This is a genomic window from Streptomyces sp. NPDC002623, from assembly GCF_053592635.1.
Map to the genome: position 1 here is coordinate 1 of NZ_JBSFWB010000001.1, position 57671 is coordinate 57671.

Below are 57671 nucleotides of genomic sequence, written 5' to 3' on the forward strand. Positions count from 1 at the left end.
CGGCATGGTGCGGCAGATTCACAGTTTCATAGTGTTTCGGTGGTCATAGCGTGAGGGAAACGCCCGGTTACATTCCGAACCCGGAAGCTAAGCCTCACAGCGCCGATGGTACTGCAGGGGGGACCCTGTGGGAGAGTAGGACACCGCCGAACAATCATTCAAAAGGGTTGGACTCTGAACTTCGGTTCAGGGTCCAACCCTTTTTTGTTTGTGGTCACTTGAAGTTCATGTTCCGCCCTCAGCATCCACGGCATGAGTACTGCTGCAATGCTCAGGGCTGCAGGCGTCGGAATCGGTGACGAGGTCATCGTGCCGGCCTTCGGGAATGTGGAAGTCGCCGGAGCGGTCGCCCTCGCTGGTGCGCTGCCGGTGTTCGCAGATGTCGATCCGGTGACCTACTGCCTGGATCCAGCCGCCGTCGAGGCGACCGTAACTCCCCGTACCGTGGCCGTCGTTGTCGTCCATCGCTTCGGTCGGCCCGCGGATGTCCGGCGGTTGCACGAGGTCGGGAAGCGGCATGGGCTGTTGGTGTTGGAGCAGGGGGAGTCCGAGGCGCCGTACGACGAGATCGCGCAGCGTCGGGAGCGGGCCGCCTATCTGGACGGGCGGTTGCGTGGCGTTCGGATGCCCGATGGTGGGGACGGGCACACCTATCAGCAGTACGTCGTGCGGGTGCCGGGGAACGGGCGGCCCGATCGGGATGCGTTCGCGCGGGCGTTGCGGGGGAGGGGAATCGAGTGCCGGGTTCCGGTGAAGACTCCGCTGCACCGGTTGCCCGGGTTCAGGCGGTGTGTGTCACTGCCGGCCACCGAGCTGGCCGCTGACGAGACGCTCGCGTTGCCGGTGGACGCTGCGTTGACGAGGCGGGACATGCAGCGGATCGTGTCGGCCTGTAATGCGCTGGGTGGACTGCTTCAGCCCGCTTTCTGAACGGGTTTGGGAACACCGGCCTGTTCGGGGTATGATCTATTCCGTTGCCGCGAGGGAAACCTCGAAAAGTAACTGGCCCCCTTAGCTCAGTCGGCAGAGCGTCTCCATGGTAAGGAGAAGGTCAACGGTTCGATTCCGTTAGGGGGCTCCACGAAGAAAGCCCCCGCCCTTTCGGGCGGGGGCTTTTCTCATGCCGTCCTTCTCATGCCACCCGCATGGCCAGGATGGCCATGTCGTCGGACGGGGCGTCGGATGCGAAGCGTTCCACTGCGCGCATGATGCGGGCTGCGACCGCGCCGGCCGTGAGGCCCGTGCAGGATGTGAGGACGTCGGCGAGGCCGTCGTCGCCGAGCATGCGGGCGCCCTCGCGGCGCTCGGTGACGCCGTCCGTGACGCAGAGCAGGACGTCGCCCGGGTCGAGGGTGATCGTCTGCTCGTAGAGCTCCAGGTCCTCGATGACGCCGAGGAGGGGCTGGGGTTCGGCCGCGGGCTCGACCGTGCCGTCCTGGCGGAGGCGGAGGGGGAGCGGGTGGCCGGCGCAGACCACCTTCAGCTCGGCGCTGCCGTCCTCCTGCGGGCGCATCTCGCCGTAGAGGAGGGTCAGGAAGCGGCTGCGCGCGCCCTCGTCGAGGATGGCCGAGTTGAGGCGTTCCAGGACGGCCGGGCCGCTGAGGCCTTCTCTCGCCAGCAGGCGCAACGCGTGCCTGGCCAGGCCCGTCACTGCGGCCGCGTTCGGGCCGGTGCCGCAGACGTCGCCGATGGCGAAGCCGTATGCGCCGTCGCTGATGGGGAAGACGTCGTAGAAGTCGCCGCCGACCTCGTTGCCTTCGCCGGCCGCGCGGTAGATGACCTCGACCTCGACGCCGTCGATCTCGGGGAGTTCCGGGGGCAGCAGGCTGCGCTGGAGGGCCTGGCTGATGGCCGTGCGCTCGGAGTAGAGGCGGGCGTTGTCGAGGGCGAGGGCCGCTCGGCGGCTCAAGTCCTCGGCCAGTTCGAGGATTTCCTGGCGGAAGTGTTCGTCGGTGGGCTTGCCGAGCGTCAGCATGCCGATGACGCGGTTGCGGGCGACCAGGGGGAGGACGACGGTCTCGCCGCCGACCGCGGATGCGGTGGCGAGGGTGGGGCCGATGCCCGAGGAGACCTGGTGGGTGGGGCCGCCGGTCAGGCCGAGGCTGCGCATCGAGCTGCGCAGCGCCGCGTCGTGGGCCGCCTCGGCGGGGGCCGCCCAGACGCGGGCGCCCGGGGTGGGGACCGGGTCCGGGGGTGCGATCTTCGACAGCAACGACTTGATGCCGTCGATGAGTTCCTCGTCCTCGTGCAGGACGTACGAGAGGTAGGGGTCGGAGGCCTGGTCGGCGATCGTGTAGACCGCGCACCAGGTGGCCAGCGTGGGTACCGTCATCTGGGCCATGAGGGCAAGGGTCTGGTCGCGGTCCAGGGTGCCCGCGAGGAGGTCGGAGGCCTCGACGAGGAAGCTCAGGGAGCCTCGGCGCAGGCGTTCCAGCTCGCCCAGGCGGGCCGACTCCACGGCCAGCGCAATGCGGTCGGCCGCGAACTGCAGGCGCAGGGCCTCCTCGTTGGAGTAGCGGCCGGGGGCCTCCGCCGCGACCCCGAGGGAGCCGGTGAGGCGGCCTTCGACCTTCAGAGGGACCGTGACGACCGAGCGCATGCCCGTGCCGTTCAGCAGGGGAACGGCGCCGGGGACGGCCAGGAGGTCCTCGTGGACGGCCGGCATGCGGGCCGAGCCGTAGCGGCCGGGGCCTGCCTCCACGGGCACGCGCGCGAAGCGCTGGCGGGCGGAGGGCAGGCCGGTGGAGGCACGGACCTCCAACTCCGTCTCGTCGTCGGTCGCGAGGAGGAGGAAGGCGGAGTCGGCGTCGAGCATGTCGCGGGCGCGTTCCACCGTGCGCTGGAGGAGGCCGTCGAGGTCGTCCGGGGCCGGGGAGCCGATGAACACCTCGAAGGGGTCGGTGCTCTGGCCGTCGGAGCCGACGGGCGGGTCGGAGGCCGGGACGCGCAACGGGGTCTGCAGGACCGCGCGTTCGTGGTCGCGTACGAGCAGGCAGACGGTGGACGGCTCGCCGCCGGTGTCGCGGACGCGGAGGTGGGAGGCGTAGACGGGGGTGACGCGGCCGTCGGCGCCGCGGATGCCGTAACTGCCCTCCCAGCGGGAGAGTTGGAGGGCCTCCACGATGCCGGTGCTGGTGCCGGGGGTGTGCGGCCAGGCGGCGATGTCGGTGAGGGGTTTGCCGGTGACCTGGTCGGCCGCGTGGCCGAAGAGTTCCTCGGCGTCCTCGTTCCACGCCGAGACGGCGCCTGCCCCGTCGATCTGGACGACCGCCACGCGTACCCGGCTGTCCGCGATGGGGAGGAGATCGGCCGGAAGGGACGGGCCGGCCGCGCGGGTGCCCACCGGGCGGTCGGGGAGCTCGAGTTGGAACCAGACCTGTTTGTGGGTGGGGGTGTACTCGACGCCCCAGCGGCCGGCGATGGCCGCGCAGAGCTGGAGGCCTCGGCCGCCTTCGCGGTCCGGGCTGCCCATGGTGGCGGGGGAGCCCTGAAGGGGGATCTCGCGCTCGGGGTACCGGTCGGCCACCTCGACGCGCACGCCGTCGTCGCTGCGCAGGCACAGGACTTCGGCGTGGGTGCCCGCGTGGACGACCGCGTTGGTCACCAGTTCGCTGGTGAGGACCACGGCGTCGTCGACGATGTCGGCGAAGCCCCAGCCCTGGAGGGTGTCGCGGACGAAGGAGCGGGCGGTCGCCACCGATCGCCCCACGGGCTCGAAACTGGCAGCCGCGCGCGCGGTGATCACTGAACTCCTCGGCCGGTCGTCTACGTGCAGGGCTCCCGGGCCGGTCTGGTCGCGCCGTTGCTGTGGTGGGCGCGCGCTTGAAGGCCGGGGGTCCGGGGTCTGTCCCCCCGGGATCAGTCCGGTGGTCATGTGTGCGGCCGCCCCTCCGATGCCCGCTCGTGCTCGTGCCACCGCCCAGACCGGTCGGACCGGTGTGGCTGGACAGCCGCATGCAAGGTTACTTACCTTCCCGGTCCGTGCGGATGCCGGTCACCAAGTGTTTCCGCCGAGGGTGTGCGGACGATGTGCGAAGCTGCCGAACTGTTATGGCCTGGTTCGGCAAGGGTGAAACACTGGGCAAGCTTCTTGTGAAGGTCCGGGCAGACTGGGTGTCTTCTGAGTACAGGGGGCAGCAGCCTCCCGGGTCGGCCTGGTTTCATCAGGCGGAATACCCGGCGGCAACAGGCACGGCGAGCAGCAGCACCCAGCACGGCAGCAGAACCCAGGCACAGCGGTAACGGTCGACCCCTGCGGGAGGGACAAGTGGAGTCTGGCGCAGCGACGCGGGGCACTAAGACGCGCGCGAAAGGCGGACAGTCCCCAAGCAGGCAGCGCTCACCACGCGGCGGGACGACCGTCGTGGACACGGCGGCCCTGGACCGGCTGCTGGTCGCTCTCGGGTCCATGCGGGACGGGAACTTCCGCAAGCGGCTGACGGTGTCCGGCGACGGCGTGATGTCGGAGATCGCCGCCGTGTTCAACGAGGTGGCGGACCGTAATCTCCACCTCACGGGTGAGCTCTCGCGCGTACGTCGCATGGTCGGGCGGGAGGGCAAGCTCACCGAGCGGCTGGAGACGGGCGCCTGTGAGGGCTCCTGGGCGACCGCCATCGACAACTCGAACGCGCTGGTCGACGACCTCGTACGGCCTGTCTCCGAGGTCGGGCGGGTGCTGTCGGCGGTGGCCGAGGGTGATCTGTCGCCGCGTATGGAGCTCAGGACGCACACGCCGGAGGGGACCGGTCATCCGCTGCGCGGGGAGTTCCTGAAGGTCGGGCGGACGGTCAACAACCTGGTCGACCAGCTGTCGACGTTCACCGACGAGGTCACGCGGGTGGCCAGCGAGGTGGGTACCGAGGGCAAGCTGGGCGGACAGGCCCAGGTGCGCGGTATGTCGGGTTCGTGGAAGGACCTCACGGAGTCCGTCAACACGATGGCGTACCGGCTGACGGCGCAGGTGCGGGACATCGCGCTGGTGACGACCGCCGTGGCCAAGGGTGATCTGTCGCGAAAAGTGACGGTTCACGTCGAGGGCGAGATGCTCGAGCTGAAGAACACCGTCAACACGATGGTGGATCAGCTCTCCGCGTTCTCGTCCGAGGTGACCCGGGTCGCGCGCGAGGTGGGCACCGAGGGCATGCTGGGCGGGCAGGCCCAGGTCACGGGTGTCGACGGGGTGTGGAAGGAACTCACCGATTCGGTGAACACCATGGCCGGCAATCTGACGGCCCAGGTGCGCGGTGTCTCCGAGGTGATGACGGCGGTCGCCAACGGTGACCTGTCGCGGAAGGTGACCGTGCCGGCGCGCGGTGAGGTCGCGCAGCTCGCCGAGACGATCAACCAGATGACCGAGACGCTGCGGATCTTCGCGGACGAGGTCACGCGCGTGGCCAACGAGGTGGGTGCCGCGGGGCAGCTGGGGGGCCAGGCGAACGTGCCGGGCGCGGCCGGCACCTGGAAGGACCTGACGGACTCCGTCAACACCGTGTTCCGCAATCTCACCACTCAGGTGCGGGACATCGCGGCCGTGACGACGGCTGTGGCCAGCGGCGATCTGTCGCAGAAGGTCACGGTGGACGTGGCCGGCGAGATGCTGGAGCTGAAGAACACCGTCAACGGGATGGTGGACCAGCTGTCGGCGTTCGGCGCCGAGGTCACCCGGGTGGCCCGGGAGATCGGGGTCGAGGGTGAGCTGGGCGGGCAGGCGCAGGTGTCGGGCGCGGCCGGCACGTGGAAGGACCTGACGGACTCCGTCAACACGGCGTTCAGGAATCTCACCGGACAGGTGAGGAACATCGCGCAGGTCACCACGGCGGTGGCCAACGGGGACCTGTCGCAGAAGGTCACCGTGGACGTCTCCGGCGAGATGGCCCAGCTGAAGAACACCGTGAACACGATGGTCGACCAGCTGTCGTCGTTCGCCGATCAGGTGACCCGGATGGCGCGGGACGTGGGCACCGAGGGCCGGCTGGGCGGGCAGGCGCGCGTGGACGGCGTCTCGGGCACCTGGAAGGAGCTCACGGACTCCGTGAACTCCATGGCCGGGAACCTGACGTCGCAGGTGCGCAACATCGCGCAGGTGACCACGGCCGTCGCCCGGGGAGACCTCTCGCAGAAGATCGACGTCGACGCGCGGGGCGAGATCCTGGAGCTGAAGAACACCATCAACACGATGGTGGATCAGCTGTCGGCCTTCGCCGACCAGGTGACCCGGGTGGCGCGGGACGTGGGCACCGAGGGGAGGCTGGGCGGGCAGGCGCAGGTGCCCGGCGTGGCCGGTGTGTGGCGGGACCTGACGGACTCGGTGAACGGCATGGCGGGCAACCTCACCGCCCAGGTGCGCAACATCGCCCAGGTCGCCACCGCGGTGGCCAGGGGCGACCTCTCCCAGAAGATCACCGTGGACGCGCGCGGGGAGATCCTGGAGCTGAAGAACACCCTGAACACGATGGTGGATCAGCTGTCGTCGTTCGCCCAGGAGGTGACCCGGGTGGCCCGTGAGGTGGGCACCGAGGGCATCCTGGGCGGTCAGGCCGAGGTGCAGGGGGTCTCCGGGACCTGGAAGGACCTCACGCAGTCGGTGAACTTCATGGCGAACAACCTGACCATTCAGGTGCGCCAGATCGCGGAGGTCACCACCGCCGTCGCCAAGGGCGACCTGTCCAAGAAGATCACCGTCGACGCCAAGGGCGAGATCCTCGAACTCGTCACCACCGTCAACACGATGGTCGACCAGCTGTCGTCGTTCGCCGAGCAGGTGACCCGGGTGGCCCGTGAGGTGGGCACCGAGGGCATCCTGGGCGGTCAGGCGCATGTGCCCGGCGTCACGGGCATCTGGAAGGACCTCAACGACAACGTCAACCTGATGGCCAAGAACCTGACCGTCCAGGTGCGGAACATCTCCCAGGTGGCCGCGGCCGTCGCCAACGGCGACCTGACGCGGACGGTGACGATCGAGGCGCGCGGTGAGGTCCAGCAACTCGCCGACACCTTCAACACCATGGTGAAGACGCTGAGTTCGTTCGCCGAACAGGTCACCAAGGTGGCCCGCGAGGTGGGCACGGACGGCATCCTGGGCGGGCAGGCGCATGTGCCGGGTGTGGCGGGCACGTGGAAGGACCTCACCGACTCGGTGAACGGCATGGCGTCCAACCTGACCGGTCAGGTGCGCAACATCGCCATGGTCACGACGGCCATCGCCAAGGGCGACCTGACCAAGAAGATCGACATCGACGCGCGCGGGGAGATCCTCGAGCTGAAGACGACCATCAACACGATGGTCGACCAGCTGTCGTCGTTCGCCGAGGAGGTCACCCGGGTCGCCCGCGAGGTGGGTACCGAGGGGCAGCTCGGCGGACAGGCACGCGTGCGTGACGTCGACGGCACCTGGCGCGACCTCACCGAATCGGTGAACGAGATGGCCGGGAACCTGACCCGGCAGGTGCGTGCCATCGCGCGCGTGGCGACCGCGGTGACCCGTGGCGACCTGAACCTGAAGATCGACGTGGACGCGTCCGGGGAGATCCAGGAGCTCCAGGACTACATCAACAAGATGATCGCGAACCTGCGGGACACCACGATCGCCAACAAGGAGCAGGACTGGCTCAAGGGCAACCTCGCGCGCGTGTCCGCTCTGATGCAGGGCCGGCGTGACCTTCAGGACGTGGCCTCGCTCATCATGAGCGAGCTGCCGCCCCTGGTGGCCGCGCAGCACGGCGCGTTCTTCCTGGCGATGCAGCCGGCCGACGGCGACGTCGTTCAGTACGAGCTGCGGATGCTGGGCTCGTACGGCTACTCGATGGGCTCCATGCCGACGTCGTTCCGGCCCGGTGAGGCGCTGGTGGGGACGGCCGCGGAGGAGAAGCGCACGATCCTCGTGGCGAACGCCCCGAGCGGCTATCTGAAGATCTCCTCGGGGCTCGGCGAAGCGCCGCCCGCGCAGGTGATCGTGCTGCCGGTGCTGTTCGAGGGCAAGGTGCTCGGGGTGATCGAGCTGGCGTCGTTCACGCCGTTCACGCAGATCCAGAAGGACTTCCTCAACCAGCTCGCGGAGATGATCGCGACCAGCGTCAACACGATCTCCGTGAACACGAAGACGGAGCAGCTGCTGAAGAACTCGCAGGAGCTGACCGAGCAACTGCGGGAGCGGTCGGCCGAGTTGGAGCAGCGGCAGAAGGCCCTGCAGGCGTCCAACGCCGAACTGGAGGAGAAGGCCGAGCTGCTGGCCCAGCAGAACCGTGACATCGAGGTGAAGAACACCGAGATCGAGGAGGCGCGCCAGGTCCTGGAGGAGCGTGCCGAGCAGCTCGCGGTGTCGATGCGCTACAAGAGCGAGTTCCTTGCCAACATGTCGCACGAGCTGCGCACGCCGCTCAACTCGCTGCTGATCCTGGCCAAGCTGCTCGCCGACAACGCGGAGGGCAACCTCTCGCCGAAGCAGGTCGAGTTCGCCGAGACGATCCACGGGGCCGGCTCCGACCTGCTCCAGCTGATCAACGACATCCTCGACCTGTCGAAGGTCGAGGCGGGCAAGATGGACGTCTCGCCGACGCGGATCGCGCTCGTCCAGCTGGTCGACTACGTGGAGGCGACGTTCCGTCCGCTGACGGCGGAGAAGGGCCTCGACCTGTCCGTGCGGGTGTCGCCGGAGCTGCCGGCCACGCTGCACACCGATGAGCAGCGGCTGCTTCAGGTGCTGCGCAACCTGCTGTCCAACGCGGTGAAGTTCACCGACTCCGGGTCGGTCGAGCTGGTCATCCGGCCGGCCGGGGCGGAGGTGCCGGTGGCGATCCGGGAGCAGTTGCTGGAGGCGGGTTCGCTGACCGACGCGGATGCGCCGCTGATCGCGTTCTCGGTGACCGACACCGGCATCGGGATCGCGGCCAGCAAGATGCGGGTGATCTTCGAGGCGTTCAAGCAGGCGGACGGCACGACCAGCCGCAAGTACGGCGGCACGGGCCTCGGGCTGTCGATCTCGCGGGAGATCGCGCAGCTGCTCGGCGGTGAGATCCATGCGCAGAGCGAGCCGGGCCGCGGTTCGACGTTCACGCTGTATCTGCCGCTGCATCCGAGCGAGCTGCCGCCGCAGGGCTACCAGCAGGTGGTGCCCGCTCTGGAGGCCGGCGACCTGGTGGCCTCGGAGAACGGGGCGCGTGAGCTGTCGGAGCTGTCCGAGGCGGAGATCGCGATGCCGGCCGAGGTGAAGTCGTACCAGGACGCGCAGAACGGCCCGGCGGCTCTCTTCCGGCGCCGGCGTCGGCTGGTGAGCGGCGGCGAGCAGGTCGGGCAGCCGGAGCAGTGGCCCGCCCGCGCGCAGCAGACGGAGGCGCACGCGCGCGTGGGCATCCGGTTCGGCGGCGAGAAGGTGCTGATCGTCGACGACGACATCCGCAATGTGTTCGCGCTGACCAGCGTCCTGGAGCAGCACGGCCTGTCGGTGCTGTACGCGGAGAACGGCCGGGAGGGCATCGAGGTCCTGGAGCAGCACGACGACGTGGCGGTCGTCCTGATGGACATCATGATGCCGGAGATGGACGGCTATGCGACGACGACGGCGATCCGGCGCATGCCGCAGTTCTCCGGGCTGCCGATCATCGCGTTGACCGCGAAGGCGATGAAGGGCGACCGGGAGAAGGCGATCGAGTCCGGCGCCTCCGACTATGTGACGAAGCCGGTCGACCCCGATCACCTGCTGTCCGTGATGCAGCAGTGGATGCGGGACGCGTGAGGGGGACTGCGGTGTGACGGGAACCTTCGGGGTGCGCTCGGAGTTGCTGACTCAGGGTGGCCGTCGCCGTGTAGCGGGGCGGAATTCGGGGAACCTTCTGGTCTCCGCTTACGTTCCTGCTACGTGCACAGTGACATCACGGTGACAGGGTGTGGCGACGGTCGGGGTGCGGCTACCATGACCGGCACAAGGAAGGGCGGCGCAAAGGAGTCGTCCCCAGGGGCGGCGCCCGGTGCACTGCCGGGGCGAGGAGGGCGGGCCATGGTGCAGAAGGCCAAGATCCTCCTGGTCGATGACCGGCCGGAGAATCTGCTGGCGCTGGAGGCGATCCTCTCTGCGCTCGATCAGACGCTGGTGCGGGCATCGTCCGGGGAAGAGGCGCTCAAAGCACTGCTGACGGACGACTTCGCGGTCATTCTGCTGGACGTCCAGATGCCGGGAATGGATGGATTCGAGACGGCCGCGCACATCAAGCGGCGAGAGCGGACCAGGGACATCCCGATCATCTTCCTCACCGCGATCAACCACGGGCCGCACCACACCTTCCGCGGCTACGCGGCGGGTGCGGTGGACTACATCTCCAAGCCGTTCGACCCGTGGGTGCTGCGCGCGAAGGTTTCGGTGTTCGTCGAGCTGTACATGAAGAACTGTCAGCTGCGCGAGCAGGCGGCGCTGCTGCGGCTCCAGTTGGAGGGCGGTGGCGGCAAGGCCTCGGCGGGCGGCGGCGCCAAGGAGTCGCCCGGGCTGCTCGCGGAGCTCTCCGCGCGGCTCGCGGCGGTCGAGGAGCAGGCGGAGGCTCTGTCCAAGCAGCTGGACGACGAGTCGGCGGATGCGGCGGCGGTGGCCACCGCGGCGCACCTGGAGCGCAAACTCACCGGTCTGCGCAGGGCGCTGGACGCCCTGGAGCCGGGAACCGGCAGCGGCACGGCTTCTGTGCCGTCGCAGAACTGAGCATGCAGGCCTGAGCATGCAGAACTGAGCATGCAGAGCAGAGCTTGCAGAACGGGGCTTGCGGAGCAGAGTTTGTAGAGCAGAGCTTGCAGAACTGGGCTCGCAGACGGAACTGGCGCGTGCCACGCGAGGAGTTGTGGATGAGGACGCGTCAGTTCCGCGCCCGTGTGAGAGCGACACGAACGGGTGAAGCAGTAGGCACACGTGTCCGTTGTGGTCTCCACCGGTAACCTCACCCCCATGGCCCCACGTTCCTCCGCAGCCAAGAAGCAGCCCGCCAAGAAGGCGGCTGCTCCCGCGAAGGCTCCGGCGAAGAAGGCCGCTGCGAAAAAGGCCCCGGCGAAGAAGGCGCCCGCCAAGAAAGCCGCGGCCAACAAGCCCGCGCCCGCGCCCGCCCCCAACCCGACCGGGGGCATCTACAAGCTCGTGCGCGCCATCTGGCTCGGCTTGGCGCACGCCGTGGGCGCCGTGTTCCGCGGCATAGGGAACGGCGCGAAGAACCTCGACCCGGCCCACCGCAAGGACGGCGTCGCGCTGCTGCTGTTCGGCGTCGCGCTGATCGTTGCCGCGGGTACCTGGGCCGACCTGCGCGGTCCCGTCGGCGACCTCGTCGAGATCCTGGTGACCGGCTCCTTCGGCCGGCTCGACCTGCTCGTGCCGATCCTGGTGGCGGTCATCGCCGTACGCTTCATCCGGCATCCGGAGAAGCCCGACGCCAACGGTCGCATCGTGATCGGCCTGTCCGCGCTCGTCATCGGCGTGCTCGGCCAGGTCCACATCGCCTGCGGATCGCCCGCCCGCAGCGACGGCATGCAGGCGATAAGGGACTCCGGGGGCCTCATCGGCTGGGGCGCGGCGACCCCGCTCACGTACATGATGGGCGACGTCCTCGCCGTGCCGCTGCTGGTGCTGCTGACGATCTTCGGGCTGCTGGTCGTCACGGCGACCCCGGTCAACGCCATCCCGCAGCGGCTGCGGCAGCTCGGCGTGCGGCTGGGCGTGCTGCACGATCCGGCCGAGGACGAGTTCGACGAGTTCGACGACGGCGTGCGCTACGAAGAGCAGTGGCGCGAGGCGCTGCCCGGGCGCCCCCGACGGCGCTCGGGCGCCCCCCAGGAGTACGACCCCGACGGCGCCGAGCAGGAGGCGCTCTCCCGGCGGCGCGGTCGCCCCCGGCGCTCCGCGGTGCCGCAGCCGGCCATGGACCGCCAGCTGGACGCGGTGGACATCGCCGCGGCCGCCGCGGCCGACCTCGACGGCGCCGTCCTGCACGGCATGCCGCCCTCGCCGATCGTCGCCGACCTCACCCAGGGCGTCAGCCTCGGCGACCGGGAGCCGACGACGCCGACGCCCGTCCCGGCGCCGGCTTCCCGCCCCAGGCAGGAGAAGCTCAAGATCGGGGCGGTGCCCGACCTGACCAAGTCGGCCCCCGAGGAGATGCGCGAGCTGCCGCCGCGCGCCGAGCAGCTTCAGCTGTCCGGTGACATCACCTACTCGCTCCCGTCGCTCGACCTCCTGGAGCGCGGCGGCCCGGGCAAGACCCGCAGCGCCGCCAACGACGCCGTGGTTGCCTCCCTGCAGAACGTCTTCATGGAGTTCAAGGTCGACGCGGCCGTCACCGGCTTCACGCGCGGGCCGACGGTCACGCGCTACGAGGTCGAGCTGGGCCCCGCCGTCAAGGTCGAGCGGATCACCGCGCTCACCAAGAACATCGCGTACGCCGTCGCCAGCCCCGATGTGCGGATCATCAGCCCGATCCCCGGCAAGTCCGCGGTCGGCATCGAGATCCCGAACACCGACCGCGAGATGGTCAACCTCGGTGACGTACTGCGCCTCGCGGACGCGGCCGAGGACGATCACCCGATGCTGGTGGCGCTCGGCAAGGACGTGGAGGGCGGCTATGTGATGGCCAACCTGGCGAAGATGCCGCACGTGCTGGTCGCCGGAGCCACCGGTTCCGGTAAATCGTCATGCATCAACTGCCTGATCACGTCCGTCATGGTCCGTGCGACGCCCGAAGACGTCCGCATGGTCCTCGTCGACCCCAAGCGCGTCGAACTGACCGCCTACGAAGGCATCCCGCACCTGATCACGCCGATCATCACCAACCCGAAGCGGGCTGCCGAGGCGCTCCAGTGGGTCGTACGGGAGATGGATCTGCGCTACGACGACCTCGCGGCCTTCGGCTACCGGCACATCGACGACTTCAACCAGGCCATTCGCGACGGCAAGCTGAAGACGCCCGAGGGCAGTGAGCGGGAGCTCAAGACCTATCCGTATCTCCTGGTGATCGTCGACGAGCTGGCCGACCTGATGATGGTCGCGCCACGGGACGTCGAGGACTCGATCGTGCGCATCACACAGCTCGCGCGCGCGGCCGGCATCCACCTGGTCCTCGCGACGCAGCGCCCGTCCGTCGACGTCGTCACCGGTCTGATCAAGGCGAACGTGCCCTCCAGGCTCGCGTTCGCCACCTCCTCGCTCGCCGACTCCCGGGTCATCCTCGACCAGCCCGGCGCCGAGAAGCTGATCGGCAAGGGCGACGGACTGTTCCTGCCGATGGGGGCCAACAAGCCGACCCGTATGCAGGGCGCGTTCGTCACCGAGGACGAGGTCGCGGCGATCGTCCAGCACTGCAAGGACCAGATGGCGCCCGTCTTCCGGGACGACGTCACCGTGGGCAGCAAGCAGAAGAAGGAGATCGACGAGGACATCGGCGACGACCTCGACCTGCTGTGCCAGGCGGCCGAGCTGGTCGTCTCCACCCAGTTCGGGTCGACGTCCATGCTCCAGCGCAAGCTGCGGGTCGGGTTCGCCAAGGCCGGCCGCCTGATGGACCTCATGGAGTCGCGGAACATCGTCGGGCCCAGCGAGGGCTCCAAGGCGCGCGACGTTCTCGTGAAGCCGGACGAGTTGGACGGCGTGCTCGCGGTGATCCGAGGGGACTCCGCGGGGTAGACGTGAGGGAGAGATGCGGCGATCGGCCGTGACTCACCCGTTAGAGAGAGATGGGCAACCGTTTCCCTTTGGCGTACGTCAAGTTGAGCGAGAGGACAGGTGCGGCTCCCCGCCGGGGCCGCAACCGGCCCGTCATCGGTGTGTCCGGCCATACCGATGGCGTACAAAGTCGTACCGCCCGGTTGCCCCTCCCTTTGGCACCCCCCCTAGACTGAACTTCCAGCACAGGTGGCTACACGCTCGAAAGGCGCCCCCGTGTCCATCGGCAACTCCCCTGAAGACGAGCGTCCGTTCGAAGACCCGTCCGAGGAAGCCTCCTTCTCCATCGGTCGCGCCCTGCAGCAGGCGCGCATCGCGGCCGGGCTGACCGTCGACGACGTCAGTTCCGCCACCCGGGTCCGTATCGCCATCGTCCACGCCATCGAGGCGGACGACTTCGCCCCCTGCGGCGGAGACGTCTACGCGCGCGGGCACATCCGGACCCTGGCCAGGTTCGTCCACCTCGATCCTGTCCCGCTGATCGACCGGTACGACGCCACCCACGGCGGCCGTCCCGCACCGACCCCGGCCGCACCCATGTTCGAGGCGGAACGTATCCGCCCCGAGCGGCGCGGGCCGAACTGGACCGCGGCCATGGTCGCCGCGATCGTCGCCGTCGTCGGCTTCGTCGGCTTCACCGCGTTCAAGGGCGACGAGGACGGCGGCACGAAGCAACAGGTCGCCGAGGGCACCACACCGGCGGCCGGCAAGACCGCCTCGCCCACGCCGAAGACCGACAAACCCGTCGACCAGAAGCCGGAACCCTCCGACAGCGCCATCGCCGCGGCCCCCCAGGACAAGGTGACCGTCCAGGTCACCGCCCCCGACGGGCGCAGCTGGATCTCCGCCAAGGACCACAACGGCCGCCTGCTCTTCGACGGCCTGCTCAAGCAGGGCGACTCCAAGACCTTCCAGGACAGCGAGAAGATCAACCTCGTGCTCGGCGACGCCGGCGCGATCGATCTGTACGTCAACGGAAAGAAACTCGACGACGACTTCCAGCCCGGCGCGGTGGAGCGACTGACCTACACGAAGGGCGACCCGCAGGCCGGATGAGCCAGGCGGGCCTTCGGGTGTACGGGGTTGGCGATCTTCGCCAACCCCGTCGACGTTCGGTGTCGGTGGGACAAAGTAGTCTTGAGCCCATGCCTGAACGCCGTACCGTCGCACTCGTCACCCTTGGCTGCGCCCGTAACGAGGTGGACTCGGAGGAGCTCGCAGGCCGTTTGGAGGCGGACGGCTGGCACCTCGTGGAGGACGCCGAGGACGCGGACGTCGCCGTCGTCAACACCTGCGGTTTCGTCGACGCCGCCAAGAAGGACTCCGTCGACGCCCTGCTGGAGGCGAACGACCTCAAGGGGCACGGCAGAACCCAGGCCGTCGTGGCGGTGGGCTGCATGGCCGAGCGGTACGGCAAGGAGCTCGCCGAGGCGCTCCCCGAGGCCGACGGCGTGCTCGGCTTCGACGACTACGCCGACATCTCCGACCGCCTCCAGACCATCCTCAACGGCGGCATCCACGCCTCCCACACCCCGCGCGACCGGCGCAAGCTGCTGCCGATCAGCCCGGCCGAGCGACAGTCCGCGACGGACGTGGCCCTGCCCGGGCACGGCGCGCCCACGGACCTGCCCGAGGGCCTGGCCCCGCAGTCAGGACCGCGCGCGCCCCTGCGCCGACGGCTGGACGGCGCCCCCGTCGCCTCGGTCAAGCTCGCCTCCGGCTGCGACCGGCGCTGCTCCTTCTGCGCCATCCCGTCCTTCCGCGGCTCCTTCATCTCGCGCCGGCCGAGCGATGTGCTGAACGAGACGCGCTGGCTGGCCGAGCAGGGCGTCAAGGAGATCATGCTGGTCTCCGAGAACAACACCTCCTACGGCAAGGACCTCGGCGACATCCGGCTGCTGGAGTCGCTGCTGCCCGAGCTCGCCGAGGTCGACGGCCTGGAGCGGGTGCGCGTCAGCTACCTCCAGCCGGCCGAGATGCGGCCCGGTCTGATCGACGTGCTGACCTCCACGCCGAAGATCGCGCCCTACTTCGACCTCTCCTTCCAGCACTCCGCGCCCGGCGTGCTGCGCGCGATGCGCCGCTTCGGCGACACCGACCGCTTCCTGGAGCTCCTCGACACCATCCGCAGCAAGGCGCCCCAGGCGGGCGTGCGCTCCAACTTCATCGTCGGCTTCCCCGGCGAGTCCGAGGCCGACCTGGCCGAGCTGGAGCGCTTTCTGAACGGCGCGAGGCTGGACGCGATCGGCGTCTTCGGCTACTCCGACGAGGAGGGCACCGAGGCCGCGACGTACGCCGACAAGCTCGACGTGGACGTCGTGGCCGAGCGGCTCGCCCGGATCTCCCGGCTCGCCGAGGAACTCGTCTCGCAGCGGGCCGAGGAACGGGTGGGCGAGACCGTGCACGTGCTCGTGGAGTCGGTGGACGACGAGGGCGTGCACGGCCGTGGCGAGCACCAGGCGCCGGAGACGGACGGTCAGGTGCTGCTCACATCGGGCGAAGGTCTGAGCGTCGGCCGTATGGTCGAGGCGAAGGTGGTCGGTACGGAAGGTGTCGACCTGGTGGCCGAGCCCCTGCAGGACTCACTGCAGGGCTCGCTGCACGGTTCGTTGCAGGGTTCGCTGCAGGGTTCGTTCGGGTGTAGTGAGGAGGCGGGCAGATGACGGGTGTTCCGGCATCGGCTGCGGGCGGCTCCTCGCCGGCATCGGCCGCGACGGCTTCGCAGGCTGCTCAGGCCGCTGCGGCGAAGGAGGTCGCGGGTGCGGCTTCCGGTGCGTCCGCCGCTGCCGGCGTCGCCGCGAGCGCCGATCCACAGGGCGCAGGCCGGCCGCCGCGGGGCGCGAAGCTGGCGGCCGCCGCCGTCAACCAGGCGAGCGTCTGGAACATCGCCAACTTTCTGACGATGCTTCGGCTGATCCTGGTCCCCGGCTTCGTCGCGCTGATGCTGGCCGACGGCGGCTACGACCCGGCGTGGCGAGCGTTCGCGTGGGCGGCCTTCGCCATCGCCATGATCACCGACCTGTTCGACGGACACCTGGCGCGGACGTACGACCTCGTCACCGACTTCGGGAAGATCGCCGACCCCATCGCCGACAAGGCGATCATGGGAGCGGCGCTGATCTGCCTCTCCTCGCTCGGCGACCTGCCGTGGTGGGTGACGATCGTGATCCTCGGCCGGGAACTCGGGATCACGCTCCTGCGTTTTCTGGTCATCCGGTACGGCGTCATCCCGGCGAGCCGGGGCGGCAAGCTGAAGACGCTCACCCAGGGCGTGGCGGTCGGGATGTACGTCCTGGCGCTCACGGGCTGGCTGGCCACCCTGAGGTGGTGGGTCATGGCCGCGGCGGTCATCCTGACCGTGCTGACCGGGCTCGACTATGTGAGACAGGCCATTGTGCTGCGCAGGCAGGGAATCGCCGAGCGCAAGGCGGCGTTGGAGGAGACGGAAGCGTGAGTTCCACGGCCGCCGACGTGGTGCGACTACTCATGGTGAGCGGATCCACGCTTGCCGTGGCCGAGTCGCTGACCGGTGGTCTGGTCGCGGCGGAGATCACCTCGGTCCCCGGAGCGTCCAGGGTGTTCCGCGGGTCGATCACCGCGTACGCCACCGAACTCAAGCACGAACTGCTCGGTGTCGACGCCGCTCTGCTGAAGGACCACGGGGCGGTGGACGCGCAGGTCGCGGCCCAGATGGCGGCCGGCGTACGCAAGGCGCTCGGCGCCGACTGGGGCGTCGCGACCACCGGCGTCGCCGGCCCCGACCCACAGGACGGACAGCCCGTCGGCACGGTCTTCGTGGCCGTGGACGGTCCGTTCGGGGCGGATTCCGGTTCTGCCGCTGGCGGAAAAGTGGAGGCCCTGCGGTTGAACGGCGACCGGGCGGAAATTCGTAGAGAGAGTGTACGGAGCGTACTCGCACTGCTCCTGACAGAGCTTGCGGGCGAACAGACCGGGAATGAGCGGGCACAGGATACGGAACAGAACGGGGGGTTTTGATGTTTGCAGCCCTGAGTGAACACGACATCGCTCCCCGCACGGCCGCAGCGCGAGGCGGTACGGTGGGGCGTGAAGGATGCGGCTACGCGGTCCGAGGAGGGAGCCACCGATGATTCTGCTCCGTCGCCTGCTGGGTGACGTGCTGCGTCGGCAGCGCCAGCGCCAGGGCCGTACTCTGCGCGAAGTCTCCTCGTCCGCCCGAGTCTCACTCGGCTATCTCTCCGAGGTGGAGCGGGGGCAGAAGGAGGCATCCTCCGAGCTGCTCTCCGCCATCTGCGACGCGCTGGACGTACGGATGTCCGAGCTCATGCGGGAAGTGAGCGACGAGCTCGCTCTCGCCGAGCTGGCCCAGTCTGCTGCGGCCACCCCCAGCGAGCCTGTGCCCACGTCGGTTCGCCCGATGCTGGGTTCCGTGTCGGTGACCGGTGTGCCACCGGAGCGGGTGACCATCAAGGCACCCGCCGAGGCGGTGGACGTGGTCGCGGCGTAGGCCTGTATAGGCACGTGTGTAGGAGTGTGTGAAGCCCCGGCCGGGGCTTCTCCGGGGAGACCCGGGGAAGGTGCGGTCGGGGTTTTTCGCGTTCCCGGGCCGAGGTCCGTTTGCCGGTGCCGGGTGCCGAGGTCATCGTGGAGGGGCACGGGCACGACGGGGGCTGCCAACCACCGGGGGTACGGAGGTACGGATGTACGTCGTGAAGAGTCCCCTGTCCGAGGCTGATCTGAAGACCGTCTCCGCGGCGTTGCAAGGCGCGCTCGTCGATCTGATCGACCTGTCACTCGTCGCCAAGCAGATCCACTGGAACGTCGTCGGGCCCCGCTTCCGGTCCGTGCACCTCCAGCTCGACGAGGTCGTGGACGTCGCCCGCGCGCACTCCGACACCGTGGCGGAGCGCGCCTCGGCGCTGGGCGTCTCACCGGACGGGCGGGCGGCGACGGTGGCGGCCGGCAGCGGGATCGGTGCGGTGTCCGAGGGGTGGGTCAAGGACTCCGACGCGGTCGGGAGGCTGGTCGACGCTCTGGGGGCCGTGATCACCCGGATGAGGGAACGGGTGGCTGCCACGGGTGACGCGGATCCGGTGAGCCAGGACATCTTCATCGGGATCACCGCCGACCTGGAGAAGCATCACTGGATGTTCCAGGCGGAGAACGTGTGAGGGTCCCTGCGGGGTGGGTGCGGGTGCGGGGCGGGTGTGGGTGCGCGTGCGGGGTGGGAGCGGGAGGCTTGGGGAGGCTGCGGGAGGCGCTCGGCTCGGGTGATGCGCCGGTGTGCCACCCGTGCGCCCTGCCGGGGGTGAGGGTGGGCGCTTAGCGTCGTCCTCTTCGGGGCTTCGGGGCTTCGGGGCTTCGGGGCTTCGGGGTGTGCGGTCCGCGGGTGTGCGGGCTTTCTGATGTCGTGAACGGACTCTGCATGAGGCTCGGGCTGGAGGTGACGGCCGTGGCGGGACGAATAGTGGGGCGGGGGGCCGTACTCGGGCTCGGCCTGGGGCTGGGCGCGGTGTGGTGGTGGGCCGTGGTGCGGCTCGTCGTGCTACCCGACGCCGGGGCGCTGGAGGGAGCGGTCGCCGCCGGAGGGTGGGGGCTGAGCCTGCTGCCGGTGCACTGTGTGGCGAAGGCGCGGGCTGTGGGTGCAGTGGGGGACGGGCGGTGGAGGGCTGCTTGGCGGGGGCCGGAGCCGGAGCCGGGGCAGGGCCAAGGGCGAGGGGAGGACGGCGAGGGGTGTTGTCGGCCGGGGGGTGGCTGTGGGGGTGGCGGGGGTGCGGGTGCGGACGGTGGTGCTGCCGGTGGTGGGGGTGGGGGTGCGGGTGCGGGGGAGACGGTGGGTTAGGTGGCTGGGGGCGGGACTGTGGGCTGGGGTAGGACCGCGGTGGGATCGGGGGCCTGGGCTGGCTGGGGGTTGGGGGTGGGTGCGGGTGTGGTTGGCGGGGAGGGTGTGAGGGAGACGGCCGGTTGGGTGGCTGGGGGTGGGACTGTGGGCTGGGGAGGGGCGCGGCGGAACTGAGGCCTCGGTGGGCTTGGCGTTGGGGAGGACCCGGACGTCGCCGCGCCCCACGAGGCCGCGGTGCCGGTGTGGTGCCGGGGAGGGGGTGTGGGGCTGGGTGTCAGGGCTGAGGGGGCTGAGGGGGCTGTGCAGGAGGGGGTGGGCGGTGTGAGGTCGGGGGTGGGTGGTGAGGTCTGGGGTGGAGTCGGGAGGAGGACGGGAAGGGCGTCCGGGAGGGTGGCGGGCACGGTTACCAGGGCATGGCTACCAGGGCATGGCTACGCCGCCGTTCGGGCGGAGGATCTGGCCCGTTGTGAACGCGGACGCGTCCGAGGCCAGGTGGAGGACGGCGTGGGCGATGTCCTCCGGTTCGCCGACTCGGCCCAGCGGCGACATACGGGACATGACCGCCTCGGTGTGGGCCTGTACGGCGGTGTCATGACGGTCGGTCATGGGGGTGCGGATCCAGCCCGGCGCGACCGCGTTGACGCGGATGCCGTAGCGGCCGACCTCCGTCGCCAGAGTCTTCGTCAACTGGACCACGGCCGCCTTGGCGACGCCGTAGCAGAGCAGGCCGGGGCCACCGGTGTCCACGGCGCCCGAGGCCATGGTGACGATGCTGCCGGCGGTTTCGCGCGCCAGCATCAGACGGGCCGCCTCCTGGCAGGCGTACAGCACGCCCTTGAAGTTGACGGCGAAGACCCGGTCCAGGTCCTCGTCCCGGGTCTCCAGGACCGGGCTGCTGTGCATGATCCCGGCGACCGCCGCCATGACGTCCAGCCGCTCGCAGGACTCCATGGCCTGCCGGACCTGGACGCGGTCGGTGACGTCGAGGTGGTGGGTGCGGGCGGTTCCGCCCTGGCCTTTGATCAGCGTCGCCGTCTCGTACAGGCCCTGGGCGTCGAGGTCCGCGCCGTGCACGGTGGCGCCTGCCTGGGCGAGCAGTACGGCGCAGGCGCGGCCGATCCCGCTCGCGGCGCCGGTGACGAATGCGGTGCGTCCGGTGAGGTCGTACGCCTTCACGGCCATGATGCGACGGTAGGAGGGTTTCTGACGGTCCGTCAATTGTGCGGTACGTTGCGGGATGTCATCGGGTGGTGCGTGGGCGGATGCGGTGGGTCGGCGGGGAACCCGGCGGCGGGGCGGGGCCCGTCTGGCAGGTGGGGCACCAATAGGTCGGGCGCTCGCGGGAGCCGTCGCCCTGGTCCGCGGCGCGGACCGGTGTTCCGCAGCGCAGACAGGGGCGGAGCGCCCGGCCGTAGACGAACAGGTCCTGGCCTCGGCGGCCCGTGGTGCTGCGGACCGGGCGGTCGCGGTTGGTCTCCAGCAACTTCTTCGCGAGCGCGGGCAGTTTCGCGGCGCGGGCGGCGGGGAGCGCCCCGACCGGGAGCCAGGGGGTGGCGCCGATGAGAAAACAGAGTTCGCTCTTGTAGATGTTGCCGATGCCGGCGAGATTGCGCTGATCGAGGAGCGCCTCGCCGAGGGGGCGGGCGGGGTCCGTGAGGAGGTTGGCGAGGGCTTGCTCGGGGTTCCAGTCGGGGCCCAGCAGGTCGGGGCCGAGGTGGCCGACGACGCGTTGTTCGTCGGCGGTGCGCAGCAGGTCGAGGACGGGGAGGCGGTAACCGACGGCTGTGCGGTCGTCGGTGCCGAGGATCACCCGGATCTGGTGTGCCGGTCCGCCGGTCCACCGCTGGTCGTGTCCGTACACCTTCCAGGATCCGTCCATCCGCAGGTGCGAGTGGAGGGTCAGGCCGCCTTCGATGCGGGTGAGGAGGTGCTTGCCGTGCGGGGCGACCTCCAGGACGGTGCGGCCGGTGAGGTCGGCGGTCGCGTACTTGGGGACCCGGAGATCCGAGCGGATCAGCGTCTTGCCCGCGAGGGCGTCGTGCAGCCGCCTCGAGGCCTGCCAGACCGTGTCACCTTCGGGCATGCGTCCAGGGTGACATGGGTGCCGCTCTCAGGCGGGATGCGGTTGCACGGGATGCCGCTGCGCGGGCTGTGGTTGTTCGAGATGCGGTTGTACGGGATGAGGTTGTACGGGATGCGGTCGTCATGCGCGCAGCCGCAGGCCCCGTGGGGTCGCGATGAAGCCTGCTCCTTCCAGGAGGGCGCCTATGGGGGAGGTGAGGGCCGAGGCGCCGTTGACGCGCTCCACGGTGACCGTGCCGAGGGAGCCCGCGCGCGCGGCCTCCGCGAGGGCCTCCGCGGCGGCGTGCAGACGTGGGTCGTCGGCGGGCTTGCCCTCGAGGTCCGGGACGGAGGGCCAGGCCAGCAGGGTCTTGCCGCCGCGCTCCATGTAGAGCGTCAGCTCGCCGTCGACGAGCACCACCAGGGAGCCGGCTTTGCGGCCCGGCTTGTGCCCGGCGCCGCTCGGCGGTTCGGGCCAGCCCAGGGCGGCGCCGTACGCGTTCGCCGGGTCGGCGGCGGCGAGGACGACGGCGCGGGACGCGAGGGACGACCTGCCGGCTCCGTGGTTGCGGTCATGAGCGCGGCCGTGGCGGGGGTGACCGGGGTGGCCCGAGCCGTTCGGGAAGCCGCTGCCTCCCCGGGGTCCGCCGGCACCCGGGGACGTGAAGTCCCGGGGCGAGACGTGGTCACCCGGCGAGGCGGGGGCTCCCGGAGAGTGGAGGGGTGAGCCGTAGGGGGCGTCGAAGTCGGTGTCGAGATCGGGGAGGGCGCTCCACGCGTCGTCGGACGGCCCGCTGTCGGACGGCCCGCTGTCGGACAGTGCGTTGTCGGACGGTGCGTCGTCTGGGAACGCGAAGTAGTCCCCGGTGCCCGCTGCCGGGTTCGGGACGGGCAGGGGGTCGCCGCGGTCTCGAGCGTTGGCCACCGCGCGCAGGCGGTCCACCGCGCCGTCCATGGCGAACTGCGCGGCGCCGAGGCCTTCGACGACGTATCCGCGCCGGGCCTGACCGCTCTCCTCGAAGACGGACAGGACGCGGTACGTCGCCGAGAAGCCGCCCTCGATGCCCTCGGCCGCGACCGCGCCCCGGGTGACCACGCCGTGCCGGTCGAGAAGGGTGCGGGCGACTGCATGCGCGCGGACCGTCAGGTCGGGCTCATGGGCCGGCAGGAGGGACCAGCGCCCCGCGACGGTCGGGGGACCGCTGCGAGAGGCGGGGCGGGCCGCGGCCGTCAACGAGCCGTAGCGGCCGCGCGGGACCGTTCGCTTGGCGCGGTGGGCCGTGGAGCCGGCCGTGCGGCCCGAGCCCAGCAGGGAGCGCATGGGCGCGAGCGTGTCGTTGGTCAGCCGGCCGGACCAGGCCAGATCCCAGACGGCGTCGGCGAGTTGGGGGTCGGTGGCGTCGGGGTGGGTGGTGGCGCGGACCTGGTCGGCGATCTGGCGGAAGAACAGGCCGTAGCCGCCGGAGAGTGTGTCGAGGACGGAGCTGTGCAGTGCCGTCGGCTCCAGGGGGTGGGGAGGAGGCAGCAGCAGGGGTGCCGCGTCCGCCACGTACAGGGAGATCCAGCCGTCCTTTCCGGGGAGGGCGCCCGCCCCGGCCCAGACCACCTCGCCGGCCGCGGTGAGTTCGTCGAGCATCGCCGGGGAGTAGTCCCGTACGCGGGACGGCAGGACGAGCTTCTCCAGGGCCGAGGCGGGCACGGAAGCGCCCTGCAACTGCTCGACCGCACGTACCAGTCCGTCGATGCCGCGCAGGGAGTGGCCCTTGCCGATGTGCTGCCACTGGGGCAGGAACTGGGCGAGCGCGGGCGGCGGGACCGGCTCCAGCTCGTGTCGCAGGGCGGCCAGGGAGCGGCGGCGCAGCCTGCGCAGGACCGTGGCGTCGCACCACTCCTGGCCGATGCCGGCCGGGTGGAACTCGCCCTGGACGACGCGCCCGCTCGCCGCGAGCCGCTGAAGGGCGCCCTCGGTCACGGCCACGCCGAGGCCGAAGCGGGCGGCCGCGACGGTGGAGGTGAAGGGGCCGTGGGTGCGGGCGTAGCGTGCCAGGAGGTCGCCGAGGGGATCCCTGACCGGTTCCGTGAAGGCCTCCGGCACGCCTACCGGCAGTGCGGTGCCGAGCGCGTCGCGCAGGCGGCCCGCGTCCTCGATCGCGGCCCAGTGGTCGGTGCCGGCGATCCGGACCCGGATGGCGCGGCGGGCGGCGGCCAGCTCCTGCGCCCAGTGCGGCTGCGCGCCGCGCTCGGCCAGTTCGGCCTCGGTGAGCGGGCCGAGGAGGCGCAGAAGGTCCGCGACGCTTTCGGTGTCCTTCGCCCGGCGGTCCTCGGTGAGCCACTGGAGTTCTCGTTCCAGTTCGGTGAGGACCTCGGCGTCGAGCAGTTCGCGCAGCTCCGCCTGGCCGAGCAGCTCGGCCAGCAGACGGGAGTCCAGGGAGAGGGCGGCGGCGCGGCGCTCGGCGAGCGGGGAGTCCCCCTCGTAGAGGAACTGGGCGACGTAGCCGAACAGGAGTGAGCGGGCGAAGGGGGACGGCTCCGCGGTGGTGACCTCGACCAGCCGTACCTTGCGGTTCTCCAGGTCGCCCATCAGCTCCACGAGGCCAGGGACGTCGAAGACGTCCTGGAGGCACTCGCGGACCGCCTCCAGGACGATCGGGAACGAGCCGAACTCGCTCGCCACCTGGAGCAGTTGGGCGGCCCGCTGGCGCTGCTGCCACAGCGGGGTGCGCTTGCCCGGGTTGCGGCGCGGGAGCAGCAGCGCGCGGGCGGCGCACTCGCGGAAGCGGGCCGCGAACAGGGCCGAGCCGCCGACCTGGTCGGTGACGATCTGATCGACCTCGCCCTTGTCGAAGACGACGTCCGCCGCGCCGACCGGCGCCTGTTCGGCGTCGTACTCCGTGCCCGCCTTCATCGGCTCCTGGTCGAGGAGGTCCAGGCCCATGAGGTCGGCGTCGGGCAGCCGCAGGACGATGCCGTCGTCCGCGTGCATGACCTGCGCGTCCATGCCGTACCGCTCGGAGAGCTTGGCGCCGAGGGCGAGGGCCCAGGGGGCGTGGACCTGGGCGCCGAAGGGGGAGTGGACGACGACCCGCCAGTCGCCCAGTTCGTCCCGGAAGCGCTCGACGACGATCGTGCGGTCGTCCGGGACATGGCCGCAGGCCTGCCGCTGTTCGTCCAGGTAGGAGAGCACGTTGTCGGCCGCCCACGCGTCCAGGCCCGCGGTGAGCAGGCGGAGCCGGGCGTCGTCCTTGGGCAGGGAGCCGACCTCGCGCAGGAACGCGCCCACCGCGCGGCCGAGCTCGAGCGGGCGGCCCAGCTGGTCGCCCTTCCAGAAGGGCAGCCGGCCCGGGACGCCGGGGGCCGGGGAGACCAGGACCCGGTCACGGGTGATGTCCTCGATGCGCCAGGAACTGGTGCCGAGCGTGAAGACATCGCCGACGCGGGACTCGTAGACCATCTCCTCGTCGAGCTCGCCGACCCGGCCGCCGCCCTTCTTGGGGTCGGCGCCCGCCAGGAAGACGCCGAAGAGGCCCCGGTCGGGGATCGTGCCGCCGGAGGTGACGGCGAGGCGCTGGGCGCCGGGGCGGCCGGTGATCGTGCCCGCGACGCGGTCCCACACCACGCGCGGGCGCAGCTCCGCGAACGCGTCGGACGGGTAGCGGCCCGCCAGCATGTCCAGCACGGCCGTGAACGCGGACTCAGGGAGCGAGGCGAAGGGGGCGGCGCGGCGGACCATGGCCAGCAGGTCGTCCACCTGCCAGGTGTCGAGGGCCGTCATGGCGACGAGCTGCTGCGCCAGGACGTCCAGCGGGTTGGCGGGGACCTTCAGGGACTCGATCGAGCCCGTGCGCATCCGCTCCGTGACCACTGCCGCCTGCACGAGGTCGCCGCGGTACTTCGGGAAGACCACACCGGTGGACACCGCGCCCACCTGGTGTCCCGCGCGGCCGACGCGCTGGAGACCGGAGGCCACGGACGGAGGGGACTCCACCTGGACGACGAGGTCCACCGCGCCCATGTCGATGCCGAGCTCAAGGCTCGAGGTCGCCACGACGGCGGGCAGCCGGCCCGCCTTGAGGTCCTCCTCCACGAGCGCGCGCTGCTCCTTGGAGACCGAGCCGTGGTGGGCGCGCGCGATGACGGCCGGGGCGCCCTGGGCCGCGCCCGAGCCGCCCATGAGCTGGGCGGGGGAGTGATGCTCGTCGAGGGGCTCGCCGGTGGCCCGCTCGTAGGCGATCTCGTTGAGCCGGTTGCACAGCCGCTCGGCGAGCCGACGGGAATTGGCGAAGACGATCGTGGAGCGATGGGCCTGGACGAGGTCGGCGATCCGCTCCTCCACATGCGGCCAGATCGACGGGCGCTCCGCCCCTTCGGAGCCGTCGGCGACAGGGGAGCCGCCCAGCTCGCCCAGATCCTCCACGGGGACGACGACCGAGAGGTCGAACTCCTTGCCGGACTTCGGCTGGACGATCTCCACCTTGCGCTGCGGGGAGAGGTAGCGCGCCACCTCGTCGACCGGCCGGACCGTCGCCGAGAGGCCGATGCGGCGGGCCGGCCTCGGCAGCAGTTCGTCGAGCCGCTCCAGGGACAGCGCGAGGTGTGCACCGCGCTTGGTGCCCGCGACGGCGTGCACCTCGTCCAGAATCACCGTCTCGATGCCGGTCAGCGCGTCGCGCGTGGCCGACGTCAGCATCAGGAACAGGGACTCGGGGGTCGTGATCAGGATGTCCGGCGGGCGCGTGGACAGTGCGCGGCGCTCGGCGGGCGGGGTGTCCCCGGAGCGGATGCCCACCTTGACCTCCGGCTCGGGCAGGCCCAGGCGCACGGACTCCTGGCGGATGCCCGTCAGAGGGCTGCGAAGGTTGCGCTCCACGTCGACCGCGAGGGCCTTGAGGGGGGAGACGTAGAGGACTCGGCAGCGCTTCTTCGGATCGGCGGGCGCAGGCGTCGAGGCGAGCTGGTCCAGGGCGGCGAGGAAGGCGGCCAGGGTCTTGCCGGAGCCGGTCGGGGCCACCACCAGCACGTCCGAACCCTCGCCGATGGCCTGCCACGCGCCGGCCTGGGCCGCGGTGGGCGCGGAGAACGCCCCCGTGAACCAGCCGCGGGTCGCGGGGGAGAAGCCGTCGAGGGCTCGGTGTGCGGAGCTGACCATGCGTCCATCCTGCACCCGCCCACTGACAATGGCTCTGAGCTGCGACTTTGCTGTGGCTGTGGCTGTGGCTGTGGCTGTGGCTGTGGCTGTGGCTAGGGCTAGGGCTAGGGCTAGGGCTAGGGCTAGGGCTAGGGCTAGGGCTAGGGCGGGGCTGCGGCGTGCTTTCGTTCGTGGCGGGTCGCCGAGCCGCGGACCGCGCGGCACCGCCGTGGCCGTGGGCCCCGTGGGCCTCGGGTGCGCGGCTCGGCCCGGGGTCAGCCGATGGTGCGGCCGTAGGCCCTCAGAGTCCGAAGCGCCTCGATCGTCACCATGGGGCGTGCCTCGATGGCGATGCCGGGCGCCCAGCGGTGCCAGCGGATGGGCCAGCCGCCGTCCTTCTGCTGCTCGTCGCCGAGGTGGTCCAGGGCGCGGGTCATCTCGTCGTCGGTGAACCACCCGCGCGCGAGGGAGTGCGGCGTTCGGGCGAAGTCGTACGGGAAATGGTGCTCGCCGGGTGCGTAGCCGGGGGCGACCGGGTACGCGTCCAGGTGGTCCGGGTCCAGCACGGCGAGCCGCTGGGCGCGCACCAGACGGCCCAGGCGGTCGGCGGCCGCCTCCGCGCGCGGGCGGTCCGGGGCGGAGTCCAGGAAGGTCACGGCGGCCTCGATCTCGTACGGATGGGACCGCTCCAGGGAGTCCACCGCCTGCCAGCAGAAGTCCGTGGCCCTGAACAGCCAGGCGTGCCACACCTCGTTGCGGTGCAGCAGACCCACCACCGGACCGGTGGACAGGAGTTCGCTGGGTGGGTCGTCCACGATCGGGATGAACGGGGCCGCCGGGTATCCGCGCTGGCTGGGATGGATCGCCGGCAACGCGCCGTCGCCGGTGGAGACGGCCGTGAGGTAGCGGCACACCCGCTCCACGCGGCGGCCGCCGAGACACCCGATGGAGTCCAGGACGCGCAGCGCGTGCGCGGTGTGCAGGGGCTGGCTGACGGGACCGCGCAGATCGGGCTCCAGCGCATGGCCGTACCCGCCGTCCTCGTTGCGGTAGGCGTCGAGGGCGGTCTCGACGGGATCGGCGGCGCCGTGCAGGAAGTCGTGTGCGAAGAGGCGCTGTTCCAGCACGCGCGCGGTGAGCCAGACGAATTGCTCGGCGCGCAAGAGCGGGGAGTGCGCCGAGGGCGTCGGGGGGAGTGGGGATGCTCCGATTTCGGCCATGCGTCGACCGTAGGACGGAAAGCGGTCTCGGCAGGCGCTCCCGGCGGGGTGCACCCCCGGGCGCGGGATACTGGTGTCATGCGGTTGACGGTCTTCTGGCAGCGGATGGACGAGCACTTCGGTACGGGGTACGCGGAAACCTTCGCGCGCGATCACGTGATGACGGAGCTCGGCGGGCGCACGGTGCACGGGGCGCTGGCGGACGGCTGGGAGGCCAAGGACGTGTGGCGCGTGGTGTGCCTGGTGATGAACGTTCCCCAGGAGATGCGCTGATCCGGAAGCGAAGATCGCAGGTGGCTCCCCGATTGTCGGTGGCGTAGGCGAGACTTGCTCCGTGGCACCCACTGACGAGACCGGGCAGGACGCCCGGAACGCATCCCCGCACGGCGTGACGCCGCCCGCAGGGCCGCCCCCGGCCGACGGCGGCGCCGTGCAGCGCGCGGGCATGCCGCGCTGGCTTCCGCGCGCCATGGTGCTCGCACTCGCTCTCCTCGGTGTGTTCCAGCTGGGCATCTGGGCCTTCCACCAGCTCATCGGCCTGCTGCTCAACATCCTCATCGCGTTCTTCCTGGCCCTCGCGATAGAGCCCGCGGTCAGTCGGATGGCCGCCCGCGGGATGCGCAGGGGGTTCGCCACCTTCCTGGTCTTCTTCGGCCTGCTGATCGCGATAGCCGGCTTCTTCACGCTGCTCGGCTCGATGCTCGCGGGACAGATCATCAAGATGATCGAGGGCTTCCCGGCGTACCTCGACTCCGTCATCAACTGGGTCAACAGCACGTTCCACACCGAACTCAGGCGGGTGGACGTCCAGGAGGGCCTGCTCCACTCGGAGTGGCTGAAGAAGTACGCCCAGAACAGTGCCGCCGGCGTCCTGGACGTCTCCACCCAGGTCCTCGGCGGTCTCTTCCAGCTGCTGACGATCGCCCTGTTCTCGTTCTACTTCGCCGCCGACGGACCGCGCCTGCGCCGCGGGCTGTGCTCCGTCCTGCCGCCCGCCAGGCAGGCCGAGGTGCTTCGCGCGTGGGAGATCGCCGTCGACAAGACCGGCGGCTACCTGTACTCACGCGGGCTGATGGCGTTGATCTCCGGCGTCGCGCACTACATATTGCTGCAGGCCCTCGGCATCCCGTACGCGCCCGTGCTCGCCGTCTGGGTGGGCGTGGTCTCGCAGTTCATCCCCACCATCGGCACCTATCTCGCGGGCGCCCTGCCCATGTTGATCGCCTTCACGGTCTCGCCCCTGTACGCACTGTGGGTGCTGATCTTCGTCGTGGTCTACCAGCAGTTCGAGAACTACATGCTGCAGCCCAAGCTGACCTCGAAGACCGTCGACATCCACCCCGCCGTCGCCTTCGGCTCCGTCATCGCCGGCACCGCCCTCCTGGGCGCCGTCGGCGCGCTGATCTCCATCCCGGCGGTCGCCACGCTCCAGGCGTTCCTGGGCGCCTACGTGAAGCGTTACGACGTCACGGACGATCCCCGCGTCCACGGGCACCGGCGCCGTGGCGAGGGGCCGGGACCGCTCGCCCGCGCGCGGCGGCTGTGGACACGCCTGCGGCCCCCGGCGGACGGCCCGCGGGAAGGGTCCGACTGAGGACCGGCGCGGGAGTCAGTACGTGAGGACCGCCCACACCCCGGCCGCGGCCACCGCGGCCGCATAGCAGCCCGCCGCCGCGGCCACGATCCGCCACCGCACCGTCTCGCTCCAGGAAGTACGGGACAGCAGCCAGGCCAGCGCGGGCAGCACCAGGACGGCATGCAGAGCGACCCCGTGCAGCGGCTTGAGCGAGGCCGTCGAGGCGTACGCCGCCTCCTGGTGCCCGGTGCGGGTGAGCACGACACCGCGCGCGATCATCGCCGCCCCCGAGGCGAGCGCGATCAACAGGATCGCGAAACCGGAGCGCACCGCGAGGGACATCCCGGCCGGGCCCGTCGGCCGGTGCCGGAAGGACGCCACGGCGAACACGGTGAGCAGCACCACGAGGACGCCGCCGCCGACAGCGAGCGTCATCGACACGGCGGTGTCGAAGGGCGTCTCCATGTCCAGGTGCGAGGGCACTCCGCGCCACGCCTGGAGGGTGATGCCCCCGACCTCCACGACACAGTCGGCGGCGAACACGCCGAGCAGCGCCGCGCGCAGCCGCGGGCCCACCCGCAGATACGACGTGACCCGGACGACAGCCAGGAGCGTCACCCCGAAGGAGAGCCCGAAGGTCACCGGCTTGCGCCAGGAGACGGGCCCGTTCCAGGGACCGTCGTCGACGGCGAAGACCACGAGATGGACGAGGCCGGAGAGGATCAGGAGCAGCGCGGTCGCCCCACAGAGGCGGTACAGGCGGTGGTACTGGGGATACCGGGGGTGCGGGGGCGGGCTCGGATGACCGGTTCCGGTTTCGCCGCGGGGCTGTGCGGTCTTCTGCTCGTCCATGCGCCGAGCGTCCCGGCTGCGTCGTGCGCCGTCGTCGTCCTGTCGAAGACACCCGCCGTACGCCTGGTGAAGTAGCCGGGAGCCCGAGGGCAGGGACCGTGCCGGGGCGGGATCCGTGGCCGGATCCGTGGCGTTGTCGGTTCGTGAACGTAGCCTCGGAAGTGCCGCGTGGTGCGCTTGACACGAAAATCGAACATCCATTCTGATGGAGGCACCGGTGAGGCTCCCGGTGGGGATTCCATCCCGTTTTGGATGGATAAGCACCTGAGTTATCCACAGGCCGGACCGGCGTCGGGGCGCATTGTCAGTGGCAGGCGTTAGCGTCTTTGACGTGAAGCGATCGACTCAAGCAAACCGGGTGGAACCCATGGCAGGAACCGACCGCGAGAAGGCACTGGATGCCGCACTCGCACAGATTGAACGGCAGTTCGGCAAGGGCGCCGTGATGCGCCTCGGCGAGCGGCCGAACGAGCCCATCGAAGTCATCCCCACCGGGTCGACCGCACTCGACGTCGCCCTCGGTGTCGGCGGTCTGCCGCGCGGCCGCGTGGTGGAGGTGTACGGCCCGGAGTCCTCCGGCAAGACGACACTGACGCTGCATGCGGTGGCGAACGCGCAGCGGGCCGGCGGCCAGGTGGCCTTCGTGGACGCGGAGCACGCCCTCGACCCCGAGTACGCCAAGAAGCTCGGCGTCGACATCGACAACCTGATCCTGTCCCAGCCGGACAACGGCGAGCAGGCCCTGGAGATCGTGGACATGCTGGTCCGCTCCGGCGCCCTCGACCTGATCGTCATCGACTCCGTCGCCGCGCTCGTCCCGCGCGCGGAGATCGAGGGCGAGATGGGTGACAGCCACGTCGGTCTGCAGGCGCGCCTGATGAGCCAGGCGCTGCGGAAGATCACCAGCGCGCTCAACCAGTCCAAGACCACCGCGATCTTCATCAACCAGCTCCGCGAGAAGATCGGCGTGATGTTCGGCTCCCCGGAGACCACGACCGGTGGCCGGGCCCTGAAGTTCTACGCGTCGGTGCGGCTCGACATCCGCCGCATCGAGACGCTGAAGGACGGCACCGACGCGGTCGGCAACCGCACCCGCGTCAAGGTCGTCAAGAACAAGGTCGCGCCGCCCTTCAAGCAGGCCGAGTTCGACATCCTCTACGGCCACGGCATCAGCCGCGAGGGCGGCCTGATCGACATGGGCGTGGAGAACGGCTTCGTCCGCAAGGCCGGCGCCTGGTACACGTACGAGGGCGACCAGCTCGGCCAGGGCAAGGAGAACGCCCGTAACTTCCTGAAGGACAACCCCGACCTGGCCAACGAGATCGAGAAGAAGATCCTGGAGAAGCTGGGCGTCGGCGTGCGTCCGGCGGAGCCCGCCGCCGCACCGGGTGCGGACGCAGCGGTGGCTGCGGGCGCGCCGGCGGACGACGCCGCCAAGGCGGTTCCCGCTTCCGCCGCCAAGGCCGCCAAGACCAAGGCCCCGGCTGCCAAGAGCTGATCCGTGACGCGACGAACGGACTGGGCCGAGTACGTCCACCCCACCCCTCCCCAGGAGGCGGGGAGCGGGGCCGACGTCGACTTCGCCCAGGGCGGCGACGATCGGGACGACCGGTCGGAGGGCGGTCGGCGTCGGAGCGAGGGGACGGACGGCGACGACAGGCCCCGTGGCGGCCGGGCCCGGCGCGGCGGCGAGGGTGGCCCACAGGGCGGACGTGGGCGCCGTCGGCGCGGCTTCGGAGAACCGTCCACCGAGGACGGAGGCACCTCTACCTCGTCGAGGGCCGAGCAGGGGATGCCTTCAGGGGACCCGGCTGAGCGGGCACGGGCGATCTGCCTGCGCCTGCTCACCGGGACCCCGCGCACGCGGAAGCAACTCGCCGACGCCCTGCGCAAACGAGAGATCCCGGACGATGTGGCGGAGGAGGTGCTCTCACGGTTCGAGGAGGTCGGGCTGATCAACGACAGCGCCTTCGCGGACGCCTGGGTGGAGTCCCGGCACCACGGCAGAGGCCTGGCCCGGCGGGCGCTCGCCCAGGAGCTGCGGACCAAGGGGGTCGACTCGGTACTGATCGAGGAGGCCGTCTCCCAGCTCGACTCCGAGCAGGAGGAGGAGACGGCGCGCGAACTCGTCGCCCGCAAGCTGCGCTCGACGCGAGGCCTCGACCGCGACAAACGGCTGCGCCGCCTCGCCGGCATGCTCGCCCGCAAGGGCTACCCCGAGGGCGTGGCCCTGCGGGTGGTCCGGCAGGCGCTGGAGGAGGAGGGCGAGGACACGGAGTCCCTGGAGGACGACGGGTTCTGAGCATGGCGAGGGCAGGGCAAGGCAAGGCGGGGCGGACAGGGGAAGGCGCCGGGGCCGGGGGACCAGGGCGGACTGGAAGAGGCCGCATGCGGGGCAAGGCTCCCGCCCTCACCGAACGGCTCGGTTCCGGACACGGTAGACGCGCGGGGGCGCCGATCGCGTCCAGAACAGAGCACGCCCGGAGCACCGGCCGATTCCCGGCCTCGGGGTGGGGACAACCCCCCACTCAGGACGCCGGACCGCCTCAGTGCACAACGGCCTGTGCACAGGCGACTGTGTACGCATGTCCCAGGAACCCGGCGCCAAAGAGCCCCCGAGGCGATCGCCTCCGCGGCCTCCGTCGAACTCGGCGACCTCGCCGCGCTCAAGGCGCTCGCCCAGCCACGCCGTCAGCGCATGCTCGAGCACCTCACCCTGCACGGCCCGGCCACTTCGGCGACCCTCGCCCGAGCTCTCGGCCTGAACACCGGATCCACCAGCTACCACCTGCGCGAGCTGGCCAGGTACGGCTTCGTCGAGGAGACGGACGGGGCGGACGGGGCGGACGGGGAGAGGTCCCCGCACCCGGGTGAGAAGACGGCCGAGGCGCGGCGGGCGGAGCCGTCCGCACATCGCGAACGCTGGTGGCGGGCGGTCCCCGGCGACCTGCGGTTCCCACCGCGCAGCCGTCAGAGTCCCGAGATGCGGCACGTCATGGACGAGCTGAACCACCATGCCTACGCGGCCGACCTGGACCTCTTCGAGCGGCTCCAGCGGGACGCGGACGACGCCGACCCGTGGGCGGACGCGTTCCCCTACTCGCGCGGCAGCATCCGGCTCACGCTGCCCGAACTGCGCGAATTCTTCGAGGAGTACATCGCCCTCCTCAACCGCTACAAGCGCCCCGACGCCGAGACCCCGCCGGACGCGCGCACCCTGCTCACCCGCTTCCTCGCCTTCCCCGCTCCCGCACGCGACACCAACATCCGCAACACACGAGAGGCCGACCCCTCATGATGCTGCGCTACGCCCTGAAGACCGTCCGAGCCCGGAAGGCAGGCTTCGCAGGCGCCTTCGTCGCGTTGATGTGCGCGGCCGCCCTGATCACCGCGTGCGGCACCCTCCTGGAGACAGGGCTGCGGGGCGCCATCCGTACCGAGCGCTATGCCGCGGCTCCGGTCGTGGTCTTCGCCGACCAGAACGTCCACCAGACCACCGTCAAGCACAAGAAGGGCAAGACCAAGGTCAAGCACAAGGCCAAACCAATCGCCGAACGCGCCTGGCTCCCCGCAGACCTCGAGCGCAGGCTGGCCACCACCCCCGGTGTCGCCCGCGTGATCCCCGAACTCACCTTCCTCGCAGAACCGTTGACCCCGGACGGCACCCCGGCCGCCGGCGACAGGCCCGCCTATGGGCACGCCTGGGAGTCCGCCGGGCTGACCCCTTACCGCCTCACCGCGGGCACCGCTCCCGCAGCCGCCACCGATGTGGTCGTCGACAGCGACCTCGCCGCCGACGCCCACCTCGCACCCGGCGACCGGCTCACCGTCCAGTCGACCCAGGCACCGCGCACCTACCGCGTCTCCGGTATCGCTTCCCCCTCCCCCTCCCCCTCCCCCTCCCCCACCCCGTCCCCCGCCCCCACCGCCGTACGCCATCAGAGCGCCCTCTTCTTCTCCGCCGCCGAGGCACGCCGGCTCGCCGCGCACCCCGGGCAGGTCACCGCGTTCGGCGTGGTCCCCGAGGCGGGCATCGAGCCGGGCCGGCTCCGGGACGCCGTGGCCACGGCGCTGCACGGCACCGGTGCCCAGGTCAGCATCGGTGACGCCCGTGGTCCGGTCGAGTTCCTGGACGCCGCCGCGGCCCGCACCAAGCTGGTCAGCATCGGCGGAGCGATGGGCGGCACCTCGCTGCTCGTCGCGGTTCTCGTCGTCGTCGGGACGTTCGCGCTCTCCGTCCAGCAGCGACAGCGTGAACTCGCCCTGCTGCGTGCCGTCGCCGCCACCTCAGGGCAGATCCGCAGGCTCCTCGGACGCGAGGCCCTGATCGTGGGGTCGGCCGCGGGCGCGGCCGGAGCCCTCCTCGGACTGCCCCTGGGCGGCTGGCTGCACGGCAGGTTCGTCGCCCTGGGCGCTGTGCCCGCCACGCTTCAGCACACCGTGAGTGTGTTCCCGCCGCTGGCCGCCGTGGCCGTGACCCTGATCGGTGCCTGGGCCGCCGCACGGATCGCCTCCCGCCGGGTGGCCCGGATCCGCCCGGCCGAGGCGCTCGCCGAGGCTCGTACGGAGCGCACCCGCCCTGCCTGGGGCCGCATCCTGGCAGGTCTGCTGCTGCTCGCCGGTGGCGTGGTCCTCGTCGCCGTGCTGAGCGTCCTGCGCACCGAGCCCGCGTCGACGCCCGTGACGTTCCTCGCTGTCGTCGTGCTCTCCACCTCCGTCGCACTGCTCGGACCGCTCCTGGTCAAGGCGGCCGTTCTTCTGCTGTCGCGCCCACTGCGCCTGACCGGTCCCGCCGGCAGGCTCGCCACCGCCAACCTGCGCGGCAACGCCGTCCGCATGGCCTCCGTCGTCACCCCTCTCACCCTGTTCATCGGTATGACCTGCACGGTGCTGTTCGTGCAGCCCACCCTCGGCGACGCGGCCCGCGCCCAGGTTCGCGACGGCGTCCGCGCCGACTGGGTCGTCGCCTCCCAGGGGCCTGGCGTCCCGAGCGCCGCGGCACGCCGACTCCGTACGCAGCACGAGGTCGTCACCGAACTGGTCCGCACCACCGTCCGGGTCGGACTCGACAAGTACGCGGCCCAGGGCGTCACTCCGGCCGGTCTCACCCGGACCTGGGATCCGGATGTCACCGCCGGCTCGCTCGACAAGCTCACCGAGCGCACCGTCGCCGTCAGCGAACTGGCCGCGGACCAGCTGCACTTGGCACCGGGAAGAACCCTGAAGCTTACGCTCGGCGACGGCACGCCCGCCACGCTCACCGTCGCCGCGGTCTACGCGAGGGGTCTCGGCTTCGGAGACCTCACCTTCGCGCACGACCTGGTCGCACGACACGTCGACAACCCTCTCTCCTCCTCCCTCCTCGTCAGCACGGCCCGTACACAGACACAACTCTCGACTACGCTGCGTGAGTTCCCGGGACTCGCGGTGATTTCTCCGGCCGCCGCCGACTCGGTGCAGGCCGAGCGGCAGCAGACGAACGCCGAGGTCAATCTCCTGGCCATGGGACTCGTCCTGGCGTTCACCGCCATCGCCGTGGTCAACACGCTCGCCATGTCGGTCTCCGAACGCGTCCGGGAGTTCGCGCTGCTGCGCCTCGCGGGGGCGACCCGCCGTCAGGTACTGCGGATGCTGCGGACCGAAGCCCTGTCGGTCCTGCTGCTGGCCGCAGCCCTCGGCAGTGCCGTCGCCCTGGCCGTCCTGACCGCGTTCAGCGTCGGCATGACCGGCCGGGCGGGGCCGGCGGTCGTACCGCTCGCCTACGCCACCGTGGTCGCCGGGGCGGGACTGCTCGCCCTCGTCGCCACGGCAGTGCCGGGACGCGTGGCGCTCAGGCCGCGCCCGGTGACGGTCGCGACGGCCAGGGACTGACCGATGGCCAGGGACTGACGCTTCCCCCGCCTGGCTACGGCGTCACGGGGAGGCCTGCAGCCTTCCACGCCTGGAAACCGCCGACCAGGTCGGTGGTCCGGTGCAGCCCCAGTTGGCGCAGCGACGCGACGGCCAGGCTCGACGCGTAACCCTCGTTGCAGATCACGACCGTCCGCACCTCGTGGCTCGTGGCCTCGGGGAGGCGATGACTGCCCTGGGGGTCGAGGCGCCACTCCAGCTCGTTGCGCTCGACGATCAGGGCGCCGGGGATCAGACCGTCCCGCCCGCGCAGGGCCTCGTACCGGATGTCGACGAGCAGGGCGTCACCCGCGCGGGCCGCCTCGTACGCCTCTCGTGCCTCCACGCGCGTGTACCCCGCCCGGACTCGTTCGAGCAACTCGTCTATGCCGGGTGGCTCTTCGCCGCTCGGGCGTTCCGGCCGGGGTGTGCTCGCGCCGCTCACTGCCAGTCCTCCGGACGCTCGACCTGCTCCAGTCGCAGCACCTGTCCGGTACGGCTGTAGCGGCGGATGCGCGGCAGCGGCGGGTAGTAGGCGTGGACGGAGATCGCGTGTTCCTCGGCGGACTCGTTGAGGACCTCGTGGACGTGGTGATGTCCGAAGGAGCGGCCCCGGCCGGCCGGCAGCGTGCGAGACCGGTCCACGCCCTCGGTCAGCTCCAGGGTCTTCCAGCCGTCGCTGGGCAGCCGCGCGGCGAGCGAGTACTCCTTCAGTTCGCCCTGCGCGGTCAGAAAGGCGCCCACCGAGTCGGCGTGGTCGTGCCAGCCGGTGCCCGTGCCGGGCGGCCAGCCGATCAGCCAGGCCTCGCTGCCGCCGGGGCCTTCCAGGCGCACCCAGGTGCGGCCCTCGGGGTCGAGGGGGAGCGAGGAGATCAGCTCGGCGTCGGTCGCGGTGCGCCGGACGAAGTCGAGGAGCTCCGCCTGCGTGGGCGCGGCGGCGGTGACGGCGGTGGGAAGGGAGGGAGAGACAGACACGGATACCGTCCTGGGAACGTTCGCGGGGAGCGTGCGGCTGAGCACGAGCGCTGGTGCGCATCGGCGGCGCGCGCCGGAGAAAGGGGGTGCGAATTCAGCAGGACGGGCGACACACGCAGCCCGCATAGCGGACGAGGTCCATATGGACCCTCCGCCACAGGCGCACACAGGTGTCGGTCACGATCCGGAGTACACCATGGCGGTGCGACCCGGTCAACTCGCTGTCACCATGTGGACCGCACAGTGACAGCGAGGCGCTCGCGCGGGTCGGCGTGCGAGTGACGTCGTCCGCCGCCCGTGCCGTCACTTGGCCGCCGAGCCCGCCGTGGCCTCCGCCGCGGATGCCTCCGGTGTCCCCGCCGGACCGCCGACCGCGGCCTCCGCCGCCGCGTACAGATCGGCCGCGCGCACCCCGTTGAGCGCGGTGACCAGATGGCCGTCGGGCCGGATCAGCAGGACGGTGTGGGCGGCCGCCCCGGGGTAGCTCTCCGCCACCAGCAGCTCGGCCGGGCTGGGCAGGGCCGTCACCGCGGCGGCGAGCCGGGGCATGACGCCGGCGCTCACCCAGTGCCTGCGTTCCCACACGCCCGTGCCCGGCGCGATCAGCAGTACGAGAAGCGCGCCGCGTCCGAGACGGTCGCGCAGCCGTACGAAGGTGCCGTCCTCCGCGGTCACGCGGACGTCCTCGACCGGGGCGCCGGGAGCCGTGTCCACCGGCACCTCCGCCTCCAGATGCCGGGGCGCGAGCGGGGAGTCGCCGTACGTGCCCGGCGCGCCCAGCGGGCCGCGCCCCAGATGGCCCTCGGTGAGCAGCACGTCGTGGCCGCGGACCGCGCCGGGGACGTAGGCCCTTATGCCGGCGCCGCCGCGCAGCAGCGGGAGCGCCTGGTCGGCGGCGCGCAGCCGGGCGGCGACGGCCGCGCGCCGCTCCGCCTGGTAGCTGTCGAGCAGGGCCTCGTGCGGCCCGTGGTGCCAGGCCAGGGCCAGCTTCCAGGCGAGGTTGTCGGCGTCCCGCAGGCCTTCGTCGAGGCCTTGGGTGCCGAGCGCGCCGAGGAGATGCGCGGCGTCCCCGGCGAGGAAGATCCGCCCCACGCGCCAGCGGCGGGCCAGCCGGTGGTGCACGGTGTGCACGCCGGTGTCCAGCAGTTCGTACGGGGGTGTGGTGCCGTTGCTCCAGCCCGCGAGGGTCTCGCGGATGCGGGCGACGAGCAGTTCGGGCGTGACGAGGTCCTTGCCGGGCGGCAGCAGCCAGTCCAGGCGCCAGACGCCGTCCGGCAGCGGACGTCCGGTGACTTCCCCGGCGGAGGGACCGGACGTCCGCCACGGTGGCGTCCGATGGAGCAACGCCTCGTCGGCCCACGGAAGTTCCGTGCGCAGCGCGGCCACGGCGTGTCGTTCCACCGCCGTACGGCCGGGGAAGCGGATGTCGAGCAGTTTGCGGACCGTGGAGCGCGGGCCGTCGCAGCCGACCAGATGGCTGCCGCGCCACCAGGTGCCCTTGGGGCCACGGGTGTGCGCCGTGACACCGGAAGGTTCCTGCTCGACGCTGTCCAGCCGGCTGTCCACGGCGATCTTCACCAGGCGCTCGCCCTCGAGGGCGGCGCGCAGGGCGTTCGTCAGCACATGCTGGGCGATGTGCAGGGGAGCGGGGTCGTGGGCGTCGTCGAAAGTGATCTCACGGGTCACCTGCTTGCGCCGCATCGACCGCCATCCGGCCCAGTGCGCCCCGGCCGCGTCGAGGGGCGCCCCGGTCAGGCGCGCCAGGAGGGCGGCGGTGTCCTCGCGCAACACGACGGTGCGCGCGAGCCGCGGTTCGTCCTTGCCCGGTCCCTCGTCGAGGACCACGGACGGCACCTGCTGGCGGGCCAGCGCCAGGGCGAGCGTGAGCCCGACCGGCCCCGCTCCGACGATGATCACCGGGTCCACGGCGTGCTGCCCCCTGCCCGCGACGGTGTCCTCAGGGACGTAAGTGAACAAGAGGTAGGAGCAGGGTGCACGATCACAGAACGTATGCAACCCATTGCCGCTGCTTGCGTCAAGTGACGAAAGGCAGCGGCGCGCACGCCACTGCCTTTCGTACAGGTCACCCGACTTGAGCAGGCGTCAGATCGAGCCGCCCGCGCCGGTGCCGAACGTGCCGCCGACCTCGGCCGCGTTCAGGTCGTCGATCTTCTCGACGCCGAGGACCGCGCCCGTGCTGCGCTTGCTGCGCCGCAGGCGGCGCTCCAGCCAGCTCGCGAAGCTGGTCAGGATGAAGTTCAGGACGATGAACATGACCGAGACCACGATGAAGCTCGGGATCACGTTGGCGTAGTTGGCCGCGAGCGTGCCGCGCGAGTTGAGCAGCTCGGTGAAGCCGATCATCACACCGCCGAGCGCGGTGTCCTTCACGATGACCACGAGCTGGCTGACGATCGCCGGGAGCATCGCGGTGACCGCCTGCGGGAGCAGGATGCTGCTCATCGTCTGCCCCTTGCGCAGACCGATGGCGTAGGCGGCCTCCGTCTGCCCCTTGGGGAGCGACAGGATGCCGGCCCGGACGACCTCGGCGAGGACCGAGGCGTTGTAGAGCACCAGGCCGGTGACGACGGCGTAGAGTGGCCGGTCCTCGCTGGTGACGCCCGTGGAGCGCGAGTAGAACTCGTTTGCGAACAGCATGAGCAGCAGCACCGGGATGGACCGGAAGAACTCGACCACCGTGCCGGCCACGGTCCGCACCCACCGGTGGTCGGACAGGCGTGCGATGCCGAAGACGGCGCCCAGGGGAAGGGCGATCACCATGGCGAGGGCCGCGGCCTTCAGAGTGTTGGCGAGGCCGGGGAGCAGATACGTAGTCCAGGCCTCGGACTCGGTGAACGGCTTCCACAGGGCGGAGGTGAGCTGGTCCTTCTCGTCCATCTTCTGCCACACCCACCACATGAACAGGGCGAGGAGGACGAAGAAGACGACCGAGAGGACGAGGTTGCGCCGCTGGGCGCGGGGGCCGGGAGTGTCATAGAGGACCGAGCTCATCGCTTCACCGCCAGTCGCTTGCTGAGCCAGCCCAGGATGAGGCCGGTCGGCAGGGTCAGTACCACGAACCCGAACGCGAAGACCGCGCCGATGAGCAGCGTCTGCGCTTCGTTCTCGATCATCGTCTTCATCAGATAGGCGGCCTCGGCGACGCCGATGGCGGCAGCCACCGTGGTGTTCTTGGTCAGTGCGATCAGGACGTTCGCCAGCGGTCCGATGACCGAGCGGAAGGCCTGCGGCAGGACGATGAGCGTGAGGGTCTGGCTGAAGGTCAGCCCGATGGCCCGGGCCGCCTCCGCCTGCCCCATGGGCACCGTGTTGATGCCGGAGCGGATCGCCTCGCACACGAAGGCCGCGGTGTAGGCGACCAGGCCGAGAACGGCCAGCCGGAAGCCCTGGACGTCGAAGTCCTCGGCGCCCAGGGTCATGCCGAAGACGTCGGCGAGGCCGAGCGAGCTGAAGAGGATGATGACCGTCAGGGGGATGTTCCGGACGATGTTGACGTAGGCGGTGGCGAACCCGCGCATCAGCGGGACCGGGCTGACCCGCATCCCGGCCAGCAGGGTGCCCCAGATCAGGGAGCCCACGGCGGAGAGGGCGGTGAGCTTCACCGTCATCCAGAACGCCCCTAGGACGTCGTAACCTTCAAGAAAGTCGAACACGATCTCCCGCGCTTCCGGGTGGGTGGCGTATGAGGAGGGCGGGGCGCGTCGCCGCCGTGATCGCGACGGACGGCGGCGCGCCGCAGGAACCCCGCGTGGCTGGACGGTGCTTACGACGCGTTCGGGACGATGACGCCGATCTTCGGGGCGGGCTCGTTCTTGTAGTTCGCCGGGCCGAAGTTGGCCTCGACGGCCTTCTGCCAGGAGCCGTCGCTGACCATCTTCTCCAGCGCCGTGTTGATCTTGTCCAGGGTCGCGGTGTCGCCCTTCTTGAGGCCGACGCCGTAGTTCTCGTTGCTGAGCTTCAGGCCCGCGAGCTTGAACTTGCCCTTGTACTGCTCCTGCGAGGCGAAGCCGGCCAGGATCGAGTCGTCGGTGGTGACCGCGTCCACGGCGCCGCTCTGCAGACCGGCGATGCACTCCGAGTAGGAGCTCAGCTCCTTGAGGTTCGCCTTCGGGGCGATCGTGTCGTGGATGTTCTGCGCCGAGGTGGAGCCGGTCACGGAACACAGCTTCTTGCCGTTGAGGTCCTCGGCCTTGCTGATCGTCGAGTCCGACTTGAGCAGCAGGTCCTGGTGGGCCAGCAGGTACGGGCCGGCGAAGTCGACCTTCGCCTTGCGCTTGTCGTTGATCGAGTAGGTGGCCGCGATGAACTTCACGTCCCCGCGCTCGATGGCGTTCTCGCGGTCGGCGCTCTTGGTCTCGACGAACTCGATCTGGTCCGGCTCGTAGCCGAGCTCTTTGGCGACGTACGTGGCGACGTCCACGTCGAAGCCGGCGAAGGACCCGTCGGGCTTCTTCAGGCCGAGGCCGGGCTGGTCGTACTTGATGCCGATCTTGATCTTCCCGCCGCTGCCGCTCCCGCTGCTGGAGGCGCTGCTGCTCGCGTCGTCCTTGTCGTCGCTGCCGCACGCGGTGGCGGTCAGGGCGAGAACGAGGGCTGCGGCAGAGACGGCGGTGACCTTGCGAAGCTTCATGAGGAACTTCCTTAGAAGAGTGATGAAGGACTGCGGGCGGTGCGGAATTCCGTCAGTGGTGCAGGATCTTCGACAGGAAGTCCTTGGCACGGTCGCTGCGCGGATTGCTGAAGAACTGATCGGGCGCAGCCTCTTCGACGATGCGTCCGTCGGCCATGAACACCACGCGGTTTGCAGCCGATCGTGCGAAACCCATCTCGTGGGTGACGACGATCATGGTCATGCCGTCCCGGGCCAGCTGCTGCATGACCTCGAGGACCTCGTTGATCATCTCCGGGTCCAGGGCCGAGGTCGGCTCGTCGAAGAGCATGACCTTCGGGTCCATCGCCAGCGCCCGCGCGATGGCGACGCGCTGCTGCTGGCCGCCGGAGAGCTGCGCCGGGTACTTGTCGGCCTGGGTGCCCACGCCGACCCGGTCGAGGAGGGCGCGGGCCTTCTCCTCGGCCGCCTTCTTGTCGGCCTTGCGGACCTTGATCTGGCCGAGCATCACGTTCTCGAGAACGGTCTTGTGCGCGAACAGGTTGAACGACTGGAACACCATGCCGACGTCGGCGCGCAGCCGGGCAAGTGCCTTGCCCTCCTGGGGAAGCGGCTTGCCGTCGATCGCGATGGTGCCCTCGTCGATCGTCTCCAGTCGGTTGATGGTGCGGCACAGGGTCGACTTACCGGACCCGGAGGGTCCGATGACCACGACGACCTCGCCGCGGTCGATCGTGAGGTCGATGTCCTGGAGAACGTGCAACGCGCCGAAGTGCTTGTTGACGCTCTTCAGGACGACCAGTTCACCGCTCGCGACCGCGTCTTGCTTGGTCACCGATACTTCGGTCATCGCTCGGGGGCTCCGTCCTCCTCGGTTTCGGAGGACAGTAGTGACCAGCCACGACCAGCGTCATTACATCTGAGGGGAATCTGAGCATCACGATCCGATAGCAATCGGACACGTGTCGTAGCACTTGTGACCTGCGTGCGTATCGGGCGAGTAACGGAAGGCGAGCGCAACCGGAACTCTCTTGACTGCGTCCTCGTACATCAGCGTGACTGCCATGATGCACACACGCGTGTGCCCGGGTTTTTTCCGTCACCGAGAACCGTACGCCCGTTTTAGTGAGTCAGACCGTATGCCCGATGAACCGAAGGAGGCCGGGATGAGACTGCTGCTCGTCGAGGACGACAACCATGTCGCCGCTGCCCTGTCCGCGGTCCTCAAGCGGCACGGTTTCGACGTCACACACGCGCGTAGCGGCGAGGAAGCGCTCCAGGCGCTCGTCCCGGAGGGCCCCGGCTTCGGGGTCGTGCTGCTCGACCTGGGCCTGCCCGACCAGGACGGATACGAGGTCTGCGGCAAGATCCGCAAGCGCACCGCCACGCCGGTGATCATGGTGACCGCCCGCTCCGACGTCCGCTCCCGCATCCACGGCCTCAACATGGGGGCCGACGACTACGTGGTGAAGCCGTACGACACCGGGGAGCTGCTCGCCCGGATCCACGCCGTCAGCCGCCGCACCGTCCACGAGGACCAGGCCGCCGGCGGTGAGAGCGCGCTGCGCCTGGGCGCCGTGCACATCGAGCTGCCCACCCGGCGCGTCACGGTGGACGGCGCGGTGGTCCAGCTCACCCGCAAGGAGTTCGACCTCCTGGCGCTGCTCGCCCAGCGCCCCGGGGTCGTCTTCCGCCGGGAGCAGATCATCAGCGAGGTGTGGCGCACCAGCTGGGAGGGGACCGGGCGCACCCTGGAGGTGCACGTGGCCTCCCTGCGCGCCAAGCTGCGCATGCCCGCGCTGATCGAGACCGTGCGCGGCGTCGGCTACCGGCTCGTCGCGCCGGCCGCGTAGCGGGGACCGTAGTTGCACAAACGTCTCCTGCCGCTGCTCATCGTCCTGATGGCCGCCGTGCTGCTGGCCCTCGGGGTGCCGCTCGCCGTCAGCGTGGCGGGCGCCCAGCAGCAGAACGTGGTCGTCGACCGCATCGACGACACCGCGCGCTTCGCGGCGCTCGCCCAGTTCGTCAGCCTCTCTTCGAGCACCGGCGACGACGCGTCGGCGTCCACGAACGAGCGACGCGAGACGCTCAGGCGGGAGCTCGACAGCTACTACGACGTCTACGGCATTCGGGCCGGAGTCTTCTACGGCACCGACACGCCCATGGCTCATGCTCCGCGCGACTGGTACCTCCCTGAATCGGGCGAGGTGCGGGACGCGTTCGAGGAGGCGCTGCTCAGCCGGCGCAGCCACGATCCCCAGCAGGTGTGGCCGTGGCAGCGCAACCGGCTCGTCGTGGCGTCGCCGGTCATCCGGGACGGCGATGTCGTCGCGGTCGTCGTCACCGACTCGCCCACCGGGCCGATGCGGTCGAGGATCCTGCACGGCTGGCTGGTCATCGGCGCCGGCGAGATCGCCGCGATGCTGCTCGCCATCGGCGCCGCCCTGCGGCTGACCGGCTGGGTGCTCAAGCCCGTGCGCGTCCTGGACACCACCACCCACTCGATCGCCAGCGGCCGTCTGAAGTCCCGGGTCGCGGTGGCCGGCGGACCGCCGGAACTGCGGCGGCTGGCCCGGTCGTTCAACGAGATGGCGGACAACGTCGAGGACGTGCTGGAACAGCAGCGCGCGTTCGTCGCCGACGCCTCGCACCAACTGCGCAACCCGCTCGCCGCACTGCTGCTGCGCATCGAACTGCTGGCCTACGAGCTCCCGGAGGGCAACGAGGAGATCGCCTCCGTCCAGAACGAGGGCAAACGCCTGGCCCAGGTCCTGGACGACCTGCTCGACCTGGCCCTGGCCGAGCACGCCGAGGCGCATCTGCGGGTCACCGACATCGGCGCGCTGGCCGCCGAGCGCGTCGCCGCCTGGGCGCCCACCGCCGAGGCCAAGGGCGTCCGACTGGTGGGCGACTGCCCGCCCACCACGGCCTGGGCCGACCCGGTGACGCTGTCCAGCGCGCTGGACGCCGTGATCGACAACGCGGTGAAGTTCACTCCGGAGGGGGAGAGCGTCGAGGTCACCGTCGCCGCCGACGGCGAGACCTCGACGATCGTCGTCACCGACAACGGTCCGGGGCTGACCGACGAGGAGCTCACGCGCGTGGGCGACCGCTTCTGGCGCAGCGGCCGCCACCAGAACATCAAGGGCTCGGGCCTGGGCCTGTCCATCTCCCGGGCCCTGCTCGCGGCGGGCGGCGGCTCCCTCACGTACGACCACCACGAGCCCAGCGGACTGACGGCGACGGTGACGGTGCCCAGGTCGCCCGCGTCGTAGCCGCCTGGCGTCCTACGGCTCTCCAGGGCCGGCTGCCGCTTGCCAGGTCCGGCTAGGGCTTGACCGAGCGGTAGTAGCGCCGGGCGCCCTCGTGCAGCTTCAGGGGGTCGGTGTAGATGGCCGTGCGCAGGTCGACCAGCTGCGCGGAGTGCACATGCGCGCCGATGCCGTCGCGGCTCTTGATCACGGTCCGGGTCAGCCACTCGGTGAGCCGAGGCGCCATGTCCGTACGGGTCATCAGGAGGTTGGACACCGCTATCGTCGCGACGGTCGAGCCGTTCTGGATGGTGGGGTAGGCGGACTCGGGCATGTTCGTGGCCCGGTAGTAGCCGGTGGAACCGTCCAGGTCGTGCATCTTGGCGACAAGGTCGGGACCGATCGGCACGAACCGGAAGGTGAAGCTGTCGGCCAGTTTCTCCAGCCCCGCCGTCGGCACGCCGCCGGACCAGAAGAACGCGTCGATCTTGCCCTGTTTCAGCTGCTCGGGGCCGGTGTCGATGCCCATCGACTCGGCCTTGATGTCCTTCGCCGGGTCCAGACCGGCCGCCTTGAGCACCCGCTCGGCGATCAGCCGCACCCCCGAGCGCGGCAGCCCGGTCGCCACGTTCTTGCCCCGCAGGTCCGCGACGGACCGCACGTCCGAGTCGCGCGGCACCACCAGCTGCACATAGTCGTCGTACAGACGGGCCACCCCGCGCAGTCGGGCGGCCGAACCCGGGTGCTGCGCCTCGTAGGTCTCCACGGCGTCGGCGGCGGCGATGGTGAAGTCCGCGTCGCCGGTCGCCACGCGCGCGACGTTCTCCTGCGAGCCGTTGCTGGTCGTCAGGTTCACGTCCAGGTCGGGCATGTCCTCGGCGAGCTCGGCGCGCAGCCGGCTGCCGTACTCGTAGTAGACGCCGCTGGTCGTGCCCGTGCTGAACGTGATCGAACCGCGCGGCGGCTCCTCGCCCAGCGGCAGCAGCCACCACAGCAGCAGCCCGAGGAGGACGGCGCCGACGGCCGTGCCCTGCAGAGCACGACGCCGGTCGATCCGGGAGAACACCTTGGACATGGGCGCGATCCTGCCAGCCGGAACGCGGTGCTGACCAGGGCGGGGCTCACAGGACCGGCTCGTGGGTCGGCCTGCGGAGCTGTTCAAGGACCGGACTGTCAGTGGTCGTCGTTACAGTCTGTGCATGAGTTCCTCGCCCGCCGACCTGGTCCGTGAATTCCACCGCGCCTTCGGGCTCGACGCCCGCAGCACGCCTACGGAGGTGTCTGCCCCGCTCGCCGCGCACCGTGGGGAGCTGCTCGCCGAGGAGGCCGCGGAGGTCGCCGAGGTGGCGGTGAGCGGCCCGCTGGACCGGCTCGCCCACGAGCTGGCCGATGTCGTCTACGTCGCCTACGGCACGGCTCTGGTGCACGGGATCGATCTCGACGCGGTGCTCGCCGAGATCCACCGGGCCAACATGTCCAAGCTGGGCCCCGACGGCCAGGTCGCCCGCCGCGCCGACGGCAAGGTCCTCAAGGGGGAGCACTACGAGGCGCCGGACGTGTCCTCGGTGCTGCGCCGCCAGGGATGGATACCGGGCGGCGCAGCCTGAGGCCGGCGCGTCGGATTACGGCGTGCCGCCGCCCGCCAGCTTCCACTCGCGGTGCAGCGCGCCCAACGGGATGTCCCGCTGGAACACGGGCGTGCCGAAGACGGTCAGTTGCAGCCGCAGGGCGCCGCTGAGGTCGACACCGCCGTAGACGGCCCATGAGCCGTCGGCCTCGAACACGTCGTCGGTGCCGGTGACCGTGCCGGTGCCCTCGCCGCGGACGTAGGGCGCGAGGTCGGCGACGACGCCGACGCTGCCGTACAGGCCGACCGAGGCCTGGGCCCCGAGGGCCGCCTTGACGCTGCCGGCGGTGGTGACGGACGTGCGCACCGGAGTGCTCTTCATCTCCGAGGCGCTGACGGGCGTCCAGCCCTGGCCCAGGCCGAAGGTGCCGCCCGCCTTGAAGTCGCCTTCGAGGCTCTGTTCCACGTCGACGGTGATCCTGCCGTCGCCGCTGATCTCGACGTAGCAGGTCAGGTCGAGGTTGACGACGACGGGGACAGGGCCGACCTGGAGAACCGGATCGGCGTGCAGGGTGGCGAACGGGATCCGCACCGGGGTGGCCGAGGCGCCGGCGCGGCCTTCGAGGGACCAGCCGGAGGTCCAGTCGCCGGAGACGCCCAGGTAGGCCGAGGCGGGTGCGACGTCGGCGCCCTCACCGCCGTAACGGAAGTCGACCTGCGGGGCGACCTGCACAAAACCGGAGACGGAGGCGGTCGCCGAGGCCGACTCGTTCCCGACGGTCGGCAGGTCGGCGCGTACGTCGAGCCGCAGGCTGCCGAGCGGAACCGTCGCTCCCTCGGGACCGACGTGGACGTCATCCGTCCGCGACCAGGAGACGTCGACGTCGGGCAGCAGCTTGTCGATGTCGAAGGAGGCCGGGTCGACCGGCACGCTGCCCTTGGCGGTGTCGTCCCCGAGCAGGGCGTTGAGCTGGGCGGGCTCGGTCTGCACCGCCGTGCCCTCGGCGGTCTCGCCGATCACCTTCGTGACCTCGGCGAGGAGGCCGTTCGGCGCACCGGGCGCGGGCGCGCTGGCGATGACATCGCCCACCGCCGTGCGGTGCGGAACTTCCGACGCGGTCGGGGAGGGCGCCGCGGGGGAACTCGCGCCGCCTGCGCCGTCGTTGGAGGAAGTGCCGGAGGAGGTGGCGGAGGCGGAGGCGGTGTCGGAGGGCGTCCCGGAGGAGGCGTCGGAGGAGATGACGGCTCGCCCGGTCTTGCTGTCGTACGAGTTGATGCTGAGCTTCGTCCGGCGGGCCTCGCCGTCGGCGTCACCGGGACGGGCCGCGGCGGTCGCGGCGCCGCCGGCGGGTGCGGCCGCCACCGCGAGCGAGCGGTCGGCGGAGGAGGCGGAGGTCTCCGCGTCCGTCTGACGGCCGGCTGACGAGGAAGGGGGCTCGGCCTGGGAGGAGGGGGAGGAGCAGCCCGCGGCGAGAAGGAGAGCGGATGCGGCTAAGGCGGGCATGAGGGCACGGGTGTGCCTCGTGCGTCTGCGCAAGGTCAGTCCTGACGTGGGGGTGGGAAAGCAAGGAGAGACCGGCCGGACAGGCAGTTTCCTACCGGCAGGTAACTAGGCATGAGCATGCCATGCTGCTCTCCTTGGCCTTTCACGATTCCCCCACGCGGCAATGTGACGTACGCCATGCGCTGCGGCGGGTCGCCCGAGTGCGGTCCGCGCGCCCCACGACACCCCCCTCGCCCACCGCCGTCACGGCCTGCGCTCGCCGCCTGCCTGCGCCGGGATCAGCGCCCGCGACTCAGCCGCCCCGCCGCCGTCAGCGCCTGCGCCGCTCAGCGGCCGCGTCTCAGTCGCCCACCCGTGTCGGCGGCAACGCCTCGGGCAACTGCTCCGGATGGTCGCTGCCCTGCGGTGCCCGGCGACGGGCCCAGCGAGCCGCCAACGGTTCCGTGTAGCGGGCGGTGATCGGGCCCGCGACGACCAGGATCAGGACGTACGCCGTCGCCAGCGGACCCAGTGACGGCTCGATTCCGGCGGTGACGGCCAGTCCGGCGATGACGATCGAGAACTCCCCGCGCGCCACCAGCGCGCCGCCCGTCCGCCAGCGCCCCTTGACCGAGATCCCGGCCCGCCGGGCCGCCCAGTAGCCGGTGGCGATCTTCGTCGCGGCGGTCACGACCGCCAGCGCGAGGGCGGGCAGCAGGACGGGAGGGATGCTCGCCGGGTCGGTGTGCAGCCCGAAGAAGACGAAGAAGACCGCGGCGAACAGATCCCGCAGCGGGCTCAGCAGGGTGTGCGCGCCCTCAGCGACCTCCCCGGACAGCGCGATGCCCACCAGGAACGCCCCCACCGCCGCCGACACCTGGAGCTGCTGCGCCACGCCCGCGACCAGGATCGTCAGCCCCAGCACGACGAGGAGCAGCTTCTCCGGGTCGTCGCTCGACACGAAACGGGAGATGACCCGGCCGTACCGCACCGCCGCGAACAGCACGAGCCCCGCGACGCCCAGTGCGATCGCCACGGTCACGCTGCCGGCCGCCAGCCCCACGCCGGCCACCAGGGCGGTGACGACGGGCAGGTAGACCGCCATGGCCAGGTCCTCCAGGACCAGCACGCTCAGGATCACCGGAGTCTCCCGGTTGCCGACGCGGCCCAGATCGCCCAGCACCTTGGCGATCACCCCGGACGACGAGATCCAGGTGACGCCCGCCAGCACCACGGCCGCCACCGGCCCCCAGCCCAGCAGCAGCGCGGCGGCCGCGCCCGGCACGGCGTTGAGGGCGCAGTCGACGAGGCCGGCCGGATAGTGGGACTTGAGGTTGGAGACGAGATCGCTCGCCGTGTACTCCAGGCCGAGCATCAGCAGCAACAGGATGACGCCGATCTCGGCGCCGATGGCCACGAACTCCTCGCTCGCGCCGAGGGGCAGCAGCCCTCCCTCGCCGAAGGCCAGACCGGCCAGCAGATACAGCGGGATCGGCGAGAGCCGGAAACGGGCGGCGAATCGGCCGAGCAGGCCGAGGCCGAGGATGATGGAACCGAACTCGATCAGCAGGACTGCGGAGTGCACCGGATCACTCCCGACCGAGTATCGCCGCGGCCGCGTCCACGCCTTCGCGGGTGCCGATGACGATGAGGGTGTCGCCGCCCGCAAGCCGGAAGTCGGGCGTCGGGGACGGAATCGCCTCGGCCCGGCGCAGCACCGCCACGATCGAGGCGCCGGTCTCCGTGCGCATCCGGGTGTCGCCCAGCAGCCGCCCGTTCCAGCGCGAGGTGGTCGCCACCTCGATCCGCTCGGCGACCAGGCCGAGGTCCGTGGTGTAGAGCAGGCTCGGGCTGTGATGGGAGGGCATCAGCGCGTCGATCAGGGCATCGGCCTCGGTGCCGGTCAGCCGCAGCGACTGGGCGCAGGAGTCGGGGTCGTCGGCCCGGTACACGCTGAACGTGCGGGCGCCGTCGCGGTGGGCCACCACGGACAGATGGCGCTGCTCCCGCGTCACGAGGTCGTACTGGACTCCGATGCCTGGCAGCGGTGTCGTCCGGAGGCGTGGAGCAGACACGTTTCTTCCCCTTGCTGATCGTGTGCCGGTCGTGCCGGTCGTGCGGTCGTGCCGGTTGCGCGGGCCGTGCCGACGGCGTCGGCCGTACCGATGGTGTCGGTCGTGCCGATCGTTCCTGTGACGTCTTCGACGTGTATTCGACGTGTCCTCGACGCGTTCTTCGACGGCTTCGACGACCGCCCGGAGCCGCCATGCTGCCATCCACCCGTACGGTGACGACATGGGTGTCGTGACGGATGGACAGGGCCGACGGTGGTCGAAGAGGCTGGTCACGGCGGTGCTATGGCAAGAGGGAGAGAACGGGAGAGGAGGAGCCGCGCACGTGTCGTTGTTCTGGCGGATCTTCGTCCTCAACGCCTTCGGCCTGGTCGTGGCGGCCGCGCTGCTGCTGGGCCCGGTCACCGTCTCCACGCCGATACTGCCGGGCGAGGTGCTCGTCGTGGTGGCGGGCCTGGCCGCGCTGCTGACCGTCAACGCGGTCGTCCTGCGCGTCGGACTGGCCCCGCTGGGGCGGCTGGGCCGGGCCATGGCCGACGCCGACCTGCTGCACCCCGGGGTCCGTGCCGTGGTCTCGGGGCCGGTCGAGACGGCCGAGCTGATCACCACCTACAACGCCATGCTGGACCGGCTGGAGGCCGAGCGCGCGGCCAGCGCGGCCGGGGCGCTGTCCGCGCAGGAGCGCGAGCGCCACCGCATCGCCCGTGAACTGCACGACGAGGTCGGCCAGACCCTGACCGCGGTGCTGCTCCAGCTCAAGCGCGTCGCCGACCGGGCCCCCGCGGACCTGCGCGAGGAACTGGGCCAGGCGCAGGAGGCCACCCGGTCCGGCCTCGACGAGATTCGCCGCATCGCCCGCCGACTGCGTCCCGGCGTCCTCGACGAACTCGGCCTGCTCAGCGCGCTGCGCTCCCTCGCGGCCGAGTTCACCACCCACGGACTGACCGTGCGCCACGACCTGCGCACCGGCCTGCCCCCGCTGACCGAGGAGACGGAACTCGTGCTCTACCGCGTGGCCCAGGAAGCTCTCACCAACACCGCCCGGCACTCCGGCGCCGACCGCGCCGAACTCCGCGTCCGCCCGGTCGCCGACGGCGTCGAACTCCTCGTCCGGGACAACGGCAGCGGCCTGGGCGCGGCGGCGGACGCGGGCGCCGGCATCCGGGGGATGCGCGAACGGGCCCTGCTGATCGGGGCGACCCTCACCCTGTCGTCGACGCCGGACGGCAGCGGCGGCGGGCCGAGGGGGACGGACGTACGGCTGCGGGCGAGGGCGCGCGCCGACCGACCGGACGCCGCCGCTCCGGGAGGCCACCGATGACGGACGGCACCGCGGCGACCTCCCCCGCTGCCCTACCCGCACCACCCACCCCGCCGACCCGCGTCCTCCTCGCCGACGACCACACACTCGTCCGCCGGGGAGTGCGGCTCATCCTGGACGGCGAGCCCGATCTGACGGTGGTCGCCGAGGCGGGCGACGGGGCCGAGGCGGTCGAGCGCGCCCGGGCCGGGGACATCGACCTGGCCGTCCTCGACGTGGCCATGCCCCGGATGACCGGTCTGCAGGCGGCCCGGGAACTCTCCCGCCGCCTCCCGGCCCTGCCCATCCTCATCCTGACCATGTACGACAACGAGCAGTACTTCTTCGAGGCTCTCAAGGCCGGCGCCGGCGGCTATGTCCTCAAGTCGGTCGCCGACCGGGACCTGGTCGAGGCCTGTCGGGCGGTCGTGCGCGACGAGCCGTTCATCTACCCGGGCGCCGAACGGGCCCTCGTCCGCTCGTACCTGGACCGGCTGCACCGCGGCGACGGCGTCGACGGACTGCCCGAGCGGCCCATCACCGAGCGCGAGGAGGAGATACTCAAGCTCGTGGCCGAGGGCCACACCTCCAGGGAGATCGGCGCGCTGCTCTACATCAGCGCCAAGACGGTCGAACGGCACCGCGCCAACCTCCTGCACAAGCTCGGCATGCGCGACCGCCTGGAGCTCACCCGCTATGCGATCCGCGCCGGTCTCGTGGACCCCTGAGGCCGGTCGGGGGCGCGTGCCACTGGTCGCGGAGACGGGCGCTCCGCGTGGAGCGCCTACCCTTGAGCCATGACCAGCAGCAGCGACCGGAGCCTCGCAGTGGACGTTCAAGCACCCAAGAGCTACGAAATCCGCACTTACGGGTGCCAGATGAACGTCCATGACTCCGAGCGATTGTCCGGGCTGCTCGAAGAGGCCGGGTACGTGCGCGCACCCGAGGGGTCGGACGGCGACGCGGACGTCGTCGTCTTCAACACCTGCGCGGTACGGGAGAACGCCGACAACCGGCTGTACGGCAACCTCGGCCGGCTCGCGCCGCGGAAGGCGAGCCGTCCCGGGATGCAGATCGCGGTCGGCGGCTGCCTCGCGCAGAAGGACCGCGACACCATCGTGAAGCGTGCGCCCTGGGTGGATGTTGTCTTCGGCACGCACAACATCGGCAAGCTTCCGGTCCTGCTGGAACGCGCGCGCGTGCAGGAAGAGGCGCAGGTCGAGATCGCCGAGTCGCTGGAGGCTTTCCCGTCCACGCTGCCGACGCGCCGCGAAAGCGCTTACGCGGCCTGGGTGTCGATCTCCGTCGGCTGCAACAACACGTGCACCTTCTGCATCGTCCCGGCCCTGCGCGGCAAGGAGAAGGACCGCCGCACCGGCGACATCCTCGCCGAGATCGAGGCGCTGGTCGGCGAGGGCGTCTCCGAGATCACCCTGCTCGGCCAGAACGTAAACGCTTACGGCAGCGACATCGGCGACCGTGAGGCGTTCAGCAAGCTGCTACGCGCGTGTGGCGCGATCGAGGGCCTGGAGCGCGTCCGCTTCACCTCGCCGCACCCGCGCGACTTCACCGACGACGTCATCGCCGCCATGGCCGAGACGCCCAACGTCATGCCGCAGCTGCACATGCCCATGCAGTCGGGCTCGGACACGGTCCTGAAGGCGATGCGCCGCTCGTACCGGCAGGAGCGCTACCTCGGGATCATCGAGAAGGTCCGCGCCGCCATCCCGCACGCGGCGATCACCACCGACATCATCGTGGGCTTCCCCGGCGAGACCGAGGAGGACTTCGAGCAGACCCTCCACGCGGTCCGCGAGGCCCGCTTCGCCCAGGCGTTCACGTTCCAGTACTCCAAGCGGCCCGGCACCCCCGCCGCGACCATGGAGAACCAGATCCCCAAGGAGGTCGTGCAGGCGCGCTACGAGCGTCTCGTCGCCCTTCAGGAGGAGATCTCCTGGGAGGAGAACAAGAAGCAGGTCGGCCGCACGCTGGAGCTCATGGTGGCCGAGGGCGAGGGCCGCAAGGACGGCGCCACCCACCGCCTCTCCGGCCGCGCCCCCGACAACCGCCTGGTCCACTTCACCAAGCCGGATCAGGAGGTCCGCCCCGGCGACGTCGTCGTCGTCGAGGTGACGTACGCGGCCCCGCACCACCTCCTGGCCGAGGGCGCCGTCCTGGAAGTGCGCCGCACGCGCGCGGGGGACGCCTGGGAGAAGCGCACGGCGGAGAAGGCGGCGAAGCCGGCCGGTGTGCTGCTCGGTCTGCCCAAGATCGGGGTGCCCGCCCCGCTTCCGGTCGCCACGGGCAGCGGCTGCGGCTGCGACTGACGCGTTCGGCGCGGCACCCCCAGTGGTCGCCCCGCAGGTCTCCTGCGGGGTTACCCTGCCGATCATGCTTGTCGCCGCAGCAGTCTGCCCCTGCCCGCCCCTTCTCGTGCCCGAGGTGGCCGCAGGCGCCGCTTTCGAGCTGGACGCCGCGCGTACGGCCTGCTCCGACGCGCTGGCCGTGCTGGCCGCCGCCAGGCCGGACCGGCTGGTGGTCGTCGGACCGGCCGAGCAGTCCGCACGCGGCCCGCATCCGGCCGGCGCCCGGGGTTCGTTCCGCGGCTTCGGAGTGGACCTCTCCGTGCGGCTCGGCCGCAGCGGCGAGGACACGGCGTCCCCGCGTGAGCTGCCGCCGTCCCTGGCCGTCGGCGCCTGGCTGCTGGAGCGGACCGGGTGGTCGGATGCCCCGATCGAGGGACTGGGCGTGGGCGAGCCGCTGACGACCGAGCGGTGTCTCGAGGCCGGCCGGGAGATCGCCGGAGCGGCGGGACGGGTCGCGTTGCTGGTGATGGGCGACGGCAGCGCATGCCGGACGCTGAAGGCGCCGGGCTATCTCGACGAGCGCGCGGCGCCGTTCGACGCGGAGGTCGCGCGGGCGCTCGGCGCGGCGGACGTGGCGGCGCTCAAGGCGCTGGACCCCGAACTGGCGTCCGAGCTCAAGGCCTCGGGCCGGGCGTCCTGGCAGGTGCTCGCAGGCGCGGCCGAGGACGCGGGGCTGACCGGCGTCCTGTTGTACGAGGACGCTCCGTACGGCGTGGGGTACGTCGTCGCGACCTGGTCGTAGAGCCGGGCCGGACCCGCTCTGTCGTGCCGCACGCGAGACGGCGGAGAGGCGACGCGACGGCTGAAACGGCAGATGGAAGGGCGGATGGAAGGGCGGATGAAACGGCGGACGGCCGCGAGCGTCTGCGCTTCGCGGCCGTCCGCCGTTTCACCCCTTCGGCGTCCGCTCAGGAAGCCGGCGGGGGCGGGCCGGGCGGAGTGAACGTGTCGCCGCCGCCTGCCGGCGGCTCCTTGTGCGCGATCCGGTCCATGGCGCCCTTGGCCTTGTCGGTGCCCGTGTGGATCCTGTCGCTGTACTTGCCCTTGGTCTTCTCGTCGACAACCTTCGCGGCTTTGTCGATACCGTGCTGAACCTTGTCCCCGTGCTGTTGCGCGAGGTCAGAGACCTTGCCCTTGGCCGGGGCGAGCCTGGCCTTCAAATTGTCCAAAAGACCCATGGGTCACCTTCCCTCGCGGGTGCGTCATGTGCGGGCGCCCTCGCCCGCCTCACTGTCGGCCGCTTCCTCGGCCGACTGCTGCCGGGGGATCTCGACGCCGTCGGACGTGGCGACCGGCTCGGCTGCCGTCCCCGTTCCCGTCACCGTCGCTGACTCTGTCTCCGTCGTGTCCCCGGCTTCGGCCGTCTCATGCCCGGCCTCGGCAGCCTGCTCCACCTCGGCTCCCTCCTCCGGGGTGCCGTCCGGCGTCGTACCGGACGGTGCCTCGGTGGCGGTCGCCTCCTCGGTCGCAGCCTCTTCAGAGGCCTTTGACCTTCGGAAAAGTCGCGCCAAAACGCCCATATCCACTCCATACGGTACTCGTGCGGGCGAAATCCCGCGTCGGCCGGTGCGTCCGATTGCGCCACCGGGGTCGCCGCCCCTGTGCAGGGCGACGGGAAACTCGCAACGGGCAACGACCTCGGACCGGCGTCGTCACGTAACTCGTTCGAGGGCGGGGGTCGAGGTTTGCGAGACTGGTGCCGTGAGCAGCGCACCCCCCGCCCCCCGCGTCATTGCCGTCGTCGGACCGACCGCGGCCGGAAAGTCCGATCTGGGCGTCTTCCTGGCCCGGCGACTCGGCGGCGAGGTCGTCAACGCCGACTCCATGCAGCTCTACCGAGGGATGGACATCGGCACCGCCAAGCTGACGCCCGAGGAACGCGGCGGCGTCCCGCACCACCTCCTGGACGTCTGGGACGTCACGGTCACCGCCTCCGTCGCCGAGTACCAGCGGCTGGCGCGCGCGAGGATCGACGCCCTGCTCGCCGAGGGCCGGTGGCCGGTTCTCGTCGGCGGCTCCGGGCTGTACGTCCGTGGCGCCGTCGACAACCTGGAGTTCCCCGGCACCGACCCCGAGGTCCGGGCCCGGCTCGAGGAGGAGCTCACGCTGCGCGGATCAGGCGCGCTGCACGCCCGGCTGGCCGCCGCCGACCCCGAGGCCGCGCACGCGATCCTGCCCGGCAACGGCCGCCGTATCGTCCGGGCCCTGGAGGTGATCGAGATCACCGGAAAGCCCTTCACGGCCAATCTGCCCGGCCATGACTCCGTCTACGACACCGTCCAGATCGGGGTCGACGTGGCCCGCCCCGAACTCGACGAGCGCATCGCCCGCCGCGTCGACCGGATGTGGGACGCGGGGCTCGTGGACGAGGTCCGCGCGCTGGAGGCGCAGGGCCTGCGCGAGGGGCGTACGGCGTCGCGCGCGCTCGGCTACCAGCAGGTTCTCTCGGCCCTCACCGGCCAGTGCACACAGGCCGAGGCGCGCGCCGAGACCGTCCGTGCCACCAAGCGCTTCGCGCGCCGTCAGGATTCCTGGTTCAGGCGCGATCCACGGGTGCACTGGTTGAGTGGGGCTGCGGCTGATCTCACAGAACTTCCGGAGCTCGCGCTGGCGTTGGTGGAACGACCGGTTACAGCCTGATCACGTCATGGCATCGGGACGCCCAGGCCGCCGTCCGGGCCTCCGACGCCGTGCCATCATCGAGCTTCGATCGACCAAGTGGAGTCCGAGTTGGGAGGGCGCGTGGCGATGGAGGCCGGCCCTCGCGACACCGCACAAGGCACCGAGCACGTCACCGCCGAGCGTGGTGAAGCGGAGCCCGAGGATGCCCGTCTGAGCCCCGACGGGCCGGACGAGGACGACACCGTGGGCGGGGTGACCGACGACGGTCCCGAGCCCGAGGAGATGTTCGCGGGCGGCCCCGAGGTCGAGGTCGAGCTGCGTCCGCAGCGCCGGCTCCGGATCTGGCAGCTCGCGCCCATCGTGGCGCTGGCCGCGATCGGCTCCCTGATGTTCGCCTTCCCGCTCGCCTTCGACTTCGGCGACAGCGGGGCCATGATCGCCATGCTCGGGCTGCTGATCTGCTCCTGCGCGGCCGGCTGGGGGATGATGGCGGCCCGCCGCGTTGGTTACACGTGGCCCGGCCTGCCCCCGCGCGGCTCCGGTCGCCGGCCCGACTGGCGGGTCGTCCTGGCCTACGTCGTGATGGTCGCGGCGGTGGTGGCCCTGGCCGTCTGGCGGGTCGCCCGACTGCGCTGACGCCCCGTGCGTGCCACCCCGTACGATCGAGGGATGAGCACCCGGATCGCCTTCCTCAAGGGGCACGGCACCGAGAACGACTTCGTGATCGTCCCGGACCCCGAGAACGCCATCGACCTTCCCCCGGCCGCCGTCGCCGCCCTGTGCGACCGTCGCGCGGGCATCGGCGGTGACGGACTGCTGCACGTCGTGCGGTCGGCCGCGCACCCCGAGGCGAAGGACATGGCGGCCGAGGCGGAGTGGTTCATGGACTACCGCAACGGCGACGGCTCCGTCGCCGAGATGTGCGGCAACGGGGTCCGGGTCTTCGCGCGCTACCTCCAGCACGCCGGCCTCATCCCTGAGGGGGACCTCGCGGTCGCCACGCGCGGGGGCGTCAAGAGCGTGCACCTCGCCAAGGCCGGGGACGTCACCGTCGGCATGGGCAAGGCACGTCTCCCCGAAGGGGAGGTCACGGTGAGCGTCGACGGGCGCAGCTGGCCCGCCCGGAACGTGAACATGGGCAACCCGCACGCCGTCGCCTTCGTGGACGACCTCGCGCACGCGG

At 71.0% G+C, this 57671-nt stretch carries 46 protein-coding genes, 1 tRNA gene and 1 rRNA gene (1 of these 48 running past the window's edge); 28 read left to right on the top strand and 20 right to left on the bottom strand.

What is annotated here, in order from left to right:
• Nucleotides 1–35: 35 nt before the first annotated feature.
• The 3 genes from rrf to ACWD4O_RS00015 all read left to right on the top strand — a co-directional run bounded on the left by rrf (nt 36) and on the right by ACWD4O_RS00015 (nt 1081).
• Nucleotides 36–152, top strand: a 5S ribosomal RNA gene (rrf, locus tag ACWD4O_RS00005).
• A 115-nt stretch (nt 153–267) separates the two neighbouring features.
• Nucleotides 268–930 (top strand): DegT/DnrJ/EryC1/StrS family aminotransferase, encoded by a 663-nt coding sequence (locus ACWD4O_RS00010; protein WP_451276696.1) that lies wholly within the window; start codon nt 268–270, stop codon nt 928–930.
• Between the two features lie 75 nt (nt 931–1005).
• Nucleotides 1006–1081, top strand: a tRNA-Thr gene (locus ACWD4O_RS00015).
• Nucleotides 1082–1132: 51 nt separating this feature from the next.
• On the opposite strand, the gene ACWD4O_RS00020 is transcribed toward ACWD4O_RS00015, so the two are convergent.
• Entirely contained in the window at nt 1133–3874 is a 2742-nt protein-coding gene (locus ACWD4O_RS00020) for a SpoIIE family protein phosphatase (protein WP_451275805.1), read from the bottom strand.
• Between the two features lie 393 nt (nt 3875–4267).
• Here ACWD4O_RS00020 and ACWD4O_RS00025 point away from each other — a divergent pair, with 393 nt between their 5' ends.
• From ACWD4O_RS00025 to ACWD4O_RS00065, 9 genes are all read left to right on the top strand, one after another.
• Nucleotides 4268–9730: a HAMP domain-containing protein gene (locus tag ACWD4O_RS00025; protein WP_451275807.1), complete on the top strand. Its 5463-nt coding sequence runs from the start codon at nt 4268–4270 to the stop codon at nt 9728–9730.
• 261 nt (nt 9731–9991) lie between these two features.
• Nucleotides 9992–10681 carry a response regulator gene (locus ACWD4O_RS00030; protein WP_451275809.1) on the top strand — a complete coding sequence of 230 codons (690 nt, stop codon included), beginning with the start codon at nt 9992–9994 and terminating at the stop codon, nt 10679–10681.
• Nucleotides 10682–10921: 240 nt separating this feature from the next.
• Nucleotides 10922–13639: a DNA translocase FtsK gene (locus ACWD4O_RS00035; RefSeq protein ID WP_451275811.1), complete on the top strand. Its 2718-nt coding sequence runs from the start codon at nt 10922–10924 to the stop codon at nt 13637–13639.
• Between the two features lie 255 nt (nt 13640–13894).
• On the top strand, nt 13895–14734 hold the full coding sequence (locus tag ACWD4O_RS00040; protein WP_451275813.1) for a helix-turn-helix domain-containing protein: 840 nt from the start codon (nt 13895–13897) through the stop codon (nt 14732–14734).
• Between the two features lie 89 nt (nt 14735–14823).
• A complete protein-coding gene (rimO, locus tag ACWD4O_RS00045) occupies nt 14824–16341 on the top strand; it encodes a 30S ribosomal protein S12 methylthiotransferase RimO (protein ID WP_451275815.1) in 1518 nt (505 codons plus the stop codon).
• Nucleotides 16338–17132, top strand: coding sequence for a CDP-diacylglycerol--glycerol-3-phosphate 3-phosphatidyltransferase (gene pgsA, locus ACWD4O_RS00050; protein ID WP_451275817.1), 795 nt, complete (start codon nt 16338–16340; stop codon nt 17130–17132). Before rimO ends, pgsA begins: the two co-directional genes overlap by 4 nt.
• A complete protein-coding gene (locus ACWD4O_RS00055; RefSeq protein WP_451275819.1) occupies nt 17129–17674 on the top strand; it encodes a CinA family protein in 546 nt (181 codons plus the stop codon). Before pgsA ends, ACWD4O_RS00055 begins: the two co-directional genes overlap by 4 nt.
• 109 nt (nt 17675–17783) lie before the next feature.
• A complete protein-coding gene (locus tag ACWD4O_RS00060) occupies nt 17784–18164 on the top strand; it encodes a helix-turn-helix domain-containing protein (protein ID WP_015657463.1) in 381 nt (126 codons plus the stop codon).
• 193 nt (nt 18165–18357) lie between these two features.
• The gene (locus tag ACWD4O_RS00065) at nt 18358–18828 is read left to right on the top strand and encodes a Dps family protein (protein ID WP_451275821.1); all 471 of its coding nucleotides are present in this window, start codon (nt 18358–18360) and stop codon (nt 18826–18828) included.
• A 1088-nt stretch (nt 18829–19916) separates the two neighbouring features.
• On the opposite strand, the gene ACWD4O_RS00070 is transcribed toward ACWD4O_RS00065, so the two are convergent.
• The 4 genes from ACWD4O_RS00070 to ACWD4O_RS00085 form a co-directional block, all read right to left on the bottom strand.
• Nucleotides 19917–20681, bottom strand: a complete 765-nt coding sequence (locus ACWD4O_RS00070) for an SDR family NAD(P)-dependent oxidoreductase (RefSeq protein WP_451275823.1) — start codon at nt 20679–20681, stop codon at nt 19917–19919.
• Nucleotides 20682–20739: 58 nt separating this feature from the next.
• Nucleotides 20740–21582 carry an Fpg/Nei family DNA glycosylase gene (locus tag ACWD4O_RS00075; protein WP_451275825.1) on the bottom strand — a complete coding sequence of 281 codons (843 nt, stop codon included), beginning with the start codon at nt 21580–21582 and terminating at the stop codon, nt 20740–20742.
• 120 nt (nt 21583–21702) lie between these two features.
• Nucleotides 21703–26706: an ATP-dependent helicase gene (locus ACWD4O_RS00080; RefSeq protein WP_451275827.1), complete on the bottom strand. Its 5004-nt coding sequence runs from the start codon at nt 26704–26706 to the stop codon at nt 21703–21705.
• Between the two features lie 254 nt (nt 26707–26960).
• Nucleotides 26961–27905, bottom strand: coding sequence for a hypothetical protein (locus tag ACWD4O_RS00085; protein WP_451275829.1), 945 nt, complete (start codon nt 27903–27905; stop codon nt 26961–26963).
• Nucleotides 27906–27983: 78 nt separating this feature from the next.
• On the opposite strand from ACWD4O_RS00085, the gene ACWD4O_RS00090 reads away from it, so the two are divergent.
• On the top strand, nt 27984–28178 hold the full coding sequence (locus ACWD4O_RS00090) for a DUF3046 domain-containing protein (RefSeq protein ID WP_351909453.1): 195 nt from the start codon (nt 27984–27986) through the stop codon (nt 28176–28178).
• Nucleotides 28179–28239: 61 nt separating this feature from the next.
• On the top strand, nt 28240–29499 hold the full coding sequence (locus tag ACWD4O_RS00095) for an AI-2E family transporter (protein ID WP_451275832.1): 1260 nt from the start codon (nt 28240–28242) through the stop codon (nt 29497–29499).
• A 15-nt stretch (nt 29500–29514) separates the two neighbouring features.
• On the opposite strand, the gene ACWD4O_RS00100 is transcribed toward ACWD4O_RS00095, so the two are convergent.
• Nucleotides 29515–30333 (bottom strand): hypothetical protein, encoded by an 819-nt coding sequence (locus tag ACWD4O_RS00100; protein ID WP_451275834.1) that lies wholly within the window; start codon nt 30331–30333, stop codon nt 29515–29517.
• 367 nt (nt 30334–30700) lie between these two features.
• Here ACWD4O_RS00100 and recA point away from each other — a divergent pair, with 367 nt between their 5' ends.
• From recA to ACWD4O_RS00120, 4 genes are all read left to right on the top strand, one after another.
• Nucleotides 30701–31831 carry a recombinase RecA gene (recA, locus tag ACWD4O_RS00105; RefSeq protein WP_451275836.1) on the top strand — a complete coding sequence of 377 codons (1131 nt, stop codon included), beginning with the start codon at nt 30701–30703 and terminating at the stop codon, nt 31829–31831.
• A gap of 3 nt (nt 31832–31834) precedes the next feature.
• Nucleotides 31835–32635, top strand: a complete 801-nt coding sequence (gene recX, locus ACWD4O_RS00110) for a recombination regulator RecX (protein ID WP_451275838.1) — start codon at nt 31835–31837, stop codon at nt 32633–32635.
• 261 nt (nt 32636–32896) lie between these two features.
• A complete protein-coding gene (locus ACWD4O_RS00115; RefSeq protein WP_451275840.1) occupies nt 32897–33631 on the top strand; it encodes an ArsR/SmtB family transcription factor in 735 nt (244 codons plus the stop codon).
• Nucleotides 33628–36204, top strand: coding sequence for an FtsX-like permease family protein (locus tag ACWD4O_RS00120; protein ID WP_451275842.1), 2577 nt, complete (start codon nt 33628–33630; stop codon nt 36202–36204). The genes ACWD4O_RS00115 and ACWD4O_RS00120 overlap by 4 nt, the downstream gene beginning before the upstream one ends.
• A 34-nt stretch (nt 36205–36238) precedes the next feature.
• On the opposite strand, the gene ACWD4O_RS00125 is transcribed toward ACWD4O_RS00120, so the two are convergent.
• The 8 genes from ACWD4O_RS00125 to ACWD4O_RS00160 form a co-directional block, all read right to left on the bottom strand.
• On the bottom strand, nt 36239–36667 hold the full coding sequence (locus tag ACWD4O_RS00125) for a rhodanese-like domain-containing protein (protein WP_451275844.1): 429 nt from the start codon (nt 36665–36667) through the stop codon (nt 36239–36241).
• Entirely contained in the window at nt 36664–37197 is a 534-nt protein-coding gene (locus ACWD4O_RS00130; RefSeq protein WP_451275846.1) for a cysteine dioxygenase, read from the bottom strand. Before ACWD4O_RS00130 ends, ACWD4O_RS00125 begins: the two co-directional genes overlap by 4 nt.
• Nucleotides 37198–37291: 94 nt before the next feature.
• Nucleotides 37292–37504: a putative leader peptide gene (locus tag ACWD4O_RS00135; protein WP_451275848.1), complete on the bottom strand. Its 213-nt coding sequence runs from the start codon at nt 37502–37504 to the stop codon at nt 37292–37294.
• Nucleotides 37501–39123 (bottom strand): FAD-dependent monooxygenase, encoded by a 1623-nt coding sequence (locus tag ACWD4O_RS00140; protein ID WP_451275850.1) that lies wholly within the window; start codon nt 39121–39123, stop codon nt 37501–37503. Before ACWD4O_RS00140 ends, ACWD4O_RS00135 begins: the two co-directional genes overlap by 4 nt.
• Before the next feature lie 177 nt (nt 39124–39300).
• Nucleotides 39301–40209: an amino acid ABC transporter permease gene (locus ACWD4O_RS00145; protein WP_351909472.1), complete on the bottom strand. Its 909-nt coding sequence runs from the start codon at nt 40207–40209 to the stop codon at nt 39301–39303.
• Nucleotides 40206–40871, bottom strand: coding sequence for an amino acid ABC transporter permease (locus ACWD4O_RS00150; RefSeq protein ID WP_351909474.1), 666 nt, complete (start codon nt 40869–40871; stop codon nt 40206–40208). The genes ACWD4O_RS00145 and ACWD4O_RS00150 overlap by 4 nt, the downstream gene beginning before the upstream one ends.
• A 110-nt stretch (nt 40872–40981) precedes the next feature.
• A complete protein-coding gene (locus ACWD4O_RS00155) occupies nt 40982–41848 on the bottom strand; it encodes a glutamate ABC transporter substrate-binding protein (RefSeq protein ID WP_451275853.1) in 867 nt (288 codons plus the stop codon).
• A 52-nt stretch (nt 41849–41900) separates the two neighbouring features.
• On the bottom strand, nt 41901–42677 hold the full coding sequence (locus ACWD4O_RS00160; RefSeq protein WP_351909478.1) for an amino acid ABC transporter ATP-binding protein: 777 nt from the start codon (nt 42675–42677) through the stop codon (nt 41901–41903).
• A 316-nt stretch (nt 42678–42993) separates the two neighbouring features.
• Between ACWD4O_RS00160 and ACWD4O_RS00165 the strand changes: the two genes are divergently transcribed.
• Nucleotides 42994–43680 (top strand): response regulator transcription factor, encoded by a 687-nt coding sequence (locus tag ACWD4O_RS00165; RefSeq protein ID WP_451275855.1) that lies wholly within the window; start codon nt 42994–42996, stop codon nt 43678–43680.
• 12 nt (nt 43681–43692) lie between these two features.
• On the top strand, nt 43693–45102 hold the full coding sequence (locus tag ACWD4O_RS00170) for an ATP-binding protein (RefSeq protein ID WP_451275857.1): 1410 nt from the start codon (nt 43693–43695) through the stop codon (nt 45100–45102).
• 52 nt (nt 45103–45154) lie between these two features.
• Here the strand turns inward: ACWD4O_RS00170 and ACWD4O_RS00175 are convergent, their stop codons facing one another.
• Nucleotides 45155–46153: a TAXI family TRAP transporter solute-binding subunit gene (locus ACWD4O_RS00175; RefSeq protein ID WP_451275859.1), complete on the bottom strand. Its 999-nt coding sequence runs from the start codon at nt 46151–46153 to the stop codon at nt 45155–45157.
• A gap of 124 nt (nt 46154–46277) precedes the next feature.
• Between ACWD4O_RS00175 and ACWD4O_RS00180 the strand changes: the two genes are divergently transcribed.
• The gene (locus ACWD4O_RS00180) at nt 46278–46685 is read left to right on the top strand and encodes a pyrophosphohydrolase domain-containing protein (RefSeq protein WP_451275861.1); all 408 of its coding nucleotides are present in this window, start codon (nt 46278–46280) and stop codon (nt 46683–46685) included.
• A 15-nt stretch (nt 46686–46700) separates the two neighbouring features.
• On the opposite strand, the gene ACWD4O_RS00185 is transcribed toward ACWD4O_RS00180, so the two are convergent.
• The 3 genes from ACWD4O_RS00185 to ACWD4O_RS00195 form a co-directional block, all read right to left on the bottom strand.
• A complete protein-coding gene (locus ACWD4O_RS00185) occupies nt 46701–48149 on the bottom strand; it encodes a hypothetical protein (protein WP_451275863.1) in 1449 nt (482 codons plus the stop codon).
• Between the two features lie 340 nt (nt 48150–48489).
• On the bottom strand, nt 48490–49713 hold the full coding sequence (locus tag ACWD4O_RS00190) for a cation:proton antiporter (RefSeq protein ID WP_451275865.1): 1224 nt from the start codon (nt 49711–49713) through the stop codon (nt 48490–48492).
• Nucleotides 49714–49717: 4 nt separating this feature from the next.
• Entirely contained in the window at nt 49718–50203 is a 486-nt protein-coding gene (locus ACWD4O_RS00195) for a cation:proton antiporter regulatory subunit (protein ID WP_451275867.1), read from the bottom strand.
• Nucleotides 50204–50525: 322 nt separating this feature from the next.
• Between ACWD4O_RS00195 and ACWD4O_RS00200 the strand changes: the two genes are divergently transcribed.
• From ACWD4O_RS00200 to ACWD4O_RS00215, 4 genes are all read left to right on the top strand, one after another.
• Nucleotides 50526–51521 carry a sensor histidine kinase gene (locus ACWD4O_RS00200; RefSeq protein ID WP_451275869.1) on the top strand — a complete coding sequence of 332 codons (996 nt, stop codon included), beginning with the start codon at nt 50526–50528 and terminating at the stop codon, nt 51519–51521.
• Nucleotides 51518–52228 (top strand): response regulator, encoded by a 711-nt coding sequence (locus ACWD4O_RS00205; protein ID WP_451275871.1) that lies wholly within the window; start codon nt 51518–51520, stop codon nt 52226–52228. Before ACWD4O_RS00200 ends, ACWD4O_RS00205 begins: the two co-directional genes overlap by 4 nt.
• 69 nt (nt 52229–52297) lie before the next feature.
• Nucleotides 52298–53827 (top strand): tRNA (N6-isopentenyl adenosine(37)-C2)-methylthiotransferase MiaB, encoded by a 1530-nt coding sequence (miaB, locus tag ACWD4O_RS00210; protein ID WP_451275873.1) that lies wholly within the window; start codon nt 52298–52300, stop codon nt 53825–53827.
• Nucleotides 53828–53891: 64 nt separating this feature from the next.
• Nucleotides 53892–54608 (top strand): class III extradiol dioxygenase subunit B-like domain-containing protein, encoded by a 717-nt coding sequence (locus tag ACWD4O_RS00215; RefSeq protein WP_451275875.1) that lies wholly within the window; start codon nt 53892–53894, stop codon nt 54606–54608.
• A gap of 166 nt (nt 54609–54774) precedes the next feature.
• Here ACWD4O_RS00215 and ACWD4O_RS00220 read toward each other — a convergent pair whose 3' ends face one another.
• On the bottom strand, nt 54775–55044 hold the full coding sequence (locus ACWD4O_RS00220) for an antitoxin (protein WP_363168144.1): 270 nt from the start codon (nt 55042–55044) through the stop codon (nt 54775–54777).
• A gap of 24 nt (nt 55045–55068) precedes the next feature.
• Nucleotides 55069–55260 carry a gliding motility protein gene (locus tag ACWD4O_RS00225; protein ID WP_451275877.1) on the bottom strand — a complete coding sequence of 64 codons (192 nt, stop codon included), beginning with the start codon at nt 55258–55260 and terminating at the stop codon, nt 55069–55071.
• A gap of 307 nt (nt 55261–55567) precedes the next feature.
• On the opposite strand from ACWD4O_RS00225, the gene miaA reads away from it, so the two are divergent.
• The 3 genes from miaA to dapF form a co-directional block, all read left to right on the top strand.
• The gene (gene miaA / locus ACWD4O_RS00230; RefSeq protein ID WP_450945501.1) at nt 55568–56506 is read left to right on the top strand and encodes a tRNA (adenosine(37)-N6)-dimethylallyltransferase MiaA; all 939 of its coding nucleotides are present in this window, start codon (nt 55568–55570) and stop codon (nt 56504–56506) included.
• A 108-nt stretch (nt 56507–56614) separates the two neighbouring features.
• Entirely contained in the window at nt 56615–57124 is a 510-nt protein-coding gene (locus ACWD4O_RS00235; protein ID WP_451276698.1) for a hypothetical protein, read from the top strand.
• Nucleotides 57125–57157: 33 nt separating this feature from the next.
• Nucleotides 57158–57671: the 5' portion of a diaminopimelate epimerase gene (gene dapF / locus ACWD4O_RS00240; protein ID WP_451275880.1), read on the top strand. 356 nt of this gene lie beyond the right edge of the window; only the first 514 of its 870 coding nucleotides appear in the window; it begins with the start codon at nt 57158–57160; the stop codon falls past the right edge of the window.

Excerpts from the sequence above, each read along its gene's own strand:
- ACWD4O_RS00080 (WP_451275827.1), bottom strand. The coding sequence starts at position 26,706 with ATGGTCAGCTCCGCACACCGAGCCCTCGACGGCTTCTCCCCCGCGACC.
- ACWD4O_RS00035 (WP_451275811.1), top strand. The coding sequence starts at position 10,922 with ATGGCCCCACGTTCCTCCGCAGCCAAGAAGCAGCCCGCCAAGAAGGCG.
- ACWD4O_RS00155 (WP_451275853.1), bottom strand. The coding sequence starts at position 41,848 with ATGAAGCTTCGCAAGGTCACCGCCGTCTCTGCCGCAGCCCTCGTTCTC.
- ACWD4O_RS00165 (WP_451275855.1), top strand. The coding sequence starts at position 42,994 with ATGAGACTGCTGCTCGTCGAGGACGACAACCATGTCGCCGCTGCCCTG.
- pgsA (WP_451275817.1), top strand. The coding sequence starts at position 16,338 with ATGACGGGTGTTCCGGCATCGGCTGCGGGCGGCTCCTCGCCGGCATCG.
- ACWD4O_RS00235 (WP_451276698.1), top strand. The coding sequence starts at position 56,615 with ATGGAGGCCGGCCCTCGCGACACCGCACAAGGCACCGAGCACGTCACC.
- ACWD4O_RS00205 (WP_451275871.1), top strand. The coding sequence starts at position 51,518 with ATGACGGACGGCACCGCGGCGACCTCCCCCGCTGCCCTACCCGCACCA.
- ACWD4O_RS00175 (WP_451275859.1), bottom strand. The coding sequence starts at position 46,153 with ATGTCCAAGGTGTTCTCCCGGATCGACCGGCGTCGTGCTCTGCAGGGC.
- ACWD4O_RS00075 (WP_451275825.1), bottom strand. The coding sequence starts at position 21,582 with ATGCCCGAAGGTGACACGGTCTGGCAGGCCTCGAGGCGGCTGCACGAC.
- ACWD4O_RS00145 (WP_351909472.1), bottom strand. The coding sequence starts at position 40,209 with ATGAGCTCGGTCCTCTATGACACTCCCGGCCCCCGCGCCCAGCGGCGC.
- ACWD4O_RS00030 (WP_451275809.1), top strand. The coding sequence starts at position 9,992 with ATGGTGCAGAAGGCCAAGATCCTCCTGGTCGATGACCGGCCGGAGAAT.
- recA (WP_451275836.1), top strand. The coding sequence starts at position 30,701 with ATGGCAGGAACCGACCGCGAGAAGGCACTGGATGCCGCACTCGCACAG.
- rimO (WP_451275815.1), top strand. The coding sequence starts at position 14,824 with ATGCCTGAACGCCGTACCGTCGCACTCGTCACCCTTGGCTGCGCCCGT.
- ACWD4O_RS00120 (WP_451275842.1), top strand. The coding sequence starts at position 33,628 with ATGATGCTGCGCTACGCCCTGAAGACCGTCCGAGCCCGGAAGGCAGGC.
- ACWD4O_RS00100 (WP_451275834.1), bottom strand. The coding sequence starts at position 30,333 with ATGGACGAGCAGAAGACCGCACAGCCCCGCGGCGAAACCGGAACCGGT.
- ACWD4O_RS00085 (WP_451275829.1), bottom strand. The coding sequence starts at position 27,905 with ATGGCCGAAATCGGAGCATCCCCACTCCCCCCGACGCCCTCGGCGCAC.
- ACWD4O_RS00220 (WP_363168144.1), bottom strand. The coding sequence starts at position 55,044 with ATGGGTCTTTTGGACAATTTGAAGGCCAGGCTCGCCCCGGCCAAGGGC.
- ACWD4O_RS00180 (WP_451275861.1), top strand. The coding sequence starts at position 46,278 with ATGAGTTCCTCGCCCGCCGACCTGGTCCGTGAATTCCACCGCGCCTTC.
- ACWD4O_RS00090 (WP_351909453.1), top strand. The coding sequence starts at position 27,984 with ATGCGGTTGACGGTCTTCTGGCAGCGGATGGACGAGCACTTCGGTACG.
- ACWD4O_RS00160 (WP_351909478.1), bottom strand. The coding sequence starts at position 42,677 with ATGACCGAAGTATCGGTGACCAAGCAAGACGCGGTCGCGAGCGGTGAA.
- ACWD4O_RS00070 (WP_451275823.1), bottom strand. The coding sequence starts at position 20,681 with ATGGCCGTGAAGGCGTACGACCTCACCGGACGCACCGCATTCGTCACC.
- ACWD4O_RS00060 (WP_015657463.1), top strand. The coding sequence starts at position 17,784 with ATGATTCTGCTCCGTCGCCTGCTGGGTGACGTGCTGCGTCGGCAGCGC.
- ACWD4O_RS00065 (WP_451275821.1), top strand. The coding sequence starts at position 18,358 with ATGTACGTCGTGAAGAGTCCCCTGTCCGAGGCTGATCTGAAGACCGTC.
- ACWD4O_RS00020 (WP_451275805.1), bottom strand. The coding sequence starts at position 3,874 with ATGACCACCGGACTGATCCCGGGGGGACAGACCCCGGACCCCCGGCCT.
- ACWD4O_RS00010 (WP_451276696.1), top strand. The coding sequence starts at position 268 with ATGCTCAGGGCTGCAGGCGTCGGAATCGGTGACGAGGTCATCGTGCCG.
- ACWD4O_RS00215 (WP_451275875.1), top strand. The coding sequence starts at position 53,892 with ATGCTTGTCGCCGCAGCAGTCTGCCCCTGCCCGCCCCTTCTCGTGCCC.
- ACWD4O_RS00185 (WP_451275863.1), bottom strand. The coding sequence starts at position 48,149 with ATGCCCGCCTTAGCCGCATCCGCTCTCCTTCTCGCCGCGGGCTGCTCC.
- miaB (WP_451275873.1), top strand. The coding sequence starts at position 52,298 with ATGACCAGCAGCAGCGACCGGAGCCTCGCAGTGGACGTTCAAGCACCC.